Source organism: Streptomyces sp. NPDC046759 (assembly GCF_040645475.1).
Lineage (GTDB): Bacteria > Actinomycetota > Actinomycetes > Streptomycetales > Streptomycetaceae > Streptomyces.
Map to the genome: position 1 here is coordinate 1 of NZ_JBEYYJ010000013.1, position 56,504 is coordinate 56,504.

At 71.4% G+C, this 56,504-nt stretch carries 52 protein-coding genes, 1 tRNA gene and 2 pseudogenes (1 of these 55 running past the window's edge); 38 read left to right on the forward strand and 17 right to left on the reverse strand.

Translation table 11 applies throughout. The features are described 5' to 3' along the window. The 7 genes and pseudogenes from ABZ919_RS18895 to ABZ919_RS18925 all read left to right on the forward strand — a co-directional run. Positions 1-107, forward strand: a pseudogene (locus ABZ919_RS18895) (UTP--glucose-1-phosphate uridylyltransferase); the annotation flags it as partial. Next, complete coding sequence (glp, locus tag ABZ919_RS18900; protein WP_361248777.1) at positions 104-1,426, forward strand: gephyrin-like molybdotransferase Glp; 1,323 nt, start codon at positions 104-106, stop codon at positions 1,424-1,426. The pseudogene ABZ919_RS18895 and the gene glp, both read left to right, overlap by 4 nt. A 137-nt stretch (positions 1,427-1,563) precedes the next feature. Further along, a complete protein-coding gene (gene moaC / locus ABZ919_RS18905) occupies positions 1,564-2,076 on the forward strand; it encodes a cyclic pyranopterin monophosphate synthase MoaC (RefSeq protein WP_361248780.1) in 513 nt (170 codons plus the stop codon). Next, the gene (locus tag ABZ919_RS18910; RefSeq protein WP_361248782.1) at positions 2,073-2,603 is read left to right on the forward strand and encodes a MogA/MoaB family molybdenum cofactor biosynthesis protein; all 531 of its coding nucleotides are present in this window, start codon (positions 2,073-2,075) and stop codon (positions 2,601-2,603) included. The genes moaC and ABZ919_RS18910 overlap by 4 nt, the downstream gene beginning before the upstream one ends. Positions 2,604-2,623: 20 nt before the next feature. Continuing rightward, positions 2,624-3,340, forward strand: coding sequence for a GNAT family protein (locus tag ABZ919_RS18915; protein ID WP_361248785.1), 717 nt, complete (start codon positions 2,624-2,626; stop codon positions 3,338-3,340). 172 nt (positions 3,341-3,512) lie between these two features. Then, positions 3,513-4,697 (forward strand): gephyrin-like molybdotransferase receptor GlpR, encoded by a 1,185-nt coding sequence (gene glpR / locus ABZ919_RS18920; RefSeq protein WP_361248788.1) that lies wholly within the window; start codon positions 3,513-3,515, stop codon positions 4,695-4,697. A gap of 91 nt (positions 4,698-4,788) precedes the next feature. Then, positions 4,789-4,862, forward strand: a tRNA-Ala gene (locus ABZ919_RS18925). 818 nt (positions 4,863-5,680) lie between these two features. On the opposite strand, the gene ABZ919_RS18930 is transcribed toward ABZ919_RS18925, so the two are convergent. After that, a complete protein-coding gene (locus ABZ919_RS18930; RefSeq protein WP_361248790.1) occupies positions 5,681-6,037 on the reverse strand; it encodes a helix-turn-helix domain-containing protein in 357 nt (118 codons plus the stop codon). Between the two features lie 108 nt (positions 6,038-6,145). On the opposite strand from ABZ919_RS18930, the gene ABZ919_RS18935 reads away from it, so the two are divergent. After that, entirely contained in the window at positions 6,146-6,547 is a 402-nt protein-coding gene (locus ABZ919_RS18935) for an STAS domain-containing protein (RefSeq protein WP_361248793.1), read from the forward strand. A gap of 286 nt (positions 6,548-6,833) precedes the next feature. Here ABZ919_RS18935 and ABZ919_RS18940 read toward each other — a convergent pair whose 3' ends face one another. After that, positions 6,834-7,160: a hypothetical protein gene (locus ABZ919_RS18940; RefSeq protein WP_361248795.1), complete on the reverse strand. Its 327-nt coding sequence runs from the start codon at positions 7,158-7,160 to the stop codon at positions 6,834-6,836. Between the two features lie 5 nt (positions 7,161-7,165). Then, the gene (locus tag ABZ919_RS18945; RefSeq protein ID WP_361248798.1) at positions 7,166-7,642 is read right to left on the reverse strand and encodes a GNAT family N-acetyltransferase; all 477 of its coding nucleotides are present in this window, start codon (positions 7,640-7,642) and stop codon (positions 7,166-7,168) included. A gap of 79 nt (positions 7,643-7,721) precedes the next feature. Between ABZ919_RS18945 and ABZ919_RS18950 the strand changes: the two genes are divergently transcribed. Then, positions 7,722-8,525: an exodeoxyribonuclease III gene (locus ABZ919_RS18950; RefSeq protein WP_361248801.1), complete on the forward strand. Its 804-nt coding sequence runs from the start codon at positions 7,722-7,724 to the stop codon at positions 8,523-8,525. Between the two features lie 31 nt (positions 8,526-8,556). Here the strand turns inward: ABZ919_RS18950 and ABZ919_RS18955 are convergent, their stop codons facing one another. Continuing rightward, on the reverse strand, positions 8,557-9,177 hold the full coding sequence (locus ABZ919_RS18955; RefSeq protein WP_361249227.1) for a MerR family transcriptional regulator: 621 nt from the start codon (positions 9,175-9,177) through the stop codon (positions 8,557-8,559). Between the two features lie 188 nt (positions 9,178-9,365). On the opposite strand from ABZ919_RS18955, the gene ABZ919_RS18960 reads away from it, so the two are divergent. From ABZ919_RS18960 to ABZ919_RS18975, 4 genes are all read left to right on the forward strand, one after another. Then, positions 9,366-10,994, forward strand: coding sequence for an NAD(P)/FAD-dependent oxidoreductase (locus ABZ919_RS18960; RefSeq protein ID WP_361248804.1), 1,629 nt, complete (start codon positions 9,366-9,368; stop codon positions 10,992-10,994). Beyond that, positions 10,991-11,956: an alpha/beta hydrolase gene (locus ABZ919_RS18965; protein ID WP_361248805.1), complete on the forward strand. Its 966-nt coding sequence runs from the start codon at positions 10,991-10,993 to the stop codon at positions 11,954-11,956. Before ABZ919_RS18960 ends, ABZ919_RS18965 begins: the two co-directional genes overlap by 4 nt. Then, the gene (locus ABZ919_RS18970; protein ID WP_361248808.1) at positions 11,953-12,837 is read left to right on the forward strand and encodes an SDR family oxidoreductase; all 885 of its coding nucleotides are present in this window, start codon (positions 11,953-11,955) and stop codon (positions 12,835-12,837) included. Before ABZ919_RS18965 ends, ABZ919_RS18970 begins: the two co-directional genes overlap by 4 nt. 117 nt (positions 12,838-12,954) lie before the next feature. Next, positions 12,955-13,215, forward strand: coding sequence for a hypothetical protein (locus ABZ919_RS18975; RefSeq protein ID WP_361248811.1), 261 nt, complete (start codon positions 12,955-12,957; stop codon positions 13,213-13,215). A gap of 64 nt (positions 13,216-13,279) precedes the next feature. On the opposite strand, the gene ABZ919_RS18980 is transcribed toward ABZ919_RS18975, so the two are convergent. Beyond that, a complete protein-coding gene (locus ABZ919_RS18980; protein WP_361248813.1) occupies positions 13,280-16,783 on the reverse strand; it encodes a S41 family peptidase in 3,504 nt (1,167 codons plus the stop codon). 162 nt (positions 16,784-16,945) lie between these two features. Here ABZ919_RS18980 and ABZ919_RS18985 point away from each other — a divergent pair, with 162 nt between their 5' ends. From ABZ919_RS18985 to ABZ919_RS19015, 7 genes are all read left to right on the forward strand, one after another. Beyond that, positions 16,946-17,551: a TetR/AcrR family transcriptional regulator gene (locus ABZ919_RS18985; protein ID WP_361248816.1), complete on the forward strand. Its 606-nt coding sequence runs from the start codon at positions 16,946-16,948 to the stop codon at positions 17,549-17,551. A 102-nt stretch (positions 17,552-17,653) separates the two neighbouring features. Next, positions 17,654-19,879 (forward strand): MMPL family transporter, encoded by a 2,226-nt coding sequence (locus tag ABZ919_RS18990; RefSeq protein ID WP_361248817.1) that lies wholly within the window; start codon positions 17,654-17,656, stop codon positions 19,877-19,879. Positions 19,880-20,009: 130 nt separating this feature from the next. Beyond that, positions 20,010-20,525, forward strand: coding sequence for a YbaK/EbsC family protein (locus tag ABZ919_RS18995; RefSeq protein WP_361248819.1), 516 nt, complete (start codon positions 20,010-20,012; stop codon positions 20,523-20,525). A 376-nt stretch (positions 20,526-20,901) separates the two neighbouring features. Then, positions 20,902-21,798, forward strand: a complete 897-nt coding sequence (locus tag ABZ919_RS19000; RefSeq protein ID WP_361248822.1) for a hypothetical protein — start codon at positions 20,902-20,904, stop codon at positions 21,796-21,798. 300 nt (positions 21,799-22,098) lie between these two features. Next, positions 22,099-23,889: a hypothetical protein gene (locus ABZ919_RS19005; protein WP_361248824.1), complete on the forward strand. Its 1,791-nt coding sequence runs from the start codon at positions 22,099-22,101 to the stop codon at positions 23,887-23,889. Positions 23,890-24,082: 193 nt separating this feature from the next. Then, complete coding sequence (locus ABZ919_RS19010; protein ID WP_361248825.1) at positions 24,083-24,976, forward strand: NAD(P)-dependent oxidoreductase; 894 nt, start codon at positions 24,083-24,085, stop codon at positions 24,974-24,976. Between the two features lie 100 nt (positions 24,977-25,076). Continuing rightward, the gene (locus tag ABZ919_RS19015) at positions 25,077-25,352 is read left to right on the forward strand and encodes a DUF1876 domain-containing protein (RefSeq protein ID WP_361248827.1); all 276 of its coding nucleotides are present in this window, start codon (positions 25,077-25,079) and stop codon (positions 25,350-25,352) included. A gap of 43 nt (positions 25,353-25,395) precedes the next feature. Here ABZ919_RS19015 and ABZ919_RS19020 read toward each other — a convergent pair whose 3' ends face one another. From ABZ919_RS19020 to ABZ919_RS19030, 3 genes are all read right to left on the reverse strand, one after another. Then, positions 25,396-26,565, reverse strand: a complete 1,170-nt coding sequence (locus ABZ919_RS19020; protein WP_361248829.1) for a serine hydrolase domain-containing protein — start codon at positions 26,563-26,565, stop codon at positions 25,396-25,398. Positions 26,566-26,638: 73 nt separating this feature from the next. Continuing rightward, positions 26,639-27,085: an organic hydroperoxide resistance protein gene (locus tag ABZ919_RS19025; protein WP_361248831.1), complete on the reverse strand. Its 447-nt coding sequence runs from the start codon at positions 27,083-27,085 to the stop codon at positions 26,639-26,641. Between the two features lie 140 nt (positions 27,086-27,225). Then, positions 27,226-27,690, reverse strand: coding sequence for a MarR family transcriptional regulator (locus ABZ919_RS19030; protein WP_361248833.1), 465 nt, complete (start codon positions 27,688-27,690; stop codon positions 27,226-27,228). Positions 27,691-27,906: 216 nt separating this feature from the next. Here ABZ919_RS19030 and ABZ919_RS19035 point away from each other — a divergent pair, with 216 nt between their 5' ends. After that, the gene (locus ABZ919_RS19035; RefSeq protein ID WP_361248834.1) at positions 27,907-28,245 is read left to right on the forward strand and encodes an SsgA family sporulation/cell division regulator; all 339 of its coding nucleotides are present in this window, start codon (positions 27,907-27,909) and stop codon (positions 28,243-28,245) included. Here the strand turns inward: ABZ919_RS19035 and ABZ919_RS19040 are convergent, their stop codons facing one another. Beyond that, complete coding sequence (locus ABZ919_RS19040; protein WP_361248836.1) at positions 28,246-29,916, reverse strand: penicillin-binding transpeptidase domain-containing protein; 1,671 nt, start codon at positions 29,914-29,916, stop codon at positions 28,246-28,248. It lies immediately after the preceding gene. A 250-nt stretch (positions 29,917-30,166) separates the two neighbouring features. Between ABZ919_RS19040 and ABZ919_RS19045 the strand changes: the two genes are divergently transcribed. After that, positions 30,167-31,333, forward strand: a complete 1,167-nt coding sequence (locus ABZ919_RS19045; RefSeq protein WP_361248839.1) for a PP2C family protein-serine/threonine phosphatase — start codon at positions 30,167-30,169, stop codon at positions 31,331-31,333. Positions 31,334-31,453: 120 nt separating this feature from the next. Here the strand turns inward: ABZ919_RS19045 and ABZ919_RS19050 are convergent, their stop codons facing one another. Then, a complete protein-coding gene (locus tag ABZ919_RS19050; RefSeq protein WP_361248842.1) occupies positions 31,454-33,202 on the reverse strand; it encodes a phospholipid carrier-dependent glycosyltransferase in 1,749 nt (582 codons plus the stop codon). 123 nt (positions 33,203-33,325) lie between these two features. Between ABZ919_RS19050 and rsmI the strand changes: the two genes are divergently transcribed. The 6 genes from rsmI (at position 33,326) to ABZ919_RS19080 (ending at position 39,437) form a co-directional block, all read left to right on the forward strand. Beyond that, positions 33,326-34,189: a 16S rRNA (cytidine(1402)-2'-O)-methyltransferase gene (gene rsmI, locus ABZ919_RS19055; protein ID WP_361248845.1), complete on the forward strand. Its 864-nt coding sequence runs from the start codon at positions 33,326-33,328 to the stop codon at positions 34,187-34,189. A gap of 361 nt (positions 34,190-34,550) precedes the next feature. Continuing rightward, entirely contained in the window at positions 34,551-34,955 is a 405-nt protein-coding gene (locus ABZ919_RS19060) for a hypothetical protein (protein WP_361248848.1), read from the forward strand. A gap of 47 nt (positions 34,956-35,002) precedes the next feature. Then, on the forward strand, positions 35,003-35,899 hold the full coding sequence (locus tag ABZ919_RS19065) for a TatD family hydrolase (RefSeq protein WP_361248851.1): 897 nt from the start codon (positions 35,003-35,005) through the stop codon (positions 35,897-35,899). Positions 35,900-36,032: 133 nt separating this feature from the next. After that, positions 36,033-37,493, forward strand: coding sequence for a ubiquitin-like domain-containing protein (locus ABZ919_RS19070; RefSeq protein ID WP_361248853.1), 1,461 nt, complete (start codon positions 36,033-36,035; stop codon positions 37,491-37,493). Positions 37,494-37,653: 160 nt separating this feature from the next. Beyond that, positions 37,654-38,547: a 16S rRNA (adenine(1518)-N(6)/adenine(1519)-N(6))-dimethyltransferase RsmA gene (gene rsmA, locus ABZ919_RS19075; RefSeq protein ID WP_361248856.1), complete on the forward strand. Its 894-nt coding sequence runs from the start codon at positions 37,654-37,656 to the stop codon at positions 38,545-38,547. Further along, positions 38,544-39,437, forward strand: a complete 894-nt coding sequence (locus tag ABZ919_RS19080; RefSeq protein WP_361248858.1) for a 4-(cytidine 5'-diphospho)-2-C-methyl-D-erythritol kinase — start codon at positions 38,544-38,546, stop codon at positions 39,435-39,437. The genes rsmA and ABZ919_RS19080 overlap by 4 nt, the downstream gene beginning before the upstream one ends. Before the next feature lie 4 nt (positions 39,438-39,441). Here ABZ919_RS19080 and ABZ919_RS19085 read toward each other — a convergent pair. Beyond that, positions 39,442-39,519, reverse strand: a pseudogene (locus ABZ919_RS19085) (Uma2 family endonuclease); the annotation flags it as partial. A 196-nt stretch (positions 39,520-39,715) separates the two neighbouring features. Between ABZ919_RS19085 and ABZ919_RS19090 the strand changes: the two are divergent. From ABZ919_RS19090 to ABZ919_RS19105, 4 genes are all read left to right on the forward strand, one after another. Continuing rightward, complete coding sequence (locus ABZ919_RS19090) at positions 39,716-41,524, forward strand: ABC-F family ATP-binding cassette domain-containing protein (protein WP_361248860.1); 1,809 nt, start codon at positions 39,716-39,718, stop codon at positions 41,522-41,524. A 236-nt stretch (positions 41,525-41,760) separates the two neighbouring features. Further along, on the forward strand, positions 41,761-43,539 hold the full coding sequence (locus ABZ919_RS19095) for a PQQ-binding-like beta-propeller repeat protein (protein WP_361248863.1): 1,779 nt from the start codon (positions 41,761-41,763) through the stop codon (positions 43,537-43,539). Between the two features lie 113 nt (positions 43,540-43,652). Then, the gene (locus ABZ919_RS19100; protein WP_361248866.1) at positions 43,653-45,419 is read left to right on the forward strand and encodes a PQQ-binding-like beta-propeller repeat protein; all 1,767 of its coding nucleotides are present in this window, start codon (positions 43,653-43,655) and stop codon (positions 45,417-45,419) included. 228 nt (positions 45,420-45,647) lie between these two features. After that, a complete protein-coding gene (locus tag ABZ919_RS19105; RefSeq protein ID WP_361248869.1) occupies positions 45,648-46,331 on the forward strand; it encodes a response regulator transcription factor in 684 nt (227 codons plus the stop codon). Positions 46,332-46,397: 66 nt separating this feature from the next. On the opposite strand, the gene ABZ919_RS19110 is transcribed toward ABZ919_RS19105, so the two are convergent. After that, positions 46,398-46,760, reverse strand: coding sequence for a hypothetical protein (locus tag ABZ919_RS19110; protein ID WP_361248872.1), 363 nt, complete (start codon positions 46,758-46,760; stop codon positions 46,398-46,400). Positions 46,761-46,781: 21 nt separating this feature from the next. Next, the gene (locus ABZ919_RS19115) at positions 46,782-48,473 is read right to left on the reverse strand and encodes a sodium:solute symporter family protein (RefSeq protein WP_361248874.1); all 1,692 of its coding nucleotides are present in this window, start codon (positions 48,471-48,473) and stop codon (positions 46,782-46,784) included. A gap of 179 nt (positions 48,474-48,652) precedes the next feature. On the opposite strand from ABZ919_RS19115, the gene galT reads away from it, so the two are divergent. From galT to galK, 3 genes are read left to right on the forward strand one after another with little or no spacing between them, the layout of a single operon-like run. Further along, positions 48,653-49,714: a galactose-1-phosphate uridylyltransferase gene (gene galT / locus ABZ919_RS19120; RefSeq protein ID WP_361248876.1), complete on the forward strand. Its 1,062-nt coding sequence runs from the start codon at positions 48,653-48,655 to the stop codon at positions 49,712-49,714. After that, positions 49,711-50,673, forward strand: a complete 963-nt coding sequence (gene galE, locus ABZ919_RS19125; RefSeq protein ID WP_361248879.1) for a UDP-glucose 4-epimerase GalE — start codon at positions 49,711-49,713, stop codon at positions 50,671-50,673. Before galT ends, galE begins: the two co-directional genes overlap by 4 nt. Continuing rightward, the gene (gene galK / locus ABZ919_RS19130; RefSeq protein ID WP_361248882.1) at positions 50,673-51,827 is read left to right on the forward strand and encodes a galactokinase; all 1,155 of its coding nucleotides are present in this window, start codon (positions 50,673-50,675) and stop codon (positions 51,825-51,827) included. Before galE ends, galK begins: the two co-directional genes overlap by 1 nt. Before the next feature lie 93 nt (positions 51,828-51,920). Here the strand turns inward: galK and ABZ919_RS19135 are convergent, their stop codons facing one another. Then, positions 51,921-52,376: an N-acetyltransferase gene (locus ABZ919_RS19135; RefSeq protein WP_361248885.1), complete on the reverse strand. Its 456-nt coding sequence runs from the start codon at positions 52,374-52,376 to the stop codon at positions 51,921-51,923. Positions 52,377-52,657: 281 nt separating this feature from the next. Here ABZ919_RS19135 and ABZ919_RS19140 point away from each other — a divergent pair, with 281 nt between their 5' ends. After that, entirely contained in the window at positions 52,658-53,431 is a 774-nt protein-coding gene (locus ABZ919_RS19140; RefSeq protein WP_361248887.1) for a response regulator transcription factor, read from the forward strand. Here the strand turns inward: ABZ919_RS19140 and tamR are convergent. Next, complete coding sequence (gene tamR, locus ABZ919_RS19145; RefSeq protein WP_069780386.1) at positions 53,390-53,887, reverse strand: MarR family transcriptional regulator TamR; 498 nt, start codon at positions 53,885-53,887, stop codon at positions 53,390-53,392. The genes ABZ919_RS19140 and tamR overlap by 42 nt on opposite strands. 89 nt (positions 53,888-53,976) lie before the next feature. Here tamR and ABZ919_RS19150 point away from each other — a divergent pair, with 89 nt between their 5' ends. Both ABZ919_RS19150 and ABZ919_RS19155 read left to right on the forward strand, forming a co-directional pair. Beyond that, the gene (locus ABZ919_RS19150) at positions 53,977-54,789 is read left to right on the forward strand and encodes a trans-aconitate 2-methyltransferase (RefSeq protein WP_361248890.1); all 813 of its coding nucleotides are present in this window, start codon (positions 53,977-53,979) and stop codon (positions 54,787-54,789) included. 2 nt (positions 54,790-54,791) lie between these two features. After that, entirely contained in the window at positions 54,792-55,151 is a 360-nt protein-coding gene (locus ABZ919_RS19155; protein ID WP_361248893.1) for a glyoxalase, read from the forward strand. 14 nt (positions 55,152-55,165) lie between these two features. On the opposite strand, the gene ABZ919_RS19160 is transcribed toward ABZ919_RS19155, so the two are convergent. Together ABZ919_RS19160 and ABZ919_RS19165 are read right to left on the reverse strand one after the other, a co-directional pair. Then, positions 55,166-55,843: a TetR/AcrR family transcriptional regulator gene (locus ABZ919_RS19160; protein WP_361248895.1), complete on the reverse strand. Its 678-nt coding sequence runs from the start codon at positions 55,841-55,843 to the stop codon at positions 55,166-55,168. Then, positions 55,840-56,504, reverse strand: partial view of a fatty acid desaturase gene (locus ABZ919_RS19165; protein ID WP_361248897.1) — the 3' portion only. It continues 343 nt past the right edge of the window; only the last 665 of its 1,008 coding nucleotides appear in the window; its start codon lies off the right edge, out of view; the stop codon is at positions 55,840-55,842. Before ABZ919_RS19165 ends, ABZ919_RS19160 begins: the two co-directional genes overlap by 4 nt.

Genomic DNA, 56,504 nt, shown 5'->3' on the forward strand with positions numbered 1-56,504 from the left:
ACTATCTGCGTGCCATTGTCAGACTCGCGTGCGAACGTGAAGACCTGGGCCCGGACTTCCGGACCTGGCTTCGCAGTTACGTAGCCGAGGAGATGCAGCAACATTGAGCAGCGCCGCGACCCGCCCCGCAGGCCCGGACGACCTGTGGTCGGTGGACGAGCACCTGGAGGACATCCTCTCGACCGTCCGCCCCCTCGATCCCATCGAGCTGCAACTGCTCGACGCCCAGGGCTGCGTCCTGGTCGACGACGTGACGGTGCCGGTGCCCCTGCCGCCGTTCGACAACAGCTCCATGGACGGGTACGCGGTGCGGGTCACGGACGTGGCGGGCGCCGGTGAGGACTTCCCGGCCGTCCTGGAGGTCGTCGGTGACGTCGCCGCGGGCGTGGCCGACCCGGTGCGCGTCGGCCCCGGCCAGGCCGCCCGCATCATGACCGGCGCCCCGCTGCCGCCCGGCGCCGAGGCCGTCGTCCCGGTGGAGTGGACCGACGGCGGACTCGGCGAGGGCCCGGTGAGCGGTATGCGGGCGCGCAGCCTGGCGCCCGAGGGCGCCCAGGGGCAGGTGCGCGTTCACCGCCCCGTCGGGGCACGCGCGCACGTGCGCGCCACGGGCAGCGATGTGAAGGCCGGCGACCTCGCCCTGAAGGCCGGGACGATCCTCGGTCCGCCGCAGATCGCGCTGCTGGCCGCGATCGGCCGTGGCACGGTACGCGTGCGCCCGCGCCCACGCGTGGTCGTCATGTCCACCGGCAGCGAACTCGTCCAGCCCGGCGAGGATCTGGCCGCCGGCCAGATCTACGACTCCAACAGCTTCTCCCTCACGGCCGCCGCGCGGGACGCCGGCGCCATCGCCTACCGGGTCGGCGCCGTCGCCGACGACGCCGAGACCCTCCGCTCCACCATCGAGGACCAGCTCATCCGCGCCGACCTGCTGGTGACCACGGGCGGGGTGAGCGTGGGGGCGTACGACGTCGTCAAGGAGGCGCTGTCGTACGCCGGCGACGAGGACGAGGCGGGCAGCGGTGTGGAGTTCCGCAAGCTCGCCATGCAGCCGGGCAAGCCCCAGGGCTTCGGCTCCATCGGCCCCGACCACACGCCGCTGCTGGCCCTGCCCGGCAACCCCGTGTCGTCGTACGTCTCCTTCGAGCTGTTCGTCCGCCCGGCCATCCGCGCACTGATGGGTCTCACGGACGTGCACCGGCCCCGCGCCCGGGCCGCCCTCAAGGCGGACGGGGCGCTGCGCTCTCCCAAGGGGCGCCGGCAGTTCCTGCGCGGTGCGTACGGCGACGGCGAGGTGATCCCCGTGGGCGGCGCCGGCTCCCACCTGATCGCGGCGCTGGCGCACGCCGACGCACTGATCGTCGTCCCCGAGGACGTGGAGTCGGTCGAGCCCGGCGACGAGGTGGAGGTCGTGCTGCTCGGCTGAGGCACGCGCGCGTGAGCGTGCGAAGGGTTCCGCGGGGGTCCTGGGACGGTGCCTGCGCGGACATGGCGGTACCGTGTCGCGCACGACAGGCCCGTGCACCGCACTGTGACGGGCCCGGACCGGGAGCGGCACAGAGCATGAGTGAGTCTTTCCGGGGGGAGACCCCCGGACTTCCTGCGCAGGACGGACTGACGCACATCGACGAGGCGGGCGCGGCCCGCATGGTCGACGTGTCCGGGAAGGACGTGACCGCGCGCACCGCCCGTGCCAGTGGCCGCGTCCTCGTATCACCCCGCGTGGTCGAGCTGCTGCGCGGCGAGGGCGTGCCCAAGGGCGACGCCCTCGCCACCGCGCGTATCGCCGGGATCATGGGCGCGAAGCGCACCCCTGACCTGATCCCGCTGTGCCACCCGTTGTCGGTGTCGGGTGTGAAACTGGATCTGACGGTCGCGGACGACGCCGTGCAGATCGAGGCCACCGTGAAGACCACGGACCGCACGGGCGTCGAGATGGAGGCCCTCACCGCGGTGACGGTCGCCGCGCTCACCGTGATCGACATGGTCAAGGCGGTCGACAAGGGAGCGGTCATCACGGACGTGCGGGTGGAGCAGAAGACGGGCGGCAAGTCGGGCGACTGGAGCCGGACATGACCTACCGCGCTCTGGTGGTCACCGCCTCCAACAGGGCTGCCTCGGGCGTCTACGAGGACAAGGGCGGCCCGCTGATCGCAGACGGCCTGAAGCGCTTCGGGTTCGAGGTCGACGGCCCCCGGGTCGTCCCCGACGGGGACCCCGTGGAGGCGGCCCTGCGCGCGGGGGCCGACGCCGGCTACGACGTCGTCGTCACCACCGGCGGCACCGGCATCTCGCCCACCGACCGCACGCCCGAGGCGACCCGCGCGGTGATCGACCGCGAGGTGCCGGGCATCGCCGAGGCCATCCGGGCGTTCGGGCGCGACAAGATCCCGACCGCGGCGCTCTCCCGGGGCCTGGCCGGGGTGGCGGGACGGACCCTGATCATCAACCTGCCCGGCTCCACGGGCGGGGTGAAGGACGGCCTCGCCGTGCTCGAGCCCCTGCTGGTCCATGCCGTCGACCAGATCCGCGGCGGCGACCACCCCAGACCCTCCCCCAGTGCCCCAGAGGCCTGGGAGGTACCCCCGGGGGGTGCGAGCTGAACAGCCCTTCCTGGCCCGTCGTGCTGGTGGACGGCGATGTCGTCCTCCGTCCGATAAGGCTGCGCGACCAGCGGGTCTGGCGCGAGGTGAACCGGCGCAACCGGGACTGGCTGCGCCCCTGGGAGGCGACCATTCCGCCGCCGACGCCGAGCGGGCCGATAGCGCACCGGCCGACCTACCGTCAGATGGTCCGGCACCTGCGTTCCGAGGCCAACGCGGGCCGGATGCTGCCGTTCGTCATCGAGTACCAGGGGCGGCTCGTCGGGCAGTTGACGGTCGCCGGGATCACCTGGGGGTCGATGTGCTCGGGACACATCGGCTACTGGGTGGACCAGGGGGTGGCCGGTCGCGGGGTGATGCCGTCGGCCGTCGCGCTCGTGGTGGACCACTGTTTCCGCACCGTCGGACTGCACCGCATCGAAGTCTGCATTCGCCCCGAGAACCGGCCCAGTCGCCGGGTCGTGGAGAAACTCGGATTCCGCGAGGAGGGGCTGCGGCCGCGCTATCTGCACATCGACGGTGCCTGGCGGGACCACCTGGTGTTCGCGCTGACGGCGGAAGAGGTGCCCGACGGGTTGCTCGCGCGGTGGCAGCGGGCACGCTCCCGGCAGGAGCGGCGCACCGGCCGCCCGGACGGCGCGGAGAGCGCGGAGGGGGCCGCGGGTGCGCCCGGCGCACCGGATCCGGCGCGCGATCGGCAGAACACGTCGGGGAATCACGGCCGGCCCGGAAATTGAAAGTATGTTCGAAATTGATCGGGTGCTGACCGTCTCGGGGCGTTGAATTCCCGGCCGCGGTGGTCAACTGATCGCATCCGTCGCAAAAAAAGCTGGAAATATCAGCCGGATCGTGCGACACACCGGCCGAATTGGCAGATGGCCTCATGCAAACCCCTCTACGGTGTGAGGCGTGAGCAGCAGCGGCCTCATCTACGCAGTCATTGTCGGGGCCTGGGCCGCCTACTTGGTGCCCATGTGGCTCCGTAGGCAGGACGAGCTGAACGAGGCCCGTCCGACGGAACGCTTCAGCACCGCCATCCGGCTGCTGTCCGGACGGGCGGGAATGGAGCGCCGGTACGTCAAGGACCTGCGGGCACGCTCCGCCCAGGAGGGGGAGCCGGAAACCGGCGACCCGGACGCCGCCACCGACTCGGTGGACGTCCGGGCCTTCGCCCTGCCGCCGACCCGCCGTCAGGTGCGCGCCGACGGCGAGTTCGAGGCACCCGGGAGGGCGGAGCCGGCACGGGAACAGGCCGCCTCGCCGGCGCCTGCCGTGGGCTCCGTCCCCGTCCAGAAGCGAGTGCCGTCCGCACGGCGTTCGCCCTCCGCGCAGGCGGCCGCGGCGCGGGCCCGGCGCTCGAAGGTCCTCGCACGCCGTCGGCGCACCACAGTCGTCCTCTTCCTCGCCTTCACCCTCGGCGCGATCGTCGCCGCCGTCGGCGGGCTCGCCCTCCTCTGGGCGCCCGCCGCACCGGCCGTACTGCTCAGCGCGTACATCGCGCACCTGCGCTCCCAGGAACGGCGTCGCTTTGCCTACCAGATGGACCGCCGGAGCGCGGAGGCCGCCGCTCAGCGGCTGCGCGAGCGCCAGCCGCGCCGGCGCGCGTCCCTGGACGAGGGCCCGGCCGCCGACGAACCGGAGGAGGCCCCTCAGGCCGGGACGGACACCGGTCTCGCCGCGCTCGCCGCGGACCGGCGGGCCCTGGTCGAGCAGACGGATCACGCCGAGTGGGTCGACCAGCAGCGCGAGCGGCAGCGGCGGCCCGGCGGGGACAGCTGGGACCCGGTGCCCGTGCCCCTGCCGACGTACGTGACCGCCCCGGTCGCGCCGCGCGCGACGTCCGACGTGGACCTGGGGGCACCCGACACCTGGAGCTCGGCGCGTTCCAGCTCGGTCGCGCCGGAGCACGAGGCGGGCCACGCACCGCAGGACGAGGCGGACGAGCAGGCGGCCGCGGCCAAGGACAAGCCGGAGGACGGCCGCAGCGACGCCCGGCGGGCGGCCTCCGCGCGCCGGGCACGCGAACGCGGCGGACGCACGCCCCTCTTCGATCAGTACGAGGACGGCGGCCGCCCGCGCGCGGCCAACGAGTGACGGCCGCCACACTCCGGGAGGCCGCCCTGACCAGTCGCGGAGCGGATTTCCGAGCACCCCGATCGGGATGCTAAAGTTTCACTCGTTGCAAGGGCCTGTGGCGCAGTCCGGTAGCGCACCTCGTTCGCATCGAGGGGGCCAGGGGTTCAAATCCCCTCAGGTCCACGCAGCTCAAAGCCCCGGTAGGGATCTCCCGACCGGGGCTTTGACGTGTCGTACAGCAGTGAAGTACAGCAACTACTTCGGATCTTGCTTCCCGAGGTGCTTGCCCAGCTTCCGCAGGGCCCGCCGAGTCGCCTCGGACGGGACGTGGGTGTACACCTCCATGGTCACTGCGATCTTGCTGCGCCGAAGGATCTGCATGGCGACGCGGGGAGTACGGCAGCGAGCCGCAGGTGTGGGGGGCGTGGAGCCGAATTCGACGGACGCCGGCGCGGGCGGATGGTTAATAGTTCAAAATACCTGGCACGCCCAGCAAAAGAGTCCACTCTCGGGCGCGTGCCGCGGGGCCGCGCTGCGGCCGCCCTACGAAGAGCCGCCCTACGAAGAGGGGAACACCTTGCCGACTCCCCCTTTTTCGATGTCGACGGGCGAGTCCTCCCTGGCGGCTGTGTTGAGGTGGTGGTCAGCTCACCCCGGAGGCTCTGGCCGAAGCGACCTTGCAGGCGGACGAGCTGAAGAGCATCGCGTTCCTGGGCCCTGACGAAGTCGCCGAGCGTACGATTCCGCGTTTGGCCAGGCGGATCCTTGCCGCCATCGAGGCCCGATCATCAGGGACGGCGCCGATCTATCTCGAACATGGGCAGCAGCCCGACAGTGTCCCCGCATAGCGGCACGGGAGTTTTCCGGGGGCCAGGCAGAGCCGAGCAGGCGCGGCTCATGGCGTCCAGGTCGTTCGTGCAGTGGCGCGCTCCACCTGGACGCCAGGAACCACGCCTGCTCCACGGTGTGTGGGTCGACGGCGTACAGGATGGGAGCTGGGCTCAGTGGTGGGTTGAGGAGGTATGCGCCCTGATCGGCCCCAGTGCTTTGCCCCGATCGGTCTCGTCCTGCACGAGCAGGGACAGCAAGGAGGCTACGGGCAGGCCGGCTTCTGCCGGATGTCGCAGCACCTTGTCGGGCTCGATGCGGTAGGTGTTCGTGCGCCCGTCCCGGGTGTGGGAGAGGTAACCGTCCTGCTCAAGATCGGAGATGATGCGCTGGACGGCGCGCTCCGTGAGCCGGCAGTGGGCGGCGATGTCGCGGATCCGGACGTTCGGATCGTCGGCGATGGCCGCCAGTACGCGCGCGTGGCTAGTGATGAACGTCCATCCGCTGTGAGGTTCGGGCACTCCAACCATGCTGCACATTTTAGGGACCCCCCCATTGCAGAAGCGAGATACGTGACATACTTTTCCGGTAACTGTTGGCGTGCACAGTGCTGAAGCGCAGCGATGAGGAGCCCCAAGGTGTCCTGGAAAGAGGCCGTCATGCCAGAGCTCACGAGTACCGTTGCCGGCAAGCAGGGGTCGGGCCGAGCTAACGAGCCTGGACTGGCGACCGCGTTGCACCAGTACGAACGCTGCGGCGCCTGGGTGATCGCCGCTCACGGCTCCTATGACCTCCACTCGATCCCGCCTCTGGCGGAGGCACTGATAGCCGCTGCCAGGAAGCATGCGAAGGTGGTTCTGGACGCCTCCGGCGTCGACTTCGCGGACTCGTCGTTCCTCAACTTGTTGATCCGTGCCCACCAGACCGGCACCCTGCGCGTGGCAGCGCCGCCAAGGCAGCTTCAGCGCCTGTTTGCGATCACCGGAACCGACGCCGTGCTGGGGATACGAGAGACCGTGGACGCCGCCGTCCTCTCCTGAGCCGGCCTTCACCGAAGAGCGGGACCTGCGCCGACTGCGGAGAGACAGCCGACTGATGCCTGCTTTCATGTCATCTCTGCACGACTTGTCAAGACTGCCCCTGTCGGCTGACACCAATACCTGACACCAATGCCTGACACCAACAGGTGCGGACGCGAGCGGTCAGTTGCGATCTTCAGCGCATGCCTTGCGAGGAACCGCGAGCGGTTGGCCGACGTCAGGGCGCGACGTGATCGACCTGATAAGGAAGCGGACGAAGTGCAAAGCGCTCCGGGTGAAGTCCGGATCAGTCTTCGGTGTCGTGGAAATACACCGTGAGGCTCGGCCAAGGGCCGTCCGCAGTGATCTCCGTATGCATGACGAGATCCTGGACCTCAACCGAGCCGAGGCTTTCGATGGAGTCTGCGACTCGGCGTAGAAGCGCGGGCACGTCGTCCTGCCCGGTCCCCGTCGGGTTGGACTGGGAGAAGTGTTTGATCGTCCACGATTCCATGCGCTCATGGTCGCGCAAGAGCCGGCCGTCACGCTGTCCCGTCCAGGCGGACGGCCCCAGGTTCCCCTCAGGTCCACGCAGCAAGAAGCCCCAGCCGGCGAAAGCCGGCTGGGGCTTCATCGTGTCTACAGCTTCTTGGCGAAGCAGCGGCTCTCCTCGTGGTGGCGGTAGTAGCCGAACTTGGTGCACGGCTCGTAGCCACTGGCGGTGTACAGAGATATGGCCTCCGGCTGCTTGGTGCCCGTCTCCAGGACCATGCGGACACGGCCGGCCATGCGGGCGTCCTCCTCCAGCGCCGCGAGCATTGCGCGCGCGAGGCCCCGGCCGCGCATCTCCGCGACCACGAACATGCGCTTGAGCTCGGCATCGCCGTCCTCGTTGCCCTCGCCGTTGTGGTCCTGGCTGCGCCAGCCGCCGGTGGCCACGGGGCGGTCGCGCTCGTCGTACGCGATCAGGTAGACGCCCCGGGGCGGGTCGAAGTCGGTGGCGTCGAGGACGGTGGCGTCGCCGTCGTCGCCGTAACGCTCGGCGTACTCGGCCTGGACCTCGTCGTTGAGTTTCACGGCGTCGGGATGATCGAAACGCACGCGGCGTATATTCATGCTGGGTATCGTACTTCTATGCAGTCGGTGGGACCTCGGATTTTGAGGACTCCGACCAGTGTGCCGGTATCGTGCCGGGGTGCTGACTGTGACCTCGGTGAACGTGAACGGACTGCGAGCCGCCGCCAGGAAGGGCTTCGTGGAGTGGCTCGCGCAGACCTCGGCGGACGTCGTCTGCCTGCAGGAGGTGCGCGCCGAGCCGCAGCAGCTGTCCGAGGAGGTGCGCCGGCCCGACGGCTGGCACGTCGTGCACGCCCCGGCCGCCGCCAAGGGCCGCGCGGGCGTCTCCCTCTACACGCGGCGTGAGCCCGACCGGGTCCGCGTCGGCTTCGGCTCGGCCGAGTTCGACGGCAGCGGACGCTACGTCGAGGCCGACCTGCCCGGCGTCACGGTCGCCTCCCTCTACCTCCCCTCGGGTGAGGTCGGCACCGAGCGGCAGGACGAGAAGGTCCGCTTCATGGGCGAGTTCCTCGCCTACCTCAAGGAACTGCGCGAACGGGCCGCCGCGGACGGCCGCGAGGTGGTCGTCTGCGGCGACTGGAACATCGCCCACCGGCAGGCAGACCTGAAGAACTGGCGCGGCAACACCAAGAACTCCGGCTTCCTGCCCGAGGAGCGGGAGTGGCTCGGCCGGGTCTTCGCCCCCGAGGACGGCGGCTACGTCGACGTCGTACGCACCCTGCATCCCGATGTCGAGGGGCCGTACACCTGGTGGTCGTACCGGGGGCGGGCCTTCGACAACGACTCGGGCTGGCGCATCGACCACCACGCCGCCACGCCCGGCCTGGCCGCCAAGGCGGTCAAGGGCTTCGTGGAGCGCGCGGCGACGCACGCCGAGCGGTGGTCGGACCACGCCCCCGTGACCGTCGTCTACGACCTCTGAGGGACGCGCGCCCACGACCTGCGAGGTCGCGTCAGTCCCGCTTGCTGATGCGCCGGTCCAGGGCCAGGGACAGTTCGGCCTCCACCACGCTGCGGGCCAGCGGGCGCAGGCGGTGCAGGTCCTCCTCGGGGCCGTGGCGCAGGATCAGGTCGGTGAAGAGTCCGGCCAGCGCCTCGGCGTGCTCGCGGACGCGCGCGGCGGCCGTCAGGACCTCGGCGAGCGGGATGCCCTCGCGCACCAGCGCGGAGGAGACGTCCAGCAGGCGGCGGCTGATGTGGACGATCTCGTCGCCGTCGGTGCCCAGGTAGCCCAGTTCCATGGCGGCGGCGAGGTTCTCGGGGGTCACCTCGCCCTCGAAGCGGGCGGCGAGTTCCTCGGGGGTGAGGCGGACCGGCTCCTCCTCGGTGGGGGTGCCGACGCCGAGCAGATCGGCGACGTCGCGGCCCTGGTCGAGGGCCTCCGCGAGCTCCGCGATGCCGGTCAGGGTGTGGCCGCGCTCCAGCAGGGCGGCGATGGTGCGCAGGCGGGCCAGGTGGTGGTCGTCGTACCAGGCGATACGGCCCTCGCGGCGGGGTGGCGGGATCAGCTTGCGCTCGCGGTAGAAGCGCAGCGTGCGCACGGTGATGCCGGCCAGATGCGCCAGCTCCTCCATGCGGTACTCGCGCGGCGCCTCCGGTCGTGCCTCCGGGTGTTCTGCGTCCTCTGCCACGCCCGCAGCCTATGTTGTACCGCCGGTAACTTTCCCTTCCCGCCCCCTACCGCTCGGTACGGAGCTGCTCTACAGTCCCATTGCGCCAGTGTTCACTGGCAGAGTCGAAGGCGATGCGTGGAGGCTTCGGGATGGCCGAGCACGAGCATGTACGGGTGGCGGTGATCGGGTCCGGGTTCGGCGGGCTGGGGGCCGCCGTGCGGCTGCGCCGCGAAGGAATCACCGGCTTCGTCGTCCTGGAGCGGGCGGACAGCGTCGGCGGCACCTGGCGGGACAACGGTTATCCCGGGTGCGCCTGTGACGTGCCCTCCCACCTCTACTCGTTCTCGTTCGCGCCCAATCCCGACTGGCCGCGCACCTTCTCCGGGCAGCGGCACATCCGCGCCTACCTGGAACACGTCACCGACCTGTTCGGACTGCGCCCGCACCTCCGCTTCGACTCCGAGGTCAAGCTGATGACCTGGGACACCGAGAACCTGCGGTGGGAGATCGAGACCGCGCGTGGCACGCTCACCGCCGACGTCGTCGTCTCCGCCACCGGGCCGCTGTCCGACCCGAAGATCCCTGAGATCCCGGGCCTCGCGTCCTTCCCGGGCAAGGTGTTCCACTCCGCGCGCTGGGACCACGACTACGACCTGCGCGGCAAGCGCGTCGCCATGGTCGGCACCGGCGCCTCCGCCATCCAGATCGTGCCCTCGATCCAGCCGCAGGTCGGCCGGCTGACGCTCTTCCAGCGCACCCCGCCGTGGGTGATGCCCCGCGTCGACCGCGCCATCAGCGGCGCCGAGCGCCGGCTGCACCGGACCCTTCCCTTCACCACCCAGCTCCGGCGCGGCCTGCTGTGGGGCATCCGGGAGCTGCAGGTGCAGGCGTTCACCAAGCACCCCGACGAACTCGGGCTCGTGGAGCAGCTCGCCAAGCGCAACATGGCCCGTGCCATCAAGGACCCGGCCCTGCGCGCCAAGCTCACCCCCGACTACCGCATCGGCTGCAAGCGGATCCTGCTGTCCAGCACGTACTACCCGGCACTGGCACAGCCGAATGTGGACGTCGTCGCGGGCGGGCTCAGCGAGGTCCGCGGCTCGACCGTCGTCGCCGCGGACGGTACGGAGGCCGAGGTCGACGCGATCGTCTTCGGTACCGGCTTCCATGTCACGGACATGCCGATCGCCGAACGGGTGGTCGGGGCGGAGGGCGTCACCCTCGCCGAGTCCTGGAAGAACGGCATGCAGGCGCTGCGCGGTGCGGCGGTCGCCGGGTTCCCCAACTGGATGACGATCATCGGGCCCAACACCGGCCTCGGGAACTCCTCCATGATCCTCATGATCGAGTCCCAGCTGAACTACATGGCCGACTATCTGCGCCAACTGGACGTCCTCGGAGGCCGTACGGCCCTTGACGCCCGGCCCGCGGCCGTCGAGGACTGGAACCACCGGGTCCAGGAGCGCATGAAGCGCACGGTGTGGAACACCGGCGGCTGCACCAGCTGGTACCTCGACGCGAGCGGCCGCAACACCACCATCTGGCCCGGTACGACGTCCGAGTTCCGGCGCGCGACGCGACGGGTGGACCTGGCGGAGTACGAGGTCATCCGCAAGCCCGGCGTGAAGGGTGCGGGCACCGGTACGGATTGGGGCGCGGGCGCGGGCGCGAAGAAGGCGACGATGCCCGCGCGCCCTGCCGGGCAACCTCCGCGCACTGCAGGGAAGTCCGCGCCCGCGCACGCTGGTGGCGCCCAGCAGAGCGAGGGTGCCGCATGAGCCGCCTCGCCTCCGTGGTTTCCGGACCGTACGCCCCTCCCACCCCGTCCCACGAACTCACCGTCGTCTCCGCCGACGGCGCGCCCCTGCACGTCGAGGTGCACGGCCCCGAGGACGCGCCCCCCGTCGTCCTCTCCCACGGCTGGACCTGTTCGACCGCCTTCTGGGCCGCCCAGATACGGGACCTGGCCACCGACCACCGCGTGATCGCATACGACCAGAGAGGGCACGGACGCAGTCCCGCGCACCCCGCCTGCACCACCCAGGCGCTGGCGGACGACCTGGAAGCAGTGCTCGCGCAGACGCTCGCACCCGGTGAGAAGGCGCTGATCGTCGGCCACTCCATGGGCGGGATGACGGTCATGGCCGCGGCTGCGCGCCCCCGCTTCCGGGCACACGCCGCCGCCGTCCTGCTGTGCAGCACCGGCAGCTCCCGGCTGGTGGCGGAAGCGCTCGTCGTCCCCTTGCGCGCCGGCCGCGTACGCACCTGGATCACCGGGCGCGTCCTCGGCTCGCGCGCCCCGCTCGGACCGGTCACACCGGTCGCGCGCAGCATCCTCAAGTACGCCACCATGGGCGCCGGTTCGGCCCCGCACATGGTGGAGGCGTGCGCCCGTATCGTGCACGCCTGCCCGCGGGCCGTGCGCCACGCGTGGGCCGCGGTGCTCGAGGCACTCGATCTCGACCGCGGCGTACGGGAGTTGCAGGTGCCCACCGCGATCGTGCACGGCACCTGCGACCGGCTCACGCCCCCCGTGCACGCCCGCGCCCTGGTCGCCGCGCTGCCGCACTGCGTCGGCCTCACCGAGCTGACCGGCGTCGGCCACATGACCCCCATCGAGGCCCCCGGCCCGGTGACCGGCCGCATCCGGGAACTCGTCACCACCTACGTCACCGTCACGGGGGACCGGCCCACGGAGGAGCACGACTCCACCCCGGCGCAGATCAAGGAGGGCGCATGAGCAAGGTCAGCCTCGAGGGACAGGTCGCGGTCGTGACCGGAGCGGCGCGTGGGGTCGGCGAGCTGCTGGCACGCAAGCTCTCCGCGCGCGGTGCGAAGGTCGCGCTGGTCGGCCTGGAGGAGGAGGCGCTCAAGGACGTCTCCTCGCGCCTGCACAGCGACAGCGCCCACTGGTACGCCGACGTCACCGACCACGAGACGATGAGCCGGGTCGCGCAGGAGGTGAAGGCCCGGTTCGGGAAGGTCGACATCGTGGTGGCCAACGCCGGTGTGGCGACGGGCGGTCCGTTCGCCGACTCCGATCCGCAGGCCTGGCGGCGCGTGATCGAGGTGAACCTGATCGGTTCGGCGGTGACCGCCCGGGCGTTCCTGCCGGTGCTGGTGGAGAGCCGGGGCTATCTGCTCCAGATCGCCTCGCTCGCCGCGATCACCCCCGCGCCGATGATGACGGCGTACTGCGCGTCCAAGTCGGGCGTGGAGGCCTACGCGCACAGTCTGCGCGCCGAGGTCGGTCACCAGGGCGTGCGCGTCGGTGTCGGCTACCTGTCCTGGACCGACACCGACATGGTGCGCGGCGCCGACCAGGACGACGTCATGCGCGAGTTGCGGCAGCGGCTGCCATGGCCGTCCAACAAGACCTACCCGCTGGGGCCGGCGGTGGACCGGCTGGTCGCCGGGATCGAGCGGCGCTCGGCGCATGTGTACGGGCAGTGGTGGCTGCGCGGCATGCAGGGCGTGCGCGGCTATCTGCCGGCGCTGATCGGGACCGTCGGACAGCGCGAGATGAAGCGGTTCGCGCCCCGGCTGCAGGGCATGCGTTCCGGGCTCGTCGGCGCAGGTGGGGCGGCCGACGAGGCGGCGCGCGCTACCCACCGTGACTGATCCACATGCGTTCCGTGGTCGCCCGTGTGAATCTGGTCGAGGCCCCACCGAGCGCCCCGACAGGGGCCTCACCGGGGGGCCTCCCCACACCCTCACTCACCACAGGAGTGAACCCACATGGGTATGAAGGACCAGTTCCAGGACCAGGCCAACGAATGGCAGCAGCAGGGCAAGGACAAGCTGGGCCAGGGGCGTGAGCGTGCCGGCCAGCAGCCCCAGCGCGGCCAGCAGCCCCAGCGCGGCCAGCAGCCGCAGCGCGGTCAGCAGCCGCAGCGCGGTCAGCAGCCCCAGTCCGAGCGCGGTCGCCAGAACATGCGCGACATCGAGGACACGGAGCAGGAGATGCAGGACCGCTTCGACCAGGACTACGACGCGTAGTACTGCGCACCGTTGACCGGTTCACGCGGGGCGCCCCTCCTTTCCGGGAGGGGCGCCCTGCGCTTCAGTCCTTCGAAGCGGCCCTGGGCGGCAGTTTCGGTCGTGAGCGGTCCGGTACGTCGCTGTAGTCCGGCGGTACGGCGGCCGGGTGGGACTCCAGCAGCTCCAGTGCGAGCTGGACCGCATCGTCCATCTGGGCGTGCCGGCCCTCGGCCCAGTCCAGCGGCGTGCGCATGATGTCCAGGTCGGGGGTGACGCCGTGGTTCTCCACGGACCAGCCGTAGGCGTCGAACCAGGCCGCGTTCATCGGGACCGTGATGACGGTGCCGTCGCCCAGCCGGTGGCGGCCGGTCATACCGACCACGCCGCCCCAGGTGCGCTGGCCGACCACCGGGCCCAGCTTCAGCAGCTTGAAGGCGGCCGTGATCATGTCACCGTCCGAGGACGTCGCCTCGTCGGCGAGGGCCACGATCGGGCCCCGCGGCGCGTTCGAGGTGTACGACACCGGTTGCGCGTTCCTCGTCAGGTCCCAGCCCAGGATCGTCCGGGTCAGTTTCTCGATGACGAGTTCGCTGATGTGCCCGCCCGCGTTGCCGCGCACGTCCACGATCAGGGCGGGCCGGGACACCTCCAGGCGCAGGTCCCGGTTGAACTGGGCCCAGCCGGAGCCGCCCATGTCGGGGATGTGCAGGTAGCCGCACTTGCCGCCGCTCAACTCGCGTACGACATCGCGGCGTTTGGCGACCCAGTCCTGGTACCGCAGCGGCCGCTCGTCGATGAGCGGGACGACGGCGACCCGGCGGGCCGGGCCCGGCTGCCCGTCCGCGGGGACGAAGGTGAGCTCCACGGTCGTACCGCCGGCGCCGGCCAGGAGCGGATAGGGCCCGGTCACCGGATCGACCGGGCGGCCGTCGACATGGGTGAGGATCGCGCCCTCACGGATGCCCGTGCCGGCCAGCGGTGAGCGGGCCTTGGAGTCGGAGGAGTCGCCGGGCAGGATGCGCTTGACCATCCAGCCGCCGTCGCGGCGGACGAGGTTGGCGCCGAGGAGGCCCTGCCAGCGCTGGTAATGGGGCGGCCCCTCGTTGCGGCGGGCGGCGGTGACGTAGGCGTGCGAGGTGCCCAGTTCGCCGAGGACCTCCCGCAGGAGATCGGCGAACTCGTCGGGGGAGGCGACCCGTTCGACGAGGGGCCGGTACTGGTCGAGGACCGCGTCCCAGTCGATGCCGCACATGCCCGGGTCCCAGAAGTAGGCCCGGATGATCCGTCCCGCCTCGTCGTACGCCTGGCGCCACTCGGCCGGCGGGTCGACCACGTGCAGGATGCGGCGCAGGTCGATCCAGACGGTGGTGTCGCTGTCGCCCATCTCCGTGGCGGGCACCGCGCGCAGGTCGCCCTCGTCCACGACGACCAGCCGGGTGCCGTCGCCGCTGACCGCGAACCAGTCCAGATGGTCGACCAGTTCGGACTTCTTCGCCTTGGCGAGGTTGAAGTACTCCAGGGTCGGGCGGCCGCTGACGTCGGCAGGGTTGGCGAACGTCTCGCCGAGGGCGCCGGAGATCGGCCAGCGCAGCCAGACCAGGCCACCGCCGGCGACCGGGCACAGCGCGGAGTACTTGGAGGCGATCACCGGGAACGGCGTGACCCGGTTGGCCAGTCCCTCGACCTCCACGGTCACCGTGCCGGCCTCGCCGGTCTCCTCGTCCTCGACCGGGTCGAGCCCGCCGGCCGCCGGACGGCCCTCGGGGTTCAGGGCGAAGGGGGAGGGGGTCGCCGAGTTCAGCGGTACGAGGTACGGGCGGCAGCCGAGCGGGAAGGACAGGTCGCCGGTGTGGACGTCGTACACCGGGTCGAAGCCGCGCCAGGAGAGGAAGGCGAGATAGCGGCCGTCGCGGGTGAAGACGGGGTTCTCGTCCTCGAAGCGGCCGTTGGTCACGTCCACGATCAGCCGGTCCTTGATGCGGGCCAGCTTGATCTGGCGCAGGGAGCGGCCGATGCCGGGGTGCGACCAGGTGAGCCAGGCGCCGTCCGGGGAGAAGGCGAGGTCGCGGACGGGGCCGTTGACGGAGCGGATCAGCTCGGTGACCCGGACTGCGGCGGCTTCCTCCGCTGCGGTGTCCTGGCCTTCGGTGCCCGGCGTGGTTCCGGGGGCCTGCTCTTCGGCGGTCTCGGTGGATTCGGCGGCCTCGGTGGTTCCGGCGGTTCCGGTGTCCTGGCTGCCGGTGCCGGCCGCGGTTCCGGTGTCCCGGCCTTCGGTGGTCTCCCCCGTTCCGGTGTCCCGGTCCTCGGCACCCGCCGCGGCTCCGGCCGCCTCGGCGCCCTCCCCGGTACCCGGGATCTCCCCGCTCTCTTCCTCCGTCAGGTCGATCAGCAGCAGCCGCCCGTCGTGCGAAGCGACCGCCAGCCGCTCGCCCAGCGGGTCGGAGGCCATCTCCAGGACGCGGCCCAGCCGGCCGGAGGCGAGCCGGCGGGGAGCCCGGTCGCCGGTCGCGCGGGGCAACTGGGCGATCTCGACGGCGTCCTCGCCCTCCACGTCGGTGAGGCACGCCACCTGCCCGGTCGTGCCCAGCATCTCCGGCAGCCGTACCCGCACACCGGGCGTGTCGGTGATCGTGCGGGCGGGCCCGTCGCGGTGGGTGAGCCAGTACAGGCTGCCGCGCACGACGACGGCGCTGGCCCGGCCGGTCTCGTCCACGGAGATGCCGTCGACGTTCTGCGCGGCCGGCACCTGGTACCGGCGGCGCCCGGTGGCCGGTCCGGCGAGCCGGATGTCCAGCTTGCGTGGTACGGCGCCCGGGGAGAAGTCGTCCACGAGCCACAGGTCGCCCGCGCACTGGTACACCACCCGGGTGCCGTCGCTGGCGGCGTGCCGGGCGTAGAAGGCGTCGTGGTCGGTGTGACGGCGCAGGTCGGTGCCGTCGTGAGCGCAGGAGTACAGGTTGCCGACGCCCTCGTGGTCGGAGAGGAAGGCGATCCGGCCGGCGACGAACATGGGGCAGGCCAGATGGCCGCCGATGTCCGGCACGAGTTGTTGCCCGTGCAGCCAGAGCCGGCCCATGGCACCGCCGCGGTACCGCTTCCAGGAGGCCGGTTCGTGCGGCGGGGTGCCGGTGAGCAGCAGGGTCTTGTGCCGGCCGTCGATGTCGGCGACCTGGATGTCGGAGACCGGGCCCCAGGGCAGCTTGCGGCCGGGGTCACCGTCGGTGCTCACCTTGTAGGCCCAGGTGAAGTAGGAGAAGGGCTGGCTGTGGGAGGCGACGGCCAGGATCTCGGGGTCGCCCTCCCCCTCGGGGGGCGTCCAACCGCAGACCTGTGTGTCGGAGCTGCCCCAGTAGGTCAGCTGCCGCTCGGGGCCGCCGTCGACGCCGACGAGGTGGATCTCGGGCACGAGGCTGTGCCAGTTCGTGTAGGCGATGCGGCGGCCGTCGGGGGAGAAGCGCGGGTGACCGGCCTTCGTGCGGTCCGCCGTGAGCCGCCAGGCCCGGCCCGGGCGGTCCAGAAGGGCCAGCCAGAGGTCGTCCTCGGCCACGAAGCACACCAGGTCGCCGCTGAGATGGGGATGGCGCATATAGCTCACCTCCCCATGCTTTTCCGCCCGCAGGGGCCCAGCAACTTATGCGCCGCTCACGTTCGTGACCCAGCACACGTACGAAACGGTTTCGTTTCGTATTTGGCCGGGGTATCTTCATGGTGTACACAGCAGCAGGCGCGGAGTGGGAAGGTGAGCGACATGACGGAAGCCGTCGCGGCGGCACGTCGCAGTCGGATCACGCCCGAGCGCGAGGCCGAGTTGTACGAGGCCGTGCTCGACCTGCTCCGCGAGGTCGGCTACGACGCCCTCACCATGGACGCCGTCGCCGCCCGCACCCGGTCCAGCAAGGCCACGCTCTACCGCCAGTGGGGCGGCAAGGCCGAGCTGGTGGCGAAGGCGGTGCGGCACAACAAGCCGGGCGGCTCCGCCGACGACATCGACACCGGGTCGCTCAGAGGCGACCTGCACGCCCTCACCCTGCGCTCGGACGACTGCGAGATGGAGCAGAACTCGGCGCTGATGCGGGGCCTGGCGATGGCCGTGCACGGCAATCCCGACCTCCTGCGGGCGTTCAAGGACCATCTCATCGAGCCGGAGATGGCGGAGTTCCGCCGTGTGCTGCGGCGGGCGATCGACCGGGGCGAAGTCCGTGCGGACAACCCGGCGATGGACTACGTGATGCACATGATGATCGGCGGGTTCGCCGCCCGCTCGCTCATCGACGAGCAGCCGCCGACCCAGGCCTTCCTCCTGTCGTACATCGACGCCGTGGTCCTCCCCGCCCTCGGCGCCCCCACCACCTGAACCCTCCCCAGCAAGCCCACCATCTGACGTCACCGCTCACGTCGTCGGGCTGACCACCCCTGCCCTGATAGACCCCACGACCTGACCGGGAGTACGCCCGACGTGGCCACGTTCCTCTACAAGATCGGCCGTCTAGCCTTCCGGCGACGGCACTTCGTCGCCCTCATATGGGTTGCGCTGCTCACCCTGGCCGGGGTGGGCGCCGCCTTTGCGCCGGCCGCCGGCAACACGTCCTTCTCCATCCCCGGCACCGAGGCGCAGAAGGCCTTCGACCTGCTGGAACAGCGTTTCCCGGGGATGAGCGCCGACGGCGCCACCGCACGGGTCGTCTTCAAGGCGCCGAGCGGCGAGAAGATGACCGACGAGGCCGACAAGGCGGCCGTCGAGAAGACGGTGAAGGAGCTGCGGAGCGGCTCCGAGGTCACCTCCGTCGCCGACCCCTACACCGGGCACGCCGTCAGCGCGAACGGCACGATCGCCTACGCCTCGGTGAAGTACAAGGTCTCCGGCATGGAGCTGGAGGACTCCTCCAAGGACGCGCTGAAGGAGGCCGCGCAGCACGCGCGGGACGCCGGGCTGACCGTGGAGGTCGGCGGTGACGCGCTCAGCGCGACGCCGGAGACCGGCTCCAGCGAGGTCATCGGCCTGGCGATCGCCGCCGTCGTCCTCGTCATCACCTTCGGCTCCCTCCTCGCGGCCGGCTTCCCGCTGCTCACCGCGATCATCGGCGTCGGCATCGGCGTCTCCACGATCACCGCGCTCGCCAGCACGCTCGACCTGGGCACCACCACCTCCACCCTGGCGTCCATGATCGGTCTGGCCGTCGGCATCGACTACGCCCTCTTCATCGTCTCCCGCTACCGCGCCGAGCTGGCCGAGGGCCGCGAGGGCGAGGAGGCGGCCGGACGGGCCGTCGGCACCGCGGGCTCGGCGGTGGTCTTCGCCGGCCTCACCGTCGTGATCGCCCTCGTCGGCCTGTCCGTCGTCGACATCCCGATGCTGACCAAGATGGGCATCGCGGCGGCGGGCACGGTCGCCATCGCCGTCCTGATCGCCCTGACGATGATCCCGGCGCTGCTCGGCTACGCGGGCCGCAAGGTCAAGCCGGCCGGCCAGAAGAGCAAGCTGCTCGGCGGCGGCCGTACGCCGAAGAAGCCGGGCCGCCCCAACATGGGCACCCGCTGGGCGAGCTTCGTCGTACGGCGACCGGTCGCGGTCCTGCTGCTCGGCGTGCTCGGCCTCGGCGCGGCCGCGATCCCGGCCGCCTCCCTCGAACTGGGCCTGCCCGACGACGGCTCCCAGCCGACCTCCACCACCCAGCGCCGCGCCTACGACCTCCTCTCCGAGGGCTTCGGGCCGGGCTTCAACGGCCCGCTGATGGTCGTGGTCGACGCCAAGGGCAGCGACCACCCCAAGGCGGCCTTCACCGAGGTCGGCGACGAGATCAAGGGCCTGAAGGACGTCGTCACGGTCACCCCGGCCGTGGCCAACAAGGCCGGTGACACCGCGACGATCACCGTCGTACCCAAGTCCAAGCCGTCCTCGAAGACGACCGAGGACCTGGTGCATGCCATCCGTGACAAGGGCGCGGGCATCACCGCGAAGACCGACTCCAAGGTCCTGGTCACCGGTACGACGGCGATGAACATCGACGTCTCGCAGAGGCTCAACGACGCCCTTCTGCCCTACCTGGCGCTGGTGGTGGGTCTCGCGTTCCTGCTGCTGATCGTGGTCTTCCGCTCGGTCCTCGTCCCGCTGAAGGCGGCCCTCGGCTTCCTGCTCAGCGTGATGGCGGCCCTGGGCGCCGTGGTCGCGGTCTTCCAGTGGGGCTGGCTGTCCGGCCTGATGAACGTCGAGCAGACCGGCCCGGTCATGTCGATGATGCCGATCTTCATGGTGGGTGTCGTCTTCGGACTCGCGATGGACTACGAGGTCTTCCTGGTGACCCGGATGCGGGAGGCGTTCGTCCACGGCGAGAAACCCAGCCAGGCCGTCGTGACCGGCTTCAAGCACGGGGCGCGGGTCGTCACCGCCGCCGCCGTCATCATGATCGCCGTCTTCTCCGGCTTCATCGGCTCCACCGAGGCGATGGTCAAGATGATCGGCTTCGGCCTCGCGATCGCCGTCTTCTTCGACGCGTTCATCGTCCGCATGGCCATCGTGCCGGCGGTCCTCGCCCTGCTCGGCAAGCGGGCCTGGTGGCTGCCGAAGTGGCTCGACCGCGCGCTGCCCAACGTGGACGTCGAGGGCGAGGGCCTGCGTACGCTCTCGGACTCGGGCCGCAAGGACACCGACCCGGACGAGGAGAGGGAGCTGGTACGGGCCTGACGTACCGCTCCTGGGAAAAAGCGGCCGGTGAGGGTGCCCGTGGGGACGGGGCTGCACCCTCACCGGCTTTCCGCCGGGTGTACGGAAAACCCCGTGAGCGCGCTGACGGCGATGTCGTAGCGTGCGGTGCATGACGACGACAGCCGCCACCGGCGCCGACGGTTGCGGAGCCCACCCCCGCTTCGCCGAAGCCCTGCGCAGGCTCGGTCTCGACGACGTGCTCGCCCGCACCAGGACGTTCCCGCAGGCCACGCGGACCGCCGCCGAGGCCGCCGCGGCCATCGGCTGCGAGCTCAGCCAGATCTGCAAGTCACTGATCTTCGCCGCCGACGGGGTGCCGGTGCTGGTCCTCATGGACGGGGCCTCGCGCGTGGACGTGGAGCGGGTGCGCGAGGCGCTGGGCGCGGGGAAGGTCAGCCGGGCCGACGCCGGTGCCGTACGCGAGACCACCGGCTACGCCATCGGCGGCGTACCGCCCTTCGGTCACCGCACACGCACGCGTGTCCTCGCCGACCGCTCGCTGCTCACCCACGACACGGTGTGGGCGGCCGCCGGGACGCCGCACACCGTCTTCCCGATCGAGCCCGAGGCGCTCGTCGCCCACGCCGGTGCCGACCTGGTGGACGTCCGCGAGCAGACCGCGTGAGCCGCTTGCCACGGCCGCCGTCCTCCTCGCCCCCGCGCGGGGCCGGTTCCTGATCGGGCTCGGCTCGCGCCGTCCGCCGCGTTCCCGGCAGCGCCCGCCCGGCCGTCTTCACCGTGCCGGCCGCCCTGTGCGCATGAGGTGGCCGGTGGCCGGGCGGCGGCACGGTCAACTCAAAGGCCCTCCCATCAAGTCGGGTCGGGCGTGTACCGCATGAGGGGTTTCCCGGTACTGCCGGCTGGTATCCGGAGCGGGAAGCGTTGCCGTACCACTGTCGATCAGAGGTGCTCGGCAACCAACTGCCCGCGCCCGCCCTCTTCCTGGTCGACTGATGGATGCGGTTGAGCCGACCCAGCCGTCTTCGACCGAGGGGGAGTCGTTGTTCCGCAAAGCAGTGGGGGCCGTAGGCGTCGTCGGTCTTGCCGTGGTGCCCTTGCTGGGAGGGGCGGCGGGGGCATCGGCCGAGAGCGCGAGCCCGGCTCCGGGCGCCGGCCCGTCGCCGGGCGTCCGCCTGGCGTACCACGTGGCTCAGGGCAGCGCCCTGGAGGCGGGTGACGCGCTCTGGTTCAGCCTCGAGGGAATGCCACCGGGATGGGACAAGGCCGAGGTCACCTCCCCGGCCCTGCAGGAGCCGATCACCCTGACTCCCGTGCAGAAGGGGACGACGCAGTCGGTCCAGGTGGACGGGGAGGGAACGCAGCACCGCATCCGCTCGGGTCTGCGCCCGGGGACCTATCCGGCCACCGCGACCAGCCACGGCCGTACCGTCGCGACGGCCCGACTCGAGGTCGCGGCCGAGAACTCGGCGCGGATCGACCGGTTCGTCATCGGTCCCAGGGACGCGTTGCCCGGCAGTGGCACACCGGCCTCCCTCCGGCCGGGCAGTGACGTCCGGGTGGTCCTCACCGACCTGCGGCCCGCACCGGGGGAGAACTCCCTGACCGTCACGTCGCCCGTCTTCGGGGGCCCGTTGACCATCAGGACGGACAGCCCGGACAACCCCGGCTGCACATGCGACGACGACGGCACGGTCTACGCGGGCCACGCACGACTGCGAGGCGACGTACGCGACGGCCGCTACACCGTGACCGTGGTCAGCCACCACGGGCAGCGGACCACGAAGCAGCACGTCACGATCGCCGGCCGGACCGTCACGGACGGCGGCCCTTCCTGGGCGGTCACCGGTGGCGTCGCGGCCGCGGGACTGGCCCTCGCCTCCGGCGGCGTGTTCACGGTGCGGCGCCGGCGCTCACGCAGGGCCGAGCCCTCCGCGTAGCGGCGAACCCGGCGGCTGCAGCCCCCCGCTGCCCTTCTTCGCTCTTCTTCCGTTCCTCCCACGCTTCCTAGGGCCGCTGCGGGCCCGGAGGCAGCTGATCCATGACTCAGAAAGCATTCCTTGCGTACCTCACACAGACGAATACCGCGCCTTGCGGTCCTGACGGCCGGAACCGCTCTGTTCCTGGCAGGCGGAGGAGGCCTCGCCCAGGCCCAGGTCCAGGACGTCACACCGACGCCCAACCCGTCCGCCACGACGGCTCCGTCCGCCGTACCGTCCTTTGAACCGGCGCCTTCGCTCTTGGCCGGTCCCTCGGCCACGAACGGCACCGAGGGGCCCTCGGCCTCGCCGTCGGCGAGCGCGGGCGGGTCCAGGACGGAGGGCGGCAACGGCGACTGGTCGGACGCGGACGCCATCCGCTTCTGGACTCCTGAGCGCATGGCCTCGGCCACCGACCCGGCACAGCCCGCGCGGCAGGCGGCTCCGAGCGCCGAAGCCCGGTTGCGACGAGCGGCTCCGGCCGATCCCGGCGTGGCGGCCGACATGCCGACCGCGGAGCACATCCGCGGCCTGAAGTCAGTCGGGACGATCTTCACCTACGACACCGACCCGACCACCGAACGGATGCACGCCCACAAGTGCACCGCCAGCGTGGTGGAGAGCCCCGGCCACGATCTGATCCTGACCGCGGGACACTGCTCCGGGGGCAAGGCCGTCTTCGTCCCCATGTACGCCGCCGAGTACGCACTGGACAAGCAGACGTTCGGGTTCTACCGGATCTCCGACTGGTTCTTCGACGACCGGTACGTGCACAACACCAAGAAGCCCCTCTCCGACCTGGACTTCGCCTTCGGCCGGCTCGCGCCCTCGGAGAGCGGCAAGCAGGCGCAGGACGTGGTGGGGGCGAACAAGCTGCTGCGCACCCCGGGCTATCTGAACAAGGTCACGATGCTGGGCTACCCCTCCAGCCACGACGCCGAGGACCGTCCCGTGCGGTGCCCCACGCAGACGGAGGCGCTGCCCGGCTTCTACCAGATCCAGGCGAAGTGCCGTGGCATGTGGAGCGGTGTCTCCGGCGGCCCCTGGTTCTCCCAGGTGGACTGGGCGAAAGGCACCGGCGAGATCATCGGCAACGTCGGCGGGTACCACGGCGGCGGCAACGACGCGAACGTGGACTGGCTCACCTACAGCCCCATGTACGGCGACTGGTTCTTCCGCCTGTACGACGAGGCGAAGAACAACCAGCACGTCACGCACGGCAGTTCCTACGACCAGCCGGCGCTGCCGTACTCCATGGGCGGCGGTGAGACCTGGTCCCACGCCAAGCTGCTGGCCTCGGGCGAGTACACCGGCGACGGCAAGGGCGACCTGATCGTGGTCTGGACCGACGGCGAGGTCACCCTCTACACCGGCGACGGCAACGGCGGCTTCACCGGCGAGCGACGGCTGGCCGCGCCCCACGGCGCCTGGCAGCACGCCAAGTCCATCACCGGTGGGGACTTCTCCGGCGGTACGGGCTCGGACCTGCTGGTGGTGTTCGACTCCGGCGAGGTCAGGCTCCTCCCCGACGTCGGCACCAAGGGCATGGACGGCGGGATCGAACTGGCCGACGCCGGATCCATCTGGAGCCACGCCGACCAGATCACCGCGGGCAGCTTCGGGACCGCGAAGTACGTCAGCGACCTGCTGGTGCGCTGGAGCGACGGCGAGGTCACCGACTACACCGGCCTCGGCGACAAGGGTTTCGGCACCGAGCACCAGCTGGAGAAGCCGAAGAGCGCCTGGACGGACGCCACCCTGGTGACCGCAGGAGACTTCACCGGCGGCAACAACTGGGACACCCTGGTGCGCTGGTCCGACGGGAGACTCTCCCAGTTCCAGGAGACCGGTCCCGGCGGCGTCGGCAAGGAGGTCCAGATGGCTCCGGCCGGCAGCATCTGGTCCCACGACTCGGTGATGACAGCGGGCAGCTACGACTCCAACGGCCGGCCGGACGACCTCGTCGTGTGCTGGTCCGACGGCAAGACCGCCATGTACACGCACACCGGGGCGACCTTCGGCATCGAGCACATGCTCGTCGCCCCGAAGTGACCGCCCGGGCAACCGCCCCAAGGCCTCCCCGCCACAGCCGAGGCACATCCGGGTGGCCCCGGACCACCGGGCCACCCGGATCCGCCGGCCGGGCTGCTGATCGTGGGCAGCGGGTTGATGATGCATGCGGGGCAGTCGGGGTAGCCCGGTAGGGAGAAGCACGGGGCAGCAACGGGAACGACAGGGAGCCGCCATGACCGACAAGCCGTCCGTCAGCGTCCTGGGCACGGGCATCATGGGGGCCGCGATGGCCCGGAACCTGTGCCGCGCCGGGCTGGAGGTGCGCGCGTGGAACCGCACGCGTGAGAAGGCCGAGCCGCTCGCCGCCGACGGCGCACGGATCGCGGACACCCCCGCGGAGGCCGTCGAGGGCACCGATGTCGTCCTGACGATGCTGTACGACGGCAACACCGTCCTGGACGTCATGCGGGAGGCGGCGCCGGCCCTGCGTCCCGGCACGGTGTGGGCGCAGTGCACCACCGCCGGCATCGAACTGGTCGGCGAACTCGCCGCCTTCGCCGGCGAGCACGGACTGGTCTTCTACGACGCCCCCGTCCTCGGCACCAAGCAGCCCGCCGAGACCGGTCAGCTGACCGTGCTGGCCGCCGGGCCGGAGGAGGGACGGGAGACCGTCACGCCCGTCTTCGACGCGATCGGCGCGAAGACCATGTGGACCGGGGCCGACGGCGGCGCGGGCAGCGCCAGCCGGCTGAAGCTGGTCGCCAACAGCTGGGTGCTCGCGGCCACCGCGGCGGCCGGTGAGGTCCTGGCCCTCTCCCGGGTCCTCGGCGTGGATCCGCAGCAATTCTTCGACCTCATCGAGGGCGGTCCGCTGGACATGGCCTATCTGCGGGCCAAGGCCGCGCTGGTACTCGACGGCAAGCTGTCGCCCGCGTCGTTCGCGGTGACCACCGCCGAGAAGGACGCCCGTCTCATCGTCCGGGCCGGCGAGCGCTGCGGCGCACGGCTCGACGTGGCCGCGGCGACCGCGGACCGGCTCGCCCGGGCCGCCGCCCAGGGCCATGCGGACGAGGACATGGCCGCCGCGTACTTCGCCAGCTTCGGCGAGGGCGAGAACGCCCGGTAGGGCGAGCCGCGAGGGATTTCTGCGGCCGCGCAGACGTCGACATGACGGGCCGGGGTGCCCGGGCGCACCCTGGAAGCAGCGGTTTTCGGAGGTGATCGTCATGTTGCACACCGCTGTGGGATGGCATGTCGAGCTGGAGTTCATGGAGGACGATCAGCACACTCGGGCGGCGGCCCTGGTGCGCTTGCCCGACGGCACGGAGGTGCGGGCGCACGGCCACGCCACCCGGCACCAGATCGACTCCAACCAGCCCCGGGTCGGCGAGGAGATAGCCGGAGCGCGCGCCCTCAACGAACTGGCCATGGAACTGCTGTCCAAGGCCCACGACGAGATCGACGCGGCGTCCGGACGGACCTCGCACACGATCAACGTGTGACCTCGCGCCGCGCGCCCAGGATCGCGCTCCGGGGCGCGCGGCCCTACATGAGCGCGGTGCGTACGGCCCGTACCAGCGCCTGCGCCCGCGGATCCGCCGTCACGCTCTTCCGGAAGCCGTTGGTGACATAGCCGAAGGCGATGCCGGTCTCCGGGTCGGCGAACGCGAGGGCGCCGCCCCGGCCCGGGTGGCCGAAGGAGCCGGGGGAGAGGAGAGGGGACGCCGCACCGTGCAGCATGTAGCCGAGGCCGAACCGGGTGCCGGCCACCAGGACCCGGTCCGCCCCGGCGGACTGCTCGGCACGGGCCAGTTCCGTCGTCGCCGGGGTGAACAGGCGGGTGCCGCCGTCCACTTCGCCGATGAGCGAGGCGTAGAAACGGGCCAGCCCGTCGGCGGTGGCGATGCCGTTGGAGGCGGGCAGGGCGGCCGCGCGGTAGGCGGGGTCGTTCTCGTCGGGCAGCGGGGTGATCGCGGCGAAGGCGCGCCGGGTCAGCGAGTCCGGGTCGGCGTACGCCTCGGCCACCGCGCGCTTGGGGCGGGCCCTCAGGCCGCTCGCGGCCTCGGGTGCCTCCGTGGGGCCGACGCGGCCCACGCGCGCGTGCGCCGACTCCGGCAGGCCGAGCCACAGGTCCGCGCCGGTGGGGCGCGCGATCTCGTCTGCGATCCACTCGCCGACCGGGCGGCCGGTGATCCGCCGGATCAGTTCGCCGGTGAGCCAGCTGTAGGTCTGGGCGTGGTAGCCGTGGTCCGTGCCCGGTTCCCACACCGGCGCCTGAGCGGCGACGGCCGCGGCGCCCAGGTCGGGGTCGGCGGCCTCGGCGGGGCTCAGCGGCCGGTCCAGCACGGGCACGCCCGCGCGGTGGGCGAGCAGATGCCGGACGAGGGTGCGCTCCTTGCCGGCCGCCTTGTACGCGGGCCAGTACGCGCCGACCGGAGCGTCCAGGTCCAGTTCGCCGCGCTGGTGCAGCAGCAGGAGCGCGGCGGCGGCGATGCCCTTGGTCGCGGAGCGCACGATCTGGGCTGTGCCGGGCTCCCAGGGGGTCGTACCGGCCGTGCCGTCGACGTCCTTGGTGCCGGCCCACAGGTCGACGACCCTGTGCCCGTCGCGGTAGACGGCGACGGCGGCGCCGCGTTCTCCGAGCAGGGCGAAGTTCGCTGCGAACGCCTCCCTGACCGGCTCGAAGCCCTCGGCCACTGTGCCGTTCACGTCCACGCCCGCCGTCCCTTCCGATCACCTGCGACAGTGGGTGGAACGTCGGCTGCCCGCCTGTGATTCCTCGGTGCGATCAGCCCAGTACGATCGTTACATCGATGTTGCCGCGGGTGGCGTTGGAGTACGGGCAGACCTCGTGCGCCGCGTCCACCAGGCGGGACGCCACGTCCCGGTCCAGCACCGGCAGGGAGACGCTGAGGGCGACCGCGAGGCCGTAGCCCTGGTGCCTGTTCGGGCCGATGCCGACCTTGGCGGCCACCGTGGAGCCGGTCAGGTCGTAGCCGGCGCGGTTGCCGACAAGGATCAGCGCGTTGTGGAAGCAGGAGCTGTAGCCGGCCGCGAACAGCTGCTCGGGGTTGGTGCCGTTGCCGTCGCCGCCCAGCTCCGGGGGCATCGCCACCTTCAGCTCGATCCGGCCGTCCTGGCTGGTGACGTAGCCGTCGCGGCCGCCGTGGGCGGTGGCCTCGGCGACGTACATGATCTTCGTCGGACGGGTGTCGACAGCGGTGTCCTCGGTCATGACGGGCCTCCCCCGGAACAAGTGGCGCACAAGTACATCGCGCACAAGGTACTGGCTGGTATGTCAGCAGGCGACACCCGGGGGTCGCAACTCCCGGTAACGCGAGATCAGGGCCGGAGCGGGGCGGGAGGGGTGCCGGATCAGCGGCGGTCGGCCGCCGCGTCGGTGCGCTCGGTGAGCTTCCACAACGCCTCACGCAGTCGCGCGATCTCCTGACCGTCGAGGCCTGTCGTGGTGAGAAGTGCGCCGGGTACGCATGCGGCGCGCTCCCTCAGTTCCTCCCCGCGCCCCGTGCACGCCACGCGCACCGAGCGCTCGTCGCCCGCCGCACGCTCCCTGCGCACCAGACCCGCCCCCTCCAGTCGCTTCAGCAACGGCGAGACGGTCCCGTAGTCGAGACGCAGGGCGCGCGCCAGTTCCTTCACACTGGTCTCGCCCCGCTCCCACAGCACCAGTAGTACGAGGTACTGCGGGTAGGTGAGCCCGATAGTGTCGAGAAGCGGACGGTATGCGGCGGTCACGGCGCGCTGTGCGGCGTACAGCGCGAAGCACAGCTGGTCGTCCAGCAGCAGCGACCCCTCGGTGGCGCGGTCCTCGTTCGTCACGCGCCCATTGTCACGGACGAGCCCGGGTCACCGGGCGTGGGTCGAGCAGAACGGCGGCACCGGGCCGGCCGCCGCTTGTTCCCGCCACTGCGGGGAAGTCGACCTTCAGGGAAGATGATTCGCCGCCAGAAGGCGCAAATCGGAAAATATGGGACATTGGTAAGGAAGCGGATGCATAACTTCCGCACAGGTCACTCAGTGTGAAAGGGCGATCCGATGTCGGTGGTCGAGCAGTACGCGCGCGCCCATATCGTCACGGACGAAGAGGATCCGGGGGCCGTACCCGTGCTGCTGCGGTACGACCCCGACAGTGATCCACGAACCGTACTGGTCGACCTGCCCGGCGCCCACGAGTGGGCCTTCTCCCGCGCACTGCTGGAACGAGGACTTCGAGCACCGGCCGAGAGCGGTGCCGTACGGGTGTGGCCGTGCGGCCGCGTCCAGGCCGTCGTGGAGTTCCACTCCGACAACGGTGTCGAGGTGGTGCAGTTCGATTCGAAGGCGCTGCTCAGTTTCCTGCGCCGCACCTACACCGCGGAGCCGGTGCACAGCTGATCAGCCGCCCATCCTGAGCAGGGCCGCCACGATCGGACCGGCCGTGTCGCCGCCGTGGCCGCCCGCCTGGACCACGCCCGCGGCGGCGAGGTCGCCCCGGTAGGCGGTGAACCAGCCGTTCGGCTTCTTCTGCCCGTCGACCTCGGCGGAGCCCGTCTTGGCGCCGTGGTCCCCGCCCAGGCCAGCCATCGCCTTGGCCGCCGTGCCGTAGTCCGCGGTGAACCGCATGACGTCCTTGACCTGGGACTGCGTCTGCGCGGACATGGTGCGCGCCGCCTTCGCCAGCGTGCGGTGGTCCACGTCGGGGGACACCAGGTACGGCTGGCGGAAGACGCCCGACTCCACCGTGGCCGACACCGACGCCATGTTCAGCGGGTTCATGCGCACCCCGCCCTGCCCGATCAGCGAGGCGCCCATCTGCGCGCCGCTCTGCACCGGGACGGCGCCGTCGAAGGACGGCACGCCGATGGCCCAGTTGCCCAGGCCGAGGCCGTAGACCTGCTGGGCCTCCTTCGTCAGGTCGCTGTCGGACAGCTTCGGCGCGAAGTCGATGAAGGCGTTGTTGCAGGAGGCCCCGAAGCTCTGCTTGAACGAGCCCTTCTTGATCTCGGAGTTGTCGTCGTTGTGGAACGTCCAGCCGGCCAGCTTGTACGTCTTGGGGCAGGGGTGCGACGCGTCCGGGGTGATGAGCTTCTTCTCGAACAGCATGGTCGACGTCACGATCTTCATCGTGGAACCGGGCGCGAGCGAGCCCTGGAAGCCGACGTTGAAGCCGTGCCCGCTGTTGGCGACCGCGAGGATCTCGCCGGTCGAGGGCCGGACGACGACCACGGAGGCCTGGGCGTGCTTGCCGACCTGCTGCTCGGCCGCCGCCTGGAAGGAGGGGCTCAGCGTCGTCTTCACCGTGCCCGGCGTGCCCTTGCTCAGCTCCACCAGCGTCTTGTCGGACAACTGGGCCTTCTGCGAAGCCTCTCCGCGCACCACGCGCAGCTCCACGCCCGCCTTGCCGCCCGCCGTCTTGCCGTACTTCTCCCGCAGCCCGTCCAGCACCGGCCCCAGCGAGGGGTACTTGGCGGCCGTCAGCTCGCCGCCGTGACGGTCCAGCGCCTTGATCGGCGGGGTGCCCGACTCGCCGGTGACGAGCGTGTCGCCGTCCTTCAGGTCCGGGTGGACGATCGAGGCATGCCAGTCGACCAGCGGCTTGCCGTCGCTCGCCCGCCGCACCACGGTGAGCGAACTGGCGTACGCCAGTGGCTTGCTGAGGTTCTGGTAGGACACCGTCGCCTTGACGGAGAACGGCACCTTGGCGCCCGTGGGGGTGCCCGGCGTGAGCGTGACGTCCTTCAGACGGGCGTCCTTGCCGTAGCCGGTCAGCAGCTTGGCCGCGGCGGAGGTGTCGTCGGTGGCCGCGGCCGCCTCGGTGAGCCTGCCCTGCTGCCACGCGGTGAGGAAGCGGGCGGCGGCCGTGTGGACCTCGGCGGCGCTGAGCGGGCCGGTCTTGACGGCCTTGTGGCCAGCCGCGGCGGAGGCCCGGTCGTCGGCGGCGGCACCGCCGTCGGTCAGTGCGTAGACACCGAACCCCGCACCGGCGACGGCCAGGGCGATCACTCCGCCGACCACGGCGGGCCCGGTCGCCCTCCGCCGCTCGTCGACGCGCCTTCTCTTGCCCACAGCCTCAGTTCCTCCGTGCCTTCACCAGGGTCCCCGTCTCCCCGTAGCCCTCACACTCCCCAACGACGGCACTCACCTTAAGGTCCCCGTCTCGGCGGGTGATGTCCGCGGCCGATCCGTAGCACGCTTGCGACAATCGGAGCGGCCCACACCCGCCGCGCCCCGGTGCACGCCCAGGGGCTACGGCGAGTGCTCAGGTCCGGGGGCCGGCTGGGTGGAGCCGTGGCTTTCGGCGAGGCAGGCTTGGCGTATGAAGTCGCTCTTGAGCTCACCCTCGGTGCCAGGAGCAGGCGGTCACAACCGGGTCGTCTTCGCACTGATGCAGTGTGTGCCCTACCTGATCGCGCTGGCCGTGCTGGTCATCGAGCTCACGCCTGCGCACTTCATCTACACCGGACCCTTTCTCACCGCGGTGCCGGCGCTGGCGGCAGTGACGTTGGGGCCCAAGGGCACCACCGCGGCGGCGGCCCTGGCACTGGCGATCAGTGTGACCACCGCGACCTGGAACGGGGCATGGGGCACCCTGCAGGTCTACAGCAACTTCCTGGCGCTCACCTTGGTCTCCGTGGCTGGTTTCATCACCAGCCGCGCCATGCAGGAACGCAGGCAGAGAGAGCTCGACAAGGTCCGCCGCATAGCCGTGGCGGCCCAGGAGGTCGTGCTGCGGCCGGTGCCCGCGCGCCTGGGCCCGCTGCGGGCCGGCAGTCTGTGCCTTGCGGCCGGGACGGGGGCGCGGGTGGGCGGTGATCTGTACGAGGCCGTGCAGACGCGGTACGGCGTCCGGATGATCGTCGGGGACGTCCGGGGCAAGGGGCTGTCCGCGGTGCGCGCCGTCGCGGCGGCACTGGGCGCGTTCCGGGAAGCCGTGCACTACGAGGACGACCTGGTGGAGGTCATGAACCACTGCGCCGCCGCACTGCGGCGGGAAGTCGCCGTGCCGGGTGCGTACGGGCAGGAGGTTCTGCTGGAGGGGTTCACCACGGCGCTCATCGCGCAGGTGCCGGACGAGCCCGTGGTGCAGCTGGTCAACCGTGGACATCCGCCCCCGCTGCTGCTGCGTCAGGGCAGGGCGACACCGCTGATGCCGGGCCTGCCGGCGCCGCCTCTCGGCCTCGAAGACCTCGCCACGGACCTCCCCGAGAAGCCGCAGAGCTATGCGTTCGTCCCCGGTGACCGTCTGCTGCTGTACACCGACGGTGTGATCGAGGCCCGCAACCGCGACGGCGAATTCTTCGCTCTGCCGCAGGCCATGGAGGAGATAGGCGGCAGCCCCACGTCGACGGAATTCCTGGAGCGACTGCACCAGGCGTTGGTCCACCACACCGGCGGCGACTTGGCGGACGACGTGGCGATGATCCTGGCCGACCGGTTCGACGGTCCACCAGGGCCACCGTCCGGTGGGACAGACGTGGGGTGAGGCCGTCTCCGGGCCGTCCGACGGTGACCGGCAGCAACCTCCAGCGACCGGCGACGGCCACGGGGCGCGGCCCCATGGCCCCGCCCCGTCGTGTCGCCCCGCCCCGTGGTGTCTGCCCCGCTAGACCCAGGTGTCCAGCCACATCCGCGACCGCCAGGAGTCGATCGGGATCGCCGTACCCGTGTACAGGGGCCAGAAGAAGATGAAGTTCCAGATGATCAGCAGCACCAGCACGCCCGCCGCCGACGCGCCGACCACCCGCCGGGTGTCGGAGGAATCCGCCGGGCCGACGATCGCGCCGATCATCATCGCCACCGCCAGGCACAGGAACGGCAGGAAGACCACCGCGTAGAACAGGAAGATCGTCCGCTCCTGGTACATGAACCAGGGGAGCCAGCCCGCCGCGATGCCGCACGCGATGGCGCCCGCGCGCCAGTCGCGGCGGAACGCCCAGCGCCACAGCACGTACAGGATCGCGAAGCAGGCCGCCCACCACAGCAGCGGCGTGCCGATCGCCAGCACCTCACGGGCGCACTTGTCGGCGGCGTTCGCCGGGCAGCCGTCCGCGCCCGGGTTCGGGGACTCGTAGAAGTACGACACCGGGCGGCCCAGCACTATCCAGCTCCAGGGGTTGGACTGGTAGGTGTGGGGGGACGTCAGGCCGACGTGGAACTTGTACACCTCGTGCTCGTAGTGCCACAGGCTGCGCAGCCAGTCCGGCAGGAAGGTCCAGCTGCCGCCCCTGCCGTCGGTGGCCGCCCAGTTGCGGAAGTAACCGCCGGTGCCGTCCGCCGGCGAGAGGATCCAGCCGGTCCAGGAGAGCAGATAGACGGCGATCGCCACCGGGACCGTCGCCAGGAAGGCGATGCCCGTGTCGTACTTCAGGGCCGCCGCGTACGGGTGCCGGGCGCCGGCCGTCCTGCGGGCACCGACGTCCCACAGCACCGCCATCACGCAGAACGCGACCAGGATGTACAGGCCGTTCCACTTCGTGCCGATGGCAAGGCCCAGCATCAGCCCGGCCGCCCAGCGCCAGGGGCGCAGACCGAAGCGGAACCTGTCGGCGACGTCCTCGTCGGGGCGGACCCGGCCGTCGGGGCCGACGGGCAGCGCGGCGGCCAGTCTCTGCCGCGACCGGTCCCGGTCGATGATCAGACAGCCGAAGGCGGCCAGCACGAAGAACATCAGCACCCCGTCGAGCAGCGAGGTCCTGCTCATCACGAAGTGCAGCCCGTCCACCGCCATCAGCGCGCCCGCGAGGCAGCCGAGGAACGTCGAGCGGAACATCCGGCGCCCGACCCGGCACAGCAGCAGCACGCTCAGCGTCCCCAGCAGCGCCGTCATGAACCGCCAGCCGAACGGGTCGAACCCGAACATCAGCTCGCCGAGTCCGATGACGTACTTGCCGACCGGCGGGTGCACGACGTACGCCGCGTCCGGCGGGATCGCGAGATGGCCGTGCGTCCGCAGCACCAGGTCGTTGGCGTTCTTGTCCCAGTTGACCTCGAACCCGCGGTGGACGAGCGCCCACGCGTCCTTGGCGTAGTACGTCTCGTCGAATATCACCGCCCGCGGACTGCCCAGGTTCCAGAACCGCATCAGGCCCGCCACCAGCGTCACCAGCAGCGGACCGCCCCAGCCCGACCAGCGCGTGACGCGCTCGGCGAGGACCGGCGGCACGCCGAGCGCCTGCCACAGCCGGGGACTCGGCTCGGCGTACGGGGGCACCAGCCGGTCCCGTACGTCGCCCGAGGGGGCGTCCTTGCCCGGTGCGTACCCGAATCGGCGCAGCCGCTGCTGCCACGACGGCCGCTGGTCGTGCGGCGGCTGGCCCTGCCGGAGGTCCATGGAGGACGCGGTACTGGTCACCGCGCCATCGTAGGGAACCGTTCTGTGCGAGTCCCGCGCATGTGCGGTACGGGTCGGGAAGCGGCCGTTCTCCCGGGGGCGGGGGCGGGCCGCGCGGGGGCCGGGGGCTGGGAGGATGGGGGGGTGACTGGAACCCTTGTCCTGGCAGGTACCCCCATCGGCGACATCGCGGACGCGCCGCCCCGGCTGGCCGAGGAGCTGGCCGGAGCCGACGTGGTCGCCGCCGAGGACACCCGGCGGCTGCGCCGGCTCACGCAGGCGCTGGGCGTCACGCCCAAGGGCCGCGTCGTGTCGTACTTCGAGGGCAACGAGTCCGCCCGCACGCCCGAGCTCGTCCAGGAGCTGCTCGGGGGCGCGCGCGTGCTGCTGGTGACCGACGCGGGGATGCCGTCCGTCTCCGACCCGGGCTACCGGCTGGTCGCGGCCGCCGTGGCGGAGGACATCCGGGTCACCGCCGTGCCCGGGCCGTCCGCCGTGCTGACCGCGCTCGCCCTGTCCGGGCTGCCCGTGGACCGGTTCTGCTTCGAGGGCTTCCTGCCGCGCAAGGCGGGTGAGCGGCTGTCCCGGCTGCGCGAGGTCGCCGCGGAACGGCGCACGCTGGTGTACTTCGAGGCCCCGCACCGGCTCGACGACACCCTCGCCGCCATGGCCGAGGTCTTCGGCGCCGACCGGCGGGCCGCCGTCTGCCGGGAGCTGACCAAGACGTACGAGGAGGTACGGCGCGGTCCGCTGGCCGAGCTGGCGCGGTGGGCGGCCGAGGGGGTGCGCGGGGAGATCACCGTGGTGGTCGAGGGCGCACCGGAGAGCGGGCCCGAGGAACTGGACGCGGAGGAACTCGTGCGCCGGGTACGCGTGCGTGAGGAGGCGGGGGAGCGGCGCAAGGAGGCGATCGCGGCGGTGGCCGTGGAGGCGGGAGTGCCGAAGCGGGTCGTCTTCGACGCCGTCGTTGCAGCGAAGAGTTCCGCCGGGGGAGCCGGAGCCCAGTAGTGCCGTCGGGCCGCGGGGGTCAGGGCGGCCCGCGGGCTGGTCGTGGCTGGTCGCGCGGGTCCCGGCGGCCCTTCGGGCGCGGCCCCCGGCCCGCGTCGGCACCCCCTCTGAGCAGGGCTGTTCTCGGGTGAGCGGGCGACCCATGGGACGGCAAAGGGCTGTCGCCGATGGCAAAGCGAAACGCGGCCGGCCGGGGGCTTTTCGGCAAGGAAGACTCAAATCGCCTCCAACACTCGACAGCCCTGATGCATTCGCGCCGGTGAAGGCGTCCACTGGTCGAAGGGACGCACCCGTCCCTCGCCCCAGCGGATTCCGGGGGAATCCCGCGCGGGCGCTTGTCCAGCGGACAAGAGGAGCTGGCATGAGTGAGATCGCAGGACAGACCGGCCTCCGCGGTACGGCCACAGCCGTTGTTCACGAGTCGTATGCGTTCGCCTGCATGCGCTGCGGGCACGGCTGGGAGCAGTCGTACGAGATAGAGCACCACACGGACGCCGACGGGCAGGAGTTCGTGCTGTACGTGGCCGACGGCCGGGTCGTGCCGTCGCCGCTGAGCCGCCCCAGCTGCCAGAACTGCGACGGCCACGTGGTGCGGATCATGCGCGCGGGTCAGGTCTCGTCGGTGCGCGGCGCCACCGAGCGGCACCACGCCGTGCCGCCGGCCGGCCCGGTCGAGGCGCCCCAGGTACCCGCGCCGGAGCCGGGGGAGCCGCACCACTGGCACCTGTCCGATCTCCTGCACCCTTTCCAGCGCAAGGCCGGCTGAGCGGATCGGCGGCCGGTGCGGGCATGCCCCTTTCGTAGGATCGGGGCATGTCTTCGAACGCCGGCCACACCTCCAAGGGCGACAAGAACGCCGCACCGCCGCTTCCGCCGCCGCTGCGGGTTCCGGTCGCCGATTCGCACACCCACCTCGACATGCAGTCCGGCACGGTCGAGGAAGGCCTCGCCAAGGCGGCGTCGGTGGGGGTGACGACGGTGGTGCAGGTCGGCTGCGACATCAAGGGCTCGCAGTGGGCCGCGGAGATCGCGGCCGCCCACGACGGCGTCCACGCCGCCGTCGCCCTTCACCCCAACGAAGCCCCGCGGATCGTGCACGGCGACCCCGACGGCTGGTCCCGGCAGGGCGCTCGCGAGCCCGGCGGTGACGCCGCGCTGGACGAGGCCCTCGCCGAGATCGACCGGCTCGCCGGGCTGCCCCAGGTCAAGGGCGTGGGCGAGACCGGGCTCGACCACTTCCGCACCGGCCCGGAGGGCAAGGCGGCACAGGAGCGGTCCTTCCGCGCCCACATCGAGATCGCCAAGCGGCACGGCAAGGCGCTCGTCATCCACGACCGGGAGGCGCACGCCGACGTGCTGCGCGTGCTGAAGGAGGAGGGCGCCCCCGAGCGCACCGTCTTCCACTGCTACTCGGGCGACGCCGCGATGGCGGAGATCTGCGCCCGCGAGGGCTACTACATGTCCTTCGCCGGCAACGTCACCTTCAAGAACGCCCAGAACCTGCGCGACGCCCTCGCCGTCGCCCCGCTGGAGCAGGTCCTCGTGGAGACCGACGCCCCTTTCCTGACCCCGGCGCCCTATCGCGGCCGGCCCAACGCGCCCTACCTCGTACCGGTCACGGTCCGCGCGATGGCCGCCGTGCGCGGGATCGACGAGGACGCGCTGGCGACGGCTCTCGCCGCCAACACCGCCCGCGCCTTCGGCTACTGAGCCCTTCTGTTCGATCACTGGGCGCGTGCTCGACGGGCAGCAGTGCGTAGTCGCGTCGCTTTGGAGAGTGACGATCGCTCCGCTAGGTTCTGGGGGCCCGATCCGGACCCCGGCCCCTCTGGAGCGTGTCGGCGTGAGCAAGTCGCAGTACGAGACGTCCGAGACCTACGAGCCCTACCCGCCGCCCTACGGCCCCGACGCCTCCGTGCACACCGCGGAGACCCTGCCGTACGGGCTGTACCAGGACACCTACCGGCCCGCTTACGAGGCGCAGGCGTACCTCGTCACCGAGCCGGTGCTGCCCCGGCAGGGCGGAAGCGGCGTGCCGGGAGCCGGGAGCGCGCTCGACCGCTCGGCCCCCGTGCGCGGCGGCGGGGCCGCGCCGGGGCACGGGGACCTGGATCCCGGGTGGGACGAAGAGGGGGCCGGTGACACCGCGTGGCCGGCGGGTGCCGGTGGGCGGTCGGCGCGCCGGCGCAGGGCTCGCTGTGCCGAGCGCCCGGAGTCCGCCATGCGCCGTCTGCTGCCGCAGGCGCTGGTCGTGGCCTTCCTCGCCGGCGGCACCACCGCGTTCGTCGCCAAGGACAAGGCGGTCGAGCTGACCGTCGACGGCAAGCAGCGCACCCTGCACACCTTCGCCGACGACGTGCGCGAACTGCTCGCCGAGGAGGGCGTGCACGTCGGCGCGCACGACATGATCGCGCCCGCCCCCGCCACGGCGCTGGCCAGCGGGGACACCGTCGCCGTGCGCTACGGGCGGCCCGTCCGGCTCACCCTGGACGGCCGGCAGCGCGAGGTGTGGACGACGGCGCACACGGTGGCGGGCGCGCTGGACGAGCTGGGGGTGCGCGCGGAGGGCGCCTACCTGTCCACCTCGCGCTCCCAGCCCATCGGACGCACCGGGCTCGCCCTCGACGTGCGCACCGAACGCGCGGTCACGATCATGGCCGACGGCCGGACCCGGACCATCCGCACCAACGCGGCCACCGTCCGGGAAGCCGTCGAGGAGGCCGGCATCGGCCTGCAGGGCCAGGACACCACCTCCGTCCCGCTCGACAGCTTCCCGCGCGACGGGCAGACGGTGACCGTGCTGCGGATCAGCGGCGCCCGGGAGGTCCGCGAGGAGCAGATCCCGTTCGAGACCGAGCGCACCGAGGACCCCTCCCTCCTGCAGGGCACCGAGGTCGTCGCACAGGTCGGAGTGCCCGGACTGCGCCGCGACACCTACCTTCTGCGCATCGTCAACGGGGTCCGGGAGAAGCCGCGCCGGGAGAAGTCCGAGGTCGTGCGCAAGCCGCGCAGGCAGGTGGTGAAGGTGGGCACCAAAGCGCGGCCCACCTCCGGGGCCGGCGCCGACCACCTGAACTGGCACGGCCTCGCCGCCTGTGAGTCCGGCGGCCGCCCGCACGCGGTCGACCCCTCCGGGACGTTCGGCGGGCTCTACCAGTTCGACAGCCGTACCTGGCACAGCCTCGGCGGCAGCGGACGTCCGCAGGACGCCCCGGCGGAGGAACAGACCTTCCGCGCGAAGAAGCTGTACATGAGCCGGGGGACGACACCCTGGCCGGCCTGCGGGTCCCGGCTGCGGGGGTGACGCCGGCCGGGGCGTCGGGGAGCGCCGTCGTGCCGCGGCCGTCCGCCGGGAGCGGGGGAGTCGCGGCCGGTCGCGCAGTTCCCCGCACCCCTGCGGGGCGCTTCCCCGACGCCCGGGCCGCGTGGCAACCCGGCCCGGCGGACCCCCGTACCCTTGTCCCGTGAGCAGCCCCACCCCCGAAGCCCTCCTCGGCCCGGCCGACATCCGCGAGCTCGCGGCCGCGCTCGGTGTCCGCCCCACCAAGCAGCGCGGCCAGAACTTCGTGATCGACGCCAACACGGTCCGCCGGATCGTCCGCACCGCCGAGGTCCGCCCCGACGACGTGGTCGTCGAGGTCGGCCCGGGTCTCGGGTCCCTCACGCTCGCGCTGCTGGAGGTCGCCGACCGGGTCATCGCCGTCGAGATCGACGACGTCCTCGCCGCGGCCCTCCCGGCGACGGTCGCCGCGCGCATGCCGGCGCGCGCCGACCGGTTCGCGCTCGTCCATTCCGACGCGATGCACGTCACGGAGCTGCCCGGCCCCCCACCGACGGCGCTGGTGGCGAACCTCCCCTACAACGTCGCCGTCCCCGTGCTGCTGCACATGCTGGCCACGTTCCCGACCATCGAGCGCACCCTCGTCATGGTGCAGTCCGAGGTCGCCGACCGGCTGGCCGCCGCGCCCGGCTCGAAGGTGTACGGGGTGCCGTCGGTGAAGGCCAACTGGTACGCCGAGGTGAAGCGGGCCGGGGCGATCGGCCGCAACGTCTTCTGGCCCGCGCCGAACGTCGACAGCGGGCTGGTCTCCCTCGTCCGGCGGACGGAGCCGATCAAGACGACGGCCTCCAAGAAGGAGGTCTTCGCGGTCGTCGACGCAGCGTTCGCACAGCGCCGCAAGACCCTGCGGGCGGCCCTCGCCGGCTGGGCGGGCTCCCCGGCCGCCGCCGAGGCCGCCCTGGTCGCGGCCGGTGTCTCGCCGCAGGCGCGGGGCGAGTCGCTGACGGTGGAGGAGTTCGCGCGGATCGCCGAGCACAAGGACGCGCGGCCCACGGAGCACGAGGAGAGCGGCAAGTGAGCGTCACGGTACGGGTGCCGGCCAAGGTCAACGTCCAGCTGGCGGTCGGCGCGGTCCGCCCCGACGGCTTCCACGACCTGGCCAACGTCTTCCTCGCCGTCGGCCTGTACGACGAGGTGACGGTGACCCCCGCGGACGAGCTCCGCGTCACCTGCGAGGGCCCGGACGCCGCAGGGGTCCCCCTGGACCGCACGAACCTCGCCGCGCGCGCCGCGATCGCGCTCGCCGGGCGCCGGGGCATCGAACCGAACGTCCACATCCACATCGCCAAGGACATCCCGGTCGCCGGCGGCATGGCGGGCGGCAGCGCGGACGGCGCGGGCGCGTTGCTGGCCTGCAACACGCTGTGGGGCACGGCTGCCTCACGGGCCGAGCTTCTCGCCATCTGCGCCGAGCTGGGCAGTGATGTGCCGTTCAGCCTGGTGGGCGGGGCCGCGCTCGGCGTCGGACGGGGAGAGCAGCTGACGGTCCTGGAGACCGGCGGCACCTTCCACTGGGTGTTCGCGATGGCCGGGCGCGGGCTGTCGACCCCGGCGGTGTTCCGGGAGTTCGACCGGCTGGCGGAGGGACGGGAGATTCCCGGGCCGGTGGCTTCGGCGGACCTGCTGGACGCGCTGGCGAAGGGCGACGCGGAGGGGCTGGCCGCGGCCGTGTCCAACGATCTTCAGCCTGCTGCCCTGGCCCTGTTCCCGGAGCTGGCGGAGACGCTGGAGGCGGGTCGCGGAGCGGGCGCGCTCGCCGCGCTGGTGTCCGGGTCCGGTCCTACGACGGCGTTCCTGGCGCGGGATGCCGAGGCGGCGGAGAAGGTGGCGGGGGCCCTGCGGGCATCCGGCACGTGCAGGGCGGTACGCACTGCGGTGGGGCCGGTGGCGGGGGCGACGGTGGTCTGAGGGCCAGGCTCCCGTCGATCAGCTCGGTGTGCGGCGGGAGATCCGGCAGTGTCAGCAGGTCATCGACGGTGTAGCCGTCCATCGGGGGGCTGTCATGGTTCCTCCGATGGGCAAGATCCTGGCGCCTGCTCTCCGACCGTAGCGGCGTGTCCCGATCACGTCATCACAAAGAGTGACAACCCCCTCGCGCCCCGCTCGTCACCCCCGAGGCCCTACGCTAGAAGGCTGACCCCCGCGGCTGAGCCGCATGTCGACACAGCCCCGCGCACAGGAGTGAAATGGCCGTCAACCTGGTCAATGTCGAGAACGTCAGCAAGGTCTACGGCACCCGTGCCCTGCTGGACGGCGTCTCACTCGGCGTGTCGGAGGGTGACCGGATCGGCGTGGTGGGTCGCAACGGCGACGGCAAGACCACCCTCATCCGGATGCTCGCCAAGCTGGAGGAGGCCGACACCGGCCGGATCACGCACTCCGGCGGGCTGCGGATCGGCGTGCTCACGCAGCACGACTCCCTCGATCCCGCCGCCACCGTCCGCCACGAGGTCATCGGCGACATGGCCGACCACGAGTGGGCCGGCAACGCCAAGGTCAGGGACGTGCTGACCGGGCTGTTCGGGGGGCTGGACCTGCCGGGCTTCCCGAAGGGGCTCGACACCGTCATCGGACCGCTCTCCGGTGGCGAGCGGCGCCGTATCGCCCTCGCCAAGCTCCTCATCGAGGAGCAGGACCTGCTCGTCCTGGACGAGCCCACCAACCACCTCGACGTCGAGGGCATCGCCTGGCTCGCCCGGCACCTGCAGGACCGCCGCTCGGCGCTGGTCTGCGTGACCCACGACCGGTGGTTCCTGGACCAGGTCTGCACCCGCATGTGGGACGTGCAGCGCGGCGACGTCTACGAGTACGAGGGCGGCTACTCGGACTACGTGTTCGCCCGTGCCGAGCGCGAGCGGATCGCCGCCACCGAGGAGGCCAAGCGGCAGAACCTGATCCGCAAGGAGCTGGCCTGGCTGCGGCGCGGGGCGCCCGCGCGGACGTCCAAGCCGCGTTTCCGGGTCGAGGCCGCCAACGAGCTGATCGCGGACGTGCCGCCGCCCCGGGACAGCAGCGAGCTGATGAAGTTCGCCTCCTCGCGGCTCGGCAAGACCGTCTTCGACCTGGAAGACGTCACCGTGCAGGCCGGGCCGAAGGTGCTGCTGAAGCACGTCACCTGGCAGCTGGGCCCGGGCGACCGGATCGGTCTCGTCGGCGTGAACGGCGCCGGCAAGACCTCGCTGCTGCGTGCCATGGCCGCCGCCGCCCGCAGCGAGGGCGAGGAGCAGCCGGCCGACGGCCGCGTCGTCGTCGGCAGGACCGTCAAGCTCGCCTACCTCTCCCAGGAGGTCGCCGAGCTGAACCCGAACACCCGGGTCCTGGAAGCCGTCCAGCAGGTGCGCGAGCGCGTCGACCTCGGCAAGGGGCGCGAGATGACCGCCGGGCAGCTGTGCGAGACGTTCGGCTTCGGCAAGGAGAAGCAGTGGACGCCGGTGGGGGACCTCTCCGGCGGTGAGCGCCGCCGGCTCCAGCTCCTGCGCCTCCTCATGGACGAGCCCAACGTCCTCTTCCTGGACGAGCCCACCAACGACCTCGACATCGAGACCCTCACGCAGCTGGAGGACGTCCTCGACGGCTGGCCCGGTTCGATGATCGTCATCTCCCACGACCGGTTCTTCGTCGAGCGCACGACGGACCGCGTCTTCGCCCTCCTCGGCGACGGCGCCCTGCGGATGCTGCCGCGCGGCATCGACGAGTACCTGGAGCGGCGCCGGCGCATGGAGGAGGCGGTCGCCGCGCAGACCGCCGCTGCGGCGCCCAGGCCCGCCGCGGCGGAGAAGAGCGCCGCCGACCAGCGCGCCGCCAAGAAGGAACTCCAGAAGATCGAGCGCCAGTTGGACAAGATCTCCGAGAAGGAGTCCAAGCTGCACGCCCAGATCGCCGACAACGCCACCGACTTCGCCAAGGTCGCCGACCTGGACGCCCAGTTGCGCGATCTGGCCGGGGAGCGCGACGAGTTGGAGCTGCGCTGGCTGGAACTGGCCGAGGACGCCTGACCGTTCACGCCCGACGCCCAGGGGGGCGCGTGCGCCGCGTGAAGGGGGCGTGAAGGCGCGTAACGGCGGTATCACGGCGGGGTCGTCCCTTGGGAACAGCGGTGGACACGGGCCCCGTTGCGGTCAGAGCCGGGTGATAGAAAGGGCCGTCTGAGAACTGTCTGAGTAACGACCCAGGTTCCGTCAAGAACCTCAGGGCGTGGCTAAAAATCAGTGAACGAGGGGGAAGAGCGCTGATGACTCAGCCGCCCAACCAGCCGCCGCAGGGTGGCTTCGGAGCGCCGCCGAACCAGCCACCGCAGGGTGGCGGTTTCGGTGCCCCGCAGACGCCACCGGCTCAGGGCGGTTTCGGCGCCCCGCCGGGAGCCCCGGGCGTCCCCCCGGGCGCTCCCGGCGTACCTCCCACGCCCCCGCCGCCGGCCCAGCCGCCCGCCGTCCCGCCGCAGCCCGGCTACGGCTACCGCCAGCAGCCGGGCCCGTACGGCACCCCGGGCCCCTACGGCTATCCGCAGCAGCCAGGTCCTTACGGTGCGGCGCCTCAGCCCGGTTTCGGCCACCCGCAGCAGCCGCCGTACCCGGGCGCTCCCGGTGCCGTTCCCGGTGGCCGGCCCAAGGCGAAGCCCGCGCTGGTCATCGGTGCCGCGGTGGCCGCGCTGCTGGTCATCGGCGGCACGGTGTACGCGGTCACCAGCGGTGGCGGCGGCAAGAAGCCCGTCGCCCAGCAGAGCGACGACCCCAAGCACTCCGCCTCCGCCTCGCCGAGCGCGTCGAGCGGCGGCGGTGACGATCCGGAGAACCTCAACGACGGCCGGAAACCGGGCGAGGCGAAGGTGCTCTGGTACCAGTCGGCTCCGGACGCCCCCGGCGCCGGTGCGGACGCCCCGGGCATGTGGGTCACCGGCAAGGCCGTGGTGAAGGCGGCGTACAAGCAGGTCTTCGCCTACGGCGTCGGCGACGGCAAGCCCGCCTGGAGCCCGGTCACCTTCCCGCAGAAGGTCTGCGCGGTCACCCCGCAGAAGTCGGCCGACGACAAGGTCGTCGTGGCGTACATGAGCGGCAGCGGTGACAAGGCCGAGTGCAACCAGCTGCAGCAGATCGACCTGGACACCGGCCGGAAGGGCTGGGGCGGCAAGATCTCCGACGGCGCGCTGTTCGACAACACGGTCCAGATCAACCTGGCCATCAGCGGCAGGACCCTGGTGGTGGGCCGCGCGGCGTCCGGCGCGGCGTACGACCTCCAGAGCGGCAAGAAGCTGTACGACAAGGGGAAGTACGGCGCCAACTGCTATCCGGTCGCGTACGCGGGTGGCGCCGGCCGGCTGATCCAGGCGTCCTCCTGCGCGGCGTACCAGCCCAACCAGCACGACGAGATCCAGGAACTGGACCCGGCCACCGGCAAGGTCAAGTGGACCCAGCCGGTCAAGAAGGGCTGGCAGGTGACCAGGGTGTACTCCGTGGACCCGCTCGTGGTGTACCTGACCAACCAGGACAAGAAGGCCTGGAACATCTCCACGTTCACCAAGGACGGCAAGTTCCGCTCCGAGGTGAAGGTCGACGAGAAGTTCGCCCCCCACTGCGGCTGGACGTTCATCGACCGGGATCTGCAGGGCTGTCAGGGCGTCGCGGCCGACGCCGACACGCTGTACCTGCCGACGGACAGGACGAGCAGCGCCAACGAGATCGTCGCCGTCAGCCTCACCACCGGCAAGGCCAAGTGGCGGGCCAAGTCCCCGGCCGACGAGCCGATGTACCCGATGAAGGTCGAGGGCGGCAAGCTCGTCGCGTATGTGCAGCCGTCGTACGACGCGGGCGGCCAGGTGGTGTCGATCCCGGTCACCGGTTCCTCCCACCGGACCACCAGGCTGCTGCAGAACCCGCAGGGCACGGCCGAGATCGAGGAAACGTTCTACGACGCGGTCGTCGACTGGGCCGACGGGCGGTTCTTCATCTCCGCCGGACGGCTGTCCGGCAGCGACCAGTCGAGGGAGAAACTGATCATGGCCTTCGGCGACTGAGCCGCCGTACCGGCCTCCCTCTTCCCACCGAAGTCCTTCGCCAGCCCCTTCGCCAGCCCTTCGCCAACCCTTCGCCGTCCGGCCTTCCAGGCCTCACCGAGGTACCCGACGTCATGACCCAGCCGCCCCCTCCGCCGCCCAACCAGCCTCCGCAGCAGGGTGGTTTCGGCCCCCCGAGCCCGCAGCAGCCCCCGCAGCCTCCGCAGCCGCAGCCCGGCTACGGCTACCCGCAGCCCGCCCCCGCCCCGCAGCCGCCCCAGCCCGGTTACGGCTACCCCGGTCCACAGCAGAACCCGTACGCCGGGCAGACCCCGGCCTACGGACAGCCGCCCGCCGCGCCCTACGGCGCCCCGCCGCAGAACCCCTACGCGCAGCCCGCACAGCCGGGTTACGGCTATCCCGGCCCGCCGCCGACCGTTCCGATGCAGCCGCAGCCGGGGCAGAGCGGTGGCGGGCGCAACAACACCGTGCTGTTCATCGTCGTCGCCGCGGTCGTCGCCGTCGCGCTCATCGTGGGCGGTGGCATCTGGTACGCCCACTCCTCCGGGAGCGGCGGCAAGAAGCACGAGACCGCGTCCTCCAGCGGCGGCACGGGCGGCGAGACCGGCGGCGGCACCGGAAGCACGGGCGGCGGCAAGGAGAAGGTGCCGGCCGATCCCTCGGCCAAGGTGCTGTTCCAGGTGCCCATGCCCACCACGGACGACACCGTCAGAACCATAGGTTCCTGGCTGACCGAGAAGGTGTACGCCAAGACCGGCGTCGCCGAGGTCGTCGGCCACGACCCGGTCAAGGGCACCGAGCTGTGGACGCTCAAGCTGCCCGGCCCGGTCTGCTCGGCCAGCGCGCACGCCACCGCGGACGACAGGACCGCGATCACCTACCAGCCGAAGTGGGACACGAAGAAGACCATCGCGGGCTGCACCCAGATCGCGGCGATCGACCTCGACTCGGGGAAGAAGCTCTGGACGAAGACGGTCAAGTCCGGTGACTACCCGGTCGACTACGAGAACGTGACGATCGCTCAGCGCACCGTCGCGGTCGGCGACACCAGCGGTGGTGCCGCCTTCGACCTCGACTCCGGCAAGCCGCTGTGGCTGCCGAAGCAGGGCGACGACTGCTACGACGCCGGTTACGGCGGCGGCGCCGAGCTGGTCGCGGTCCGACACTGCGGAGACGTGGACAACGAGCGGCTGCTCATCCAGAGCCTCGACCCGAAGACCGGGAAGGTGCTCTCCGAGTACCGGATGGACCCGGGCATCGACTACGCGTCCATCGTCTCCACCGACCCGCTGGTGGTGGCCGCGAAGGCCGGCGCGGACAGCGAGGCCCTGGACTACTTCTCCATCGACGGCAAGACCGGCAAGCTGCTCGCCCACATCTCCGCGCCGAGCGACACCTACGACGGCAAGTGCGACAGCACCCGTACCGAGGACTGCAAGCAGGTCGTCGTCGGAGGCGGCAAGCTCTATCTGCCGACCACGGATCACGACGGCAAGGGCGACTTCAGCCGGACCAACGAGATCGTCTCCTTCGACCTGAACACCGGCAAGCCGACCGGCCAGCGCGCCGAGGCCGGGGACGGGTACACGCTCTCCCCGCTGCGCATGGACGGCTCGAACCTGCTCGCCTACAAGCGGCCGCCGTACGACAAGGGCGGTCAGATCGTCAGCATCGACGGCAGCTCGTTCAAGCAGACCAAGCTGCTGGAGAACCCCTCGACGCAGAGCGCCCGGCAGGCGGAGGGCAACATGCTGCCGGACTACGCGGAGATCCTCTTCGGGCACGGCCGCCTGTACATGTCGGAGGTCTTCGCCGACAAGAAGGGCACGTCGTCGGACGGCAAGCAGTACCTGGCGCTGGCCTTCGGCCCCAGGGGCTGACGACTGCGGCGACGCCGTCGGCAGGTCTCGCCCGAATGGGTGACTTACCAAGAAGTGCCCCGGATTTCATCGATCCGGGGCACTTCTCATCAAGAGGGGCAGCGCGACGTCGAACAAGCGTGTAGCTTCCGGGGGCATGAAGGGCGAGGTGCCGGGGGGCCCTCTGTCCTTGCGGACCGGTGGGCGTCCATAGTGGGGCATCCATGGGGGGACTGGGGGGTTGCTCTGATGGGAGTGCGGCTCATGGTCGTCGACGACCATCGCCTGCTCGCGGAGGCGTTGGCGTCGGCGCTCAAGCTGCGCGGGCACCGGGTGCTCGCCGCGGCGGCGCCGGCCGCGGGCGCGGCGGACCTGGTGATCGCGCGGGCGCCGGAGGTGTGCCTGCTGGGCACGGCGGCGCCGGCCGAACCGGGCGTGTTCGACCCGGTGGTAAAGATCAAGCGGGAGCGGCCGCAGGTCGCGGTGCTGGTGCTCGGCCCGGTGCCGTCGCCGCGCGGGATCGCCGCGGCGTTCGCCGCGGGCGCGTCGGGCTACGTGCGCCATGACGAGCGGATCGAGGGCGTCGAGCGGGCGATCATGAAGGCGCGGTCGGGGGAGGCCGCGGTGGCGCCGCAGTTGCTGCAGGGGGCGTTCGGGGAGCTGCTCAATCCGGCGGCTCAGCCCGATGACGAGGCCCAGCGGCTGCTGTCGGTGCTGACGCCGAGGGAGGTGGAGGTGCTGGTCAGGGTCGCCGACGGGGAGGACACCCGGCTGATCGCCGCAGGGATGGGGATCGCCCCGAGCACGGCCCGCACCCATGTCCAGCGGGTGCTGATGAAGCTGGGCGTGGGGTCCCGCCTGGAGGCGGCGGCCCTGGCCGCGCGCACGGGGCTGCTGGACCGGGCGGGGCCGTTGAACACAGGTCCGGAGTAGGCGCGCTCGAAGGGCGCGGGGAACTGCGCGACCAGCCCCCACGCGCCCGCGGACGGCAACGGCGGGTTACTCCCCCTGCCTGTCCCCCTGCCGGTCCTCCGGCAAGCCCTCCGGAGGAAGCGGCGGAGGAGAGGGCCGCAGCCGCAGCCAGACCAGGAAGAAGACGCCCAGCAGGAGCATGCCGATCCCGGTCCAGAGGTTGATGTTGACGCCCTGGGCCTTGGCGATGGCGGCCTGGGAGTCGGTGATGCCGGTGATCGTGACGATGACGCCGTACAGCACGAACAGGCCGCCGATGATGCGGCGCAGGTCGAAGATGCGGGCCGCGGTCGCGGACTTGCCCTCCAGCTCGGTGACTTCCCGCTGGACGTCGTCCTCGCTGTAGTGGAAGCCCTGGCGGGGGCGGTCGGAGTGCGAGTTGTCGCTCATGGTTTCCTCGGTCCTTCCGCGTCAGAGCGAGAACGGGATGTAGCAGGCGGCGGCCAGCACGACCGCGCCCCAGCCCAGCAGGGTCGGCTTGCGGTACCAGGCGTCGTCGCCCGGCGCGGGCGGTTCGGCCATGCCGGGGGAGCGGGTGCCGTAGACCAGACCCTGCAGCTCCTGAGCCGGCTTCGGCCGGGTGAACAGGGACACGGCGACCATCACGACCGCGCCGGCGACGAAGCCCGCGATCGCGGAGACGAAGTTGGCGCCCTGGTCGGAGGGGATGGAGATGATCCCCTTCTTGTAGAACACGAAGTAGTTGACCATCGCGGTCACGGTGCCCGCGAGCAGGCCCCAGAAGCCGGACTTGGCGGACGCGCGCTTCCAGAACATGCCGACGATGAACACCACGAACATCGGCACGTTGAAGAACGAGAACAGCGTCTGCAGGTAGGCCATGATGTTCGAGAACGAGGACGCCAGGAAGGCCGTGCCGATCGAGGCCAGGACACCCACCGCGGTGATCAGGCGGCCGAACCTGACGTAGTACGAGTCCTCCCGGCCCCGTACCACGTACTTCGCCCAGATGTCGTTCGTGAAGACCGTGTTGAAGGACGACACGTTCGCCGCCATGCCCGCCATGAAGGCCGCCAGCAGACCGGTGACCGCGATGCCGAGCACGCCGTTGGGCAGCAGCTCCTGCATCAGGAAGGGGATGGCGTCGTTGTACTGGTAGCCGGAGCCGGCGGTGCCGAACTTCGGGATGAGCGCGGCGGCGACCAGGCCGGGGATCATCACCAGGAAGACGATGAAGATCTTCGGGTACGCCGCGATGAGCGGGGTGCGCTGACCGGCGGAGAGGTTCTTCGCGGACAGGGCGCGCTGCACCTCGGCGAAGTTGGTCGTCCAGTAGCCGAAGGAGAGCACGAAGCCGAGGCCGAGGACGATGGTCAGCCAGTTGGCGCCGAGCGGGTTGACGCTGCCGATGCCGGTGCCGCCCCAGGCGGTGGTGAAGTTGTGGCCGTGGGTGGCGGTGAGCTTGTCGGTCAGGCCGTTCCAGCCGCCGACCTTCCTCAGGCCGAGGACGGTGATCGGGATGAGGGCGGCCAGGATCACGAAGAACTGCAGCACCTCGTTGTAGATCGCCGAGGACAGTCCGCCGAGCGTGATGTACGCGAGGACGAAGGCGCCGGCGACGACGATGGCGACCCATTGCGGCCAGCCGAGCAGGGCCTCGACGACGATCGCGAGGGCGTAGAGGTTGACCCCCGCGATCAGGATGGCGGCGAACGCGAACAGGATCGAACTGAGCAGGTGGGCGGCCCGGTCGAAGCGCAGCAGCAGGAACTCGGGGACCGAGCGGACCTTGCTGCCGTAGTAGAAGGGCATCATCACCAGCCCCAGGAAGACCATGGCGGGGATGGCGCCGATCCAGTACCAGTGCACGGTGTAGGCGCCGTACTGGGCGCTGTTCGCGGCCATGCCCAGGATCTCGGTGGCCGCCAGGTTCGCCGAGATGAAGGCGAGGCCGGTGATCCAGGCGGGCAGCGAGCGTCCGGAGAGAAAGAAGTCGAGGCTGGTCTTCACCGAGCGGCGGGCCGCGAAGCCGATGCCCAGCACGACGACGAAGTAGATCGCGAGGATCGTGTAGTCCAGCCAGTTGGTGGGGAGCCGTAGCGCCGCCGCCAGAAACACGGGACTGTTTGTGGGGGTTTGCATGAGTACTCGCTTCGTTGCGCGAACTGATCCAAGCGGAACCTACGCCGCCGTGTTCAGTAATTGAACACTTCGAGTGGTGTTCTTTGTTTGATTGTGATCGACCGAGGTGTTGTCGGGTTGTGGTCTGTTATGTTTGATTGTGTTGAGTGATTGGGTGCGGGACGTAGAGGAGTCCGGCGTTGAAGAAGACCTCGACACGGCTGGCCGACGGTCGTGAGCTCATCTACTACGACCTGCGGGACGACACCGTGCGCGACGCCGTCGACCGTCGGCCGCTGGACCGCACGGTCACCACCTCCGAGATCCGGCGCGACGCGCTGCTCGGCGACTCGGTCGCCGTCGCCTCCCACCGCCAGGGCCGCACCTACCATCCGCCGGCCGACGAGTGCCCCCTGTGCCCCACCCGGGGCGCCCGGCTCAGCGAGATCCCCGACTCCTCCTACGACGTCGTCGTCTTCGAGAACCGCTTCCCCTCCCTCGCCGGCGACTCCGGCCGCTGCGAGGTCGTCTGCTTCACCTCCGACCACGACGCCTCCTTCGCCGATCTGGACGCCGAGCAGGCGCGCCTGGTGCTGGACGCGTGGACGGACCGCACCTCGGAGCTGTCGCATCTGCCCTCCGTCGAGCAGGTGTTCTGTTTCGAGAACCGCGGTGCCGAGATCGGAGTGACTCTCGGCCACCCGCACGGACAGATCTACGCCTACCCCTTCACCACGCCGCGCACCGCGCTGATGCTCCGCTCGCTCGCCGCCCACAAGGACGCGACCGGCGGGGAGAACCTCTTCGACGCCGTCCTGGAGCGGGAACTCGCCGACGGGCGGGTCGTCCTTGAGGGTGAACACTGGGTGGCCTTCGTGCCGTACGCGGCGCACTGGCCGTACGAGGTCCACCTGTACCCCAGGCGCCGCGTGCCCGACCTGCTCGCGCTCGACGAGGCCGCGCGCACAGAGTTCCCCCAGGTGTATCTGGAACTCTTGAGGCGGTTCGACCGGATCTTCGGCGAGGGTGAGCCTCCGACGCCGTACATCGCGGCCTGGCACCAGGCCCCGTTCGGCACGCTGGAGGAGTTCGACGGTGTCACGCGGGACGACTTCGGGCTCCACCTCGAGCTTTTCACCATCCGCCGCACTTCCGGCAAGCTGAAGTTTCTCGCGGGTTCCGAGTCCGGCATGAGTGTGTTCATCAACGACGTGCCGCCGGAACGCGCGGCCGAGCGACTGCGAGAGGTAGCGAGTTCATGAAGTACCTGGTGACGGGTGGCGCGGGTTACGTCGGCGGTGTCGTGGCCCAGCATCTGCTGGAGGCCGGCCACGAGGTCACCGTCCTCGACAACCTCTCCACCGGCTTCCGCGAGGGCGTCCCGGCCGGCGCCGCGTTCGTCGAGGGCGACATCCGCGACGCCGCCAAGTGGCTCGACCCCTCCTACGACGGCGTGCTGCACTTCGCCGCGGCCTCCCAGGTCGGCGAGTCGGTGGTGAAGCCGGAGAAGTACTGGGACAACAACGTCGCCGGCTCCCTGGCGCTGCTCGGCGCGATGCGCGAGGCGGGCGTCCGCAAGCTCGTCTTCTCCTCCACGGCGGCGACCTACGGCGAGCCGGAGCAGGTCCCGATCCTCGAGACCGCCCCGACGAAGCCGACCAACCCCTACGGTGCCACCAAGCTGGCCGTCGACCACATGATCACCAGCGAGGCGAACGCGCACGGCCTGGCCGCGGTCTCCCTGCGCTACTTCAATGTGGCCGGCGCCTACGGCGCGTACGGCGAGCGCCACGACCCCGAGTCGCACCTCATCCCGCTGGTTCTCCAGGTCGCCCAGGGCCGCCGCGAGGCGATCTCCGTCTACGGCGACGACTACCCCACCCCGGACGGCACCTGCGTCCGCGACTACATCCACGTCGCCGACCTGGCCGAGGCGCACCTGCTGGCCCTGACGGCCGCGAAACCCGGCGAGCACCTGATCTGCAACCTCGGCAACGGCAACGGCTTCTCCGTCCGCCAGGTCGTCGAGACCGTCCGCCAGGTCACCGGGCACCCGATCCCCGAGGTGGTCGCCCCGCGCCGTGGTGGCGACCCCGCGGTCCTGGTCGCCTCGGCGGACACGGCCCGCGAGAAGCTGGGCTGGAACCCGACCCGCGCGGATCTCGCGGGTATCGTCGCGGACGCGTGGGAGTTCGCGCAGAACATCTCCAGGGAGCACTAGTGGGGGCACAGCAGGTCGCGGAGCGGTTCACGGAGCTGTACGGCGCGCAGCCGGAGGGTGTGTGGGCGGCGCCCGGCCGGGTCAATCTGATCGGCGAGCACACCGACTACAACGACGGCTTCGTGATGCCGTTCGCGCTGCCGCAGCAGGCGGTCGCGGCGGTCTCCCGCCGGCGGGACGGCGTGCTGCGCCTGCACTCGGCGGACATCGAGGGCGGTGTCGCGGAACTGCGGCCGGACGCCCTGGAGCCCGGGAGCGACGGGAGCTGGACGGCGTACCCGGCGGGCGTGGTCTGGGCGCTGCGCGAGGCGGGCCATGAGATCACCGGCGCGGACGTCCACCTGTCCTCCACGGTTCCGACGGGCGCGGGCCTGTCCTCGTCCGCCGCGCTGGAGGTGGTCGTCGCGCTCGCGCTCGACGACCTGTACGGGCTCGGCCTCCCGCGCTGGAAGCTGGCCCGGCTGTGCCAGCGCGCCGAGAACGTCTACGTCGGCGCGCCGACCGGGATCATGGACCAGACCGCGTCGGCCTGCTGCGAGCAGGGCCACGCCCTCTTCCTGGACACCCGCGACCTGTCCCAGCGGCAGATCCCCTTCGACGCGGCGGCCGAGGGACTGCGCCTGCTGGTGGTCGACACCCAGGTCAAGCACGCGCACAGCGGCGGTGAGTACGGCAAGCGCCGGGCCGGCTGCGAGAAGGGCGCGGCCCTGCTCGGCGTCGACGCCCTGCGGGACATCCCGTACGGCGGCCTGGACGCGGCCCTCGCCCGCCTGGGCGACGAGGAGGAGGTCGTCCGACTGGTCCGGCACGTGGTGACGGAGGACCACCGGGTCGAGCGGGTCGTCGGCCTGCTCCGCGCCGGTGAGACCCGTGCGATCGGCCCCGTCCTCACCGAGGGCCACGCCTCCCTGCGCGACGACTTCCGCGTCTCCTGCCCGGAGCTGGACCTGGTCGTCGACACCGCCCTCGCCGCCGGCGCCCTCGGTGCGCGGATGACCGGCGGCGGCTTCGGCGGCTCGGCGATCGTCCTGGCGGAGGCGACGGACGTCGACACCCTCACCAAGGCCGTCGAGGAGGCCTTCGCGACGGCGGGTTTCGCGGCCCCACGGGTCTTCGAGGCGGTGCCGTCGGCGGGTGCCGGCCGACTGGTCTGACGCCCGCCCCGCCCAGCCACGCCACTGAGCAGCGGCCCCGTGCACCTTCGACGGGCACGGGGCCGGCGGCGTCCCCGGGCTCCGTGCCCGGCCTCAGCCGAGCCGCTTGGTGAGGGTGAACTCCGTGACTCCCGGCGGGTAGTCCGGGATGACGCCCACCACCTCGTAACCCTGCTTCCTGTAGAACTCCGGGGCCTGGAAGTCCCAGGTCTCCAGGCGGGCCGCGGTGCAGCCGCGGTCGGTGCGGGCGATGCGTTCCGCCCGTGCCAGCAGGCGCGAGCCGAGGCCCGCTGCGCGGTGGGCGGCGTCGACCCAGAGGTAGGTGACGTGCAGCCAAGTGGTCCAGGTGTGGCCGACCAGGCCGCCCACCAGGTCGCCGGAGGGGGCCATGGCCCACACGTGGAGAGGGACGTCGCGTTCTCCGGGGGTGCCGCGCAGGGCCGCCAGTACCGGGGACGCCGCCGTGTTGGTCTCCCGCAACCGTGAGCGAAGCAGATCACGTCGGTCTTTGTCGACTTCCGCCTCAATACGAAACATGCGCCACACCATAAACGTGCAGGACGGTCAGTTCTGCAAATCTCCTTCCGCTGCGTGCTCCCATCCGTACTCTGAGAAACAGCGCCGGTGGGGGCCGGTGCTGATCAGGGGGCGAGACAGGCGGGTACGGCGCCCGCGGTGGGGGTAGCAGTCTCCGCGACGGCGGCGGCCGTGCGGCGCGCGTCCTTTCCGCAGGTGTCGTACCCGTGCGGGTCGTCGTTCTCCGGGCCTTCCGGGCCTTTCCGGACCTTGGTTGTCCCCTGCTCCGCGCGGAGCCTGGGGAAGGGGGTTTCGTGGTTCGTATCCGAGTCCTGGTCGTCGACGACCACCGCATCTTCGCCGAGTCGCTCGCCGCCGCCCTGGCCGCCGAGCCGGACGTCGACGTCTCCGCCGCCGGCAGCGGCCCCGCGGCGCTGCGCTGCCTGGAGCGGGCGGCCGGTGAGGGCCGCCGCTTCGACGTGCTCCTGGTCGACGCCGACCTGGGCGGCCATGCGCCCGGCACCCGTCCCGCCGTGCCCGTGCCGGTGCAGGAGGGCAACGAGGAGGGGCTGGTCGACGGGATCTCGCTCGTCGCCGGGGTCCGCACCGCCCAGCCCGGCGTGCGAATCGTCGTGCTCGCCGAGAAGGACGATCCCCGGCGGGCGGCGCTCGCGCTGCAGGCCGGGGCCTGCGGGTGGGTCGCCAAGGACTGCTCGCTGTCGCGGCTGCTGACGGTGATCCGGGGGGTGCTGCGCGACGAGACCCATCTGCCGCCCGCCCTGCTCACCGGCGTGCTCAGGGAGCTGACCGCCGCCCGCCGGCACCGCACGGAGAGCGAGCGGCTGGTGGAGTCCCTCACGCCCAGGGAGCGAGAGGTGCTGCGCTGCATGGTCGCCGGGCTCGGCCGCAAGGCCGTTGCCGAGCGGCTGTTCCTGTCCCCGCACACCGTGCGCACCCACATGCAGAACGTCCTCGGCAAGCTGGGCGTCCACTCGACGCTGGCCGCCGTCGCACTCGCACGCCGGGCGGGGGTCGGACCGGCCGACCTAGCCGGGGATGTTGTCGAACGGGGCGGTCAGCTGGCGTAGCAGGCCGGCGAGTTCCGCACGCTGGGCGCGCGACAGCTCGGCCAGGATCGCCCGCTCCTGCTCCAGCAGCCCGGCCAGTGCCTGGTCGGCGCGGTCCCGGCCGGTGTCCGTCAGCCGGACCAGCACCCCACGCCGGTCGCTCGGGTCGGGCAGCCGCTCCACCAGGCCCTTCTTGGCCAGCCGGTCGATGCGGTTGGTCATCGTGCCCGAGGTGACCAGGGTCTGTGTCAGCAACTGGCCGGGGGAGAGCTGGTACGGCGTGCCCGCGCGCCGCAGCGCAGTCAGCACGTCGAACTCCCACGGCTCCAGCTGGTGCTCGGCGAAGGCGAGCCGGCGCGCACGGTCCAGATGCCGGGCGAGTCGGCTCACCCGGCTGAGCACTTCCAGCGGCTCCACGTCGAGGTCCGGACGTTCCCGGCGCCACGCTGCGACCAGCCGATCGACCTCGTCCTCCATGGAGATCAGTGTAGTGGTTGTGTCGACGTGAAGTCTCTTGATGTCGAGTCTCTTGACATCGAGAGAAGTTGCCGGGAAGAGTGGACGGCATGACGAAACCCCTCTGGGATCCAGCCCAGTACCTGCGGCACGCCGGTCACCGGGCCCGTCCCTTCGCCGACCTCCTCGCCCGCGTCCCCGCCCTGCCCACGCAGGCGCCCCGCATCGCCGACCTCGGCTGCGGCCCGGGCAACGTCACCGCGCTGCTCACCGAACGCTGGCCCGCCGCCCACGTCACCGGCTTCGACAACTCGCCCGAGATGCTCGACGAGGCCCACACCGAGCACGAGGGCCCCACCGCCGGGGGCGGCCGGCTGGACTTCGCCCACGCCGACGCCCGCACCTGGACACCCGCCGAGCCGTACGACCTGATCCTCTCCAACGCCACGCTCCAGTGGGTGCCGGGGCACGCCGACCGCTTCGCGGACTGGATCAGCGGCCTCAGGCCCGGCGGCACCCTCGCCTTCCAGGTGCCCGACAACATCGACGCCCCGCTGCACGCCCTGATGCGCGACCTCGCCGCCGCACCCCGCTGGAAATCCCGCCTCGCCGGCGTCCTGCGCCACAACGGCTCCGTGCACGCCCCCGGCGCCTATCTGGACCGCCTCGCCCGCCTCGGCTGCACGGCCGACGTGTGGCAGACGACGTACTTCCACGTCCTCGAGGGCGAGGACCCGGTACTGGACTGGGTGAAGGGAACCGGTCTCAGGCCCGCCCTGACCGCGCTCGCCGACGACCCCGAGGCACGGGACGCGTTCCTCGCCGAGTACCGGGACCTGCTGCGCGAGGCCTACCCCAGCGCGCCGTACGGCACGGTCCTGCCCTTCCGCCGGCTGTTCGCCGTCGCCGTGAAGGAGGCCTGAGCGTGCTCACCGCGGTCGATCATGTGCAGCTGGCGGCCCCGCCCGGGACGGAGGACGCGCTGCGGGCGTACTACGTCGACGTCCTCGCAATGACGGAGATCCCCAAGCCCCCGGCGCTCGCGGCGCGCGGGGGGTGCTGGTTCCAGGCCGGCTCCGTCCAGCTCCACCTGGGCATCGAGGAGGACTTCAGGCCCGCGAAGAAGGCCCACCCGGGCCTCACGGTCACGCGGATCAAGGCCTTCGCGGCCCGGCTCGCCGCGAAGGGAGCCAGGGTGACCTGGGACGACAACCTCCCCGGCCACCTGCGCTTCTACTCGGAGGACCCCGTCGGCAACCGGCTGGAGTTCCTCCAGCCCCGGTGACCGGGGCCCCCGGGCTACGCCTTGCGGTGCCCTATCAGCCGCGGCTTCTGCTCCAGCCCGTCCAGCCCGTGCCACGCCAGGTTCACCAGGTGCGCCGCGACCTCCGCCTTCTTCGGACGGCGCACGTCCAGCCACCACTGGCCGGTCAGGGCCACCATGCCGACCAGCGCCTGCGCGTACAGCGGGGCCAGCTTCGGGTCGAAGCCGCGGGACTTGAACTCGCGGCCCAGGATGTCCTCCACCTGGGTGGCGATGTCGGAGATGAGAGAGGCGAAGGACCCGGTGGACTGGGGGATGGGGGAGTCACGGACCAGGATGCGGAAGCCGTCCGTGCACTCCTCGATGTAGTCCAGCAGCGCGAACGCGGCCTGCTCGCACAGCTCACGCGGATGCCCGGCCGTCAGCGAGCTGGTCACCATGTCCAGCAGCCGCCGCATCTCGCGGTCGACCACCACCGCGTACAGGCCCTCCTTGCCGCCGAAGTGCTCGTACACCACCGGCTTGGACACCCCGGCCTTCGCCGCGATCTCCTCCACCGAGGTGCCCTCGAAACCCTTCGCCGCGAAGAGGGTGCGACCGATCTCCAGCAGCTGCTGGCGGCGCTCCGCACCGGTCATACGGGTCCGGCGGGTCCGCCGCGGTTTGTCGTTGCTGGAGGTGCTGCTGGAGTCGGTCGCCACGGCGTCAATCATGCCGCCTTAACGGTCTCCTTCCGGCGCCGAGAACCGCCATCCCCGGTGTTCCGGCGCGAATCGATACGTGAGCGTGACGGCCAGCGCACGTCGTACGCCCAGCCGAGCAGCTCGAAGATGCGGATGAACCGCGCCGAGGAGTCGATCTGGCCGCGCATCACACCGTGCCGCGCCGAGGTCGGGTCGGCGTGGTGCAGGTTGTGCCACGACTCACCGCACGACAGCACCGCGAGCCACCACACGTTGCCCGAACGGTCCCGCGACTTGAACGGCCGCTTGCCCACCGCGTGACAGATCGAGTTGATCGACCACGTCACATGGTGCAGCAACGCCACCCGTACGAGTGAACCCCAGAAGAACGCGGTGAACGCGCCCCACCAGGACATCGTCACCAGAGCGCCGATCACAGGCGGCAGCGCGAGGGAGAGGGCCGTCCAGTAGACGAACTGGCGGGAGATCGCCCGGATCGCCGGGTCCTTGACCAGATCCGGTGCGTACTTGTCCTGCGGCGTCTGCTCCTCGTCGAACATCCAGGCGATGTGCGCCCACCACAGGCCCTTGATCAGCGCCGGAACCGTCTCGCCGAACCGCCACGGGGAGTGCGGGTCGCCCTCCGCGTCGGAGAACTTGTGGTGCCTGCGGTGATCGGCCACCCAGCGCA

What these genes read in the sequence shown, in the direction of transcription:
- moaC (WP_361248780.1), top strand. Translation starts at nt 1,564, where the DNA reads ATGAGTGAGTCTTTCCGGGGGGAGACCCCCGGACTTCCTGCGCAGGAC.
- ABZ919_RS18910 (WP_361248782.1), top strand. Translation starts at nt 2,073, where the DNA reads ATGACCTACCGCGCTCTGGTGGTCACCGCCTCCAACAGGGCTGCCTCG.
- ABZ919_RS18930 (WP_361248790.1), bottom strand. Translation starts at nt 6,037, where the DNA reads ATGGTTGGAGTGCCCGAACCTCACAGCGGATGGACGTTCATCACTAGC.
- ABZ919_RS18940 (WP_361248795.1), bottom strand. Translation starts at nt 7,160, where the DNA reads ATGAAGCCCCAGCCGGCTTTCGCCGGCTGGGGCTTCTTGCTGCGTGGA.
- ABZ919_RS18945 (WP_361248798.1), bottom strand. Translation starts at nt 7,642, where the DNA reads ATGAATATACGCCGCGTGCGTTTCGATCATCCCGACGCCGTGAAACTC.
- ABZ919_RS18955 (WP_361249227.1), bottom strand. Translation starts at nt 9,177, where the DNA reads ATGGAGGAGCTGGCGCATCTGGCCGGCATCACCGTGCGCACGCTGCGC.
- ABZ919_RS18960 (WP_361248804.1), top strand. Translation starts at nt 9,366, where the DNA reads ATGGCCGAGCACGAGCATGTACGGGTGGCGGTGATCGGGTCCGGGTTC.
- ABZ919_RS18965 (WP_361248805.1), top strand. Translation starts at nt 10,991, where the DNA reads ATGAGCCGCCTCGCCTCCGTGGTTTCCGGACCGTACGCCCCTCCCACC.
- ABZ919_RS18970 (WP_361248808.1), top strand. Translation starts at nt 11,953, where the DNA reads ATGAGCAAGGTCAGCCTCGAGGGACAGGTCGCGGTCGTGACCGGAGCG.
- ABZ919_RS18975 (WP_361248811.1), top strand. Translation starts at nt 12,955, where the DNA reads ATGGGTATGAAGGACCAGTTCCAGGACCAGGCCAACGAATGGCAGCAG.
- ABZ919_RS18980 (WP_361248813.1), bottom strand. Translation starts at nt 16,783, where the DNA reads ATGCGCCATCCCCATCTCAGCGGCGACCTGGTGTGCTTCGTGGCCGAG.
- ABZ919_RS18985 (WP_361248816.1), top strand. Translation starts at nt 16,946, where the DNA reads ATGACGGAAGCCGTCGCGGCGGCACGTCGCAGTCGGATCACGCCCGAG.
- ABZ919_RS18995 (WP_361248819.1), top strand. Translation starts at nt 20,010, where the DNA reads ATGACGACGACAGCCGCCACCGGCGCCGACGGTTGCGGAGCCCACCCC.
- ABZ919_RS19010 (WP_361248825.1), top strand. Translation starts at nt 24,083, where the DNA reads ATGACCGACAAGCCGTCCGTCAGCGTCCTGGGCACGGGCATCATGGGG.
- ABZ919_RS19015 (WP_361248827.1), top strand. Translation starts at nt 25,077, where the DNA reads ATGTTGCACACCGCTGTGGGATGGCATGTCGAGCTGGAGTTCATGGAG.
- ABZ919_RS19025 (WP_361248831.1), bottom strand. Translation starts at nt 27,085, where the DNA reads ATGACCGAGGACACCGCTGTCGACACCCGTCCGACGAAGATCATGTAC.
- ABZ919_RS19035 (WP_361248834.1), top strand. Translation starts at nt 27,907, where the DNA reads ATGTCGGTGGTCGAGCAGTACGCGCGCGCCCATATCGTCACGGACGAA.
- ABZ919_RS19045 (WP_361248839.1), top strand. Translation starts at nt 30,167, where the DNA reads ATGAAGTCGCTCTTGAGCTCACCCTCGGTGCCAGGAGCAGGCGGTCAC.
- ABZ919_RS19060 (WP_361248848.1), top strand. Translation starts at nt 34,551, where the DNA reads ATGAGTGAGATCGCAGGACAGACCGGCCTCCGCGGTACGGCCACAGCC.
- ABZ919_RS19065 (WP_361248851.1), top strand. Translation starts at nt 35,003, where the DNA reads ATGTCTTCGAACGCCGGCCACACCTCCAAGGGCGACAAGAACGCCGCA.
- ABZ919_RS19090 (WP_361248860.1), top strand. Translation starts at nt 39,716, where the DNA reads ATGGCCGTCAACCTGGTCAATGTCGAGAACGTCAGCAAGGTCTACGGC.
- ABZ919_RS19095 (WP_361248863.1), top strand. Translation starts at nt 41,761, where the DNA reads ATGACTCAGCCGCCCAACCAGCCGCCGCAGGGTGGCTTCGGAGCGCCG.
- ABZ919_RS19100 (WP_361248866.1), top strand. Translation starts at nt 43,653, where the DNA reads ATGACCCAGCCGCCCCCTCCGCCGCCCAACCAGCCTCCGCAGCAGGGT.
- ABZ919_RS19105 (WP_361248869.1), top strand. Translation starts at nt 45,648, where the DNA reads ATGGGAGTGCGGCTCATGGTCGTCGACGACCATCGCCTGCTCGCGGAG.
- ABZ919_RS19110 (WP_361248872.1), bottom strand. Translation starts at nt 46,760, where the DNA reads ATGAGCGACAACTCGCACTCCGACCGCCCCCGCCAGGGCTTCCACTAC.
- ABZ919_RS19115 (WP_361248874.1), bottom strand. Translation starts at nt 48,473, where the DNA reads ATGCAAACCCCCACAAACAGTCCCGTGTTTCTGGCGGCGGCGCTACGG.
- galE (WP_361248879.1), top strand. Translation starts at nt 49,711, where the DNA reads ATGAAGTACCTGGTGACGGGTGGCGCGGGTTACGTCGGCGGTGTCGTG.
- ABZ919_RS19135 (WP_361248885.1), bottom strand. Translation starts at nt 52,376, where the DNA reads ATGGTGTGGCGCATGTTTCGTATTGAGGCGGAAGTCGACAAAGACCGA.
- tamR (WP_069780386.1), bottom strand. Translation starts at nt 53,887, where the DNA reads ATGGAGGACGAGGTCGATCGGCTGGTCGCAGCGTGGCGCCGGGAACGT.
- ABZ919_RS19150 (WP_361248890.1), top strand. Translation starts at nt 53,977, where the DNA reads ATGACGAAACCCCTCTGGGATCCAGCCCAGTACCTGCGGCACGCCGGT.
- ABZ919_RS19160 (WP_361248895.1), bottom strand. Translation starts at nt 55,843, where the DNA reads ATGATTGACGCCGTGGCGACCGACTCCAGCAGCACCTCCAGCAACGAC.